The organism is Amycolatopsis sp. MEPSY49, from assembly GCF_051337345.1.
GTDB lineage: Bacteria > Actinomycetota > Actinomycetes > Mycobacteriales > Pseudonocardiaceae > Amycolatopsis.
The window spans coordinates 1329125-1384652 of the sequence record NZ_JBDLYJ010000001.1 but is presented as its reverse complement, the minus strand read 5'-3'; the positions used below and the strand labels follow the sequence as shown (position 1 = coordinate 1384652).

56 protein-coding genes and 1 riboswitch (2 of these 57 cut by a window edge) are annotated in these 55528 nt (G+C 71.2%); of the genes, 24 read left to right on the top strand and 32 right to left on the bottom strand.

Translation table 11 applies throughout. The features are described 5' to 3' along the window. From mdlC to ABFJ78_RS06875, 8 genes are all read right to left on the bottom strand, one after another. A protein-coding gene (gene mdlC, locus ABFJ78_RS06910) for a benzoylformate decarboxylase (RefSeq protein WP_436384907.1) crosses the window boundary here: on the bottom strand, positions 1 to 1101 show its 5' portion. The gene continues 486 nt to the left of window position 1, outside the view; 1101 of the gene's 1587 nt are visible here — the first part of the coding sequence; it begins with the start codon at positions 1099 to 1101; its stop codon lies beyond the left edge, outside the window. 10 nt (positions 1102 to 1111) lie between these two features. Next, positions 1112 to 1273, bottom strand: coding sequence for a DUF397 domain-containing protein (locus ABFJ78_RS06905; protein WP_436384906.1), 162 nt, complete (start codon positions 1271 to 1273; stop codon positions 1112 to 1114). Between the two features lie 2 nt (positions 1274 to 1275). After that, the gene (locus tag ABFJ78_RS06900) at positions 1276 to 2118 is read right to left on the bottom strand and encodes a helix-turn-helix domain-containing protein (protein ID WP_436384905.1); all 843 of its coding nucleotides are present in this window, start codon (positions 2116 to 2118) and stop codon (positions 1276 to 1278) included. Positions 2119 to 2200: 82 nt separating this feature from the next. Continuing rightward, positions 2201 to 3847 (bottom strand): S53 family peptidase, encoded by a 1647-nt coding sequence (locus ABFJ78_RS06895; protein WP_436384903.1) that lies wholly within the window; start codon positions 3845 to 3847, stop codon positions 2201 to 2203. Positions 3848 to 4015: 168 nt separating this feature from the next. Further along, a complete protein-coding gene (locus ABFJ78_RS06890) occupies positions 4016 to 4978 on the bottom strand; it encodes a hypothetical protein (RefSeq protein ID WP_436384901.1) in 963 nt (320 codons plus the stop codon). Positions 4979 to 5025: 47 nt separating this feature from the next. Further along, entirely contained in the window at positions 5026 to 5238 is a 213-nt protein-coding gene (locus ABFJ78_RS06885; protein ID WP_436384900.1) for a hypothetical protein, read from the bottom strand. Positions 5239 to 5701: 463 nt separating this feature from the next. Then, entirely contained in the window at positions 5702 to 6379 is a 678-nt protein-coding gene (locus ABFJ78_RS06880; protein ID WP_436384898.1) for a copper homeostasis protein CutC, read from the bottom strand. Between the two features lie 13 nt (positions 6380 to 6392). Continuing rightward, the gene (locus ABFJ78_RS06875) at positions 6393 to 9110 is read right to left on the bottom strand and encodes a sensor histidine kinase (protein ID WP_436384897.1); all 2718 of its coding nucleotides are present in this window, start codon (positions 9108 to 9110) and stop codon (positions 6393 to 6395) included. A gap of 187 nt (positions 9111 to 9297) precedes the next feature. Here ABFJ78_RS06875 and ABFJ78_RS06870 point away from each other — a divergent pair, with 187 nt between their 5' ends. Together ABFJ78_RS06870 and ABFJ78_RS06865 are read left to right on the top strand one after the other, a co-directional pair. Then, on the top strand, positions 9298 to 10263 hold the full coding sequence (locus ABFJ78_RS06870) for an ABC transporter substrate-binding protein (protein WP_436384896.1): 966 nt from the start codon (positions 9298 to 9300) through the stop codon (positions 10261 to 10263). 58 nt (positions 10264 to 10321) lie between these two features. Continuing rightward, positions 10322 to 11704: an FAD-dependent monooxygenase gene (locus ABFJ78_RS06865; protein WP_436384893.1), complete on the top strand. Its 1383-nt coding sequence runs from the start codon at positions 10322 to 10324 to the stop codon at positions 11702 to 11704. Between the two features lie 185 nt (positions 11705 to 11889). Here ABFJ78_RS06865 and ABFJ78_RS06860 read toward each other — a convergent pair whose 3' ends face one another. Beyond that, complete coding sequence (locus ABFJ78_RS06860; protein ID WP_436384892.1) at positions 11890 to 12498, bottom strand: LppU/SCO3897 family protein; 609 nt, start codon at positions 12496 to 12498, stop codon at positions 11890 to 11892. A gap of 74 nt (positions 12499 to 12572) precedes the next feature. Between ABFJ78_RS06860 and ABFJ78_RS06855 the strand changes: the two genes are divergently transcribed. After that, on the top strand, positions 12573 to 14219 hold the full coding sequence (locus ABFJ78_RS06855) for a DNA repair helicase XPB (protein ID WP_436384891.1): 1647 nt from the start codon (positions 12573 to 12575) through the stop codon (positions 14217 to 14219). A 2-nt stretch (positions 14220 to 14221) separates the two neighbouring features. Here the strand turns inward: ABFJ78_RS06855 and ABFJ78_RS06850 are convergent, their stop codons facing one another. After that, positions 14222 to 14866, bottom strand: coding sequence for a response regulator transcription factor (locus ABFJ78_RS06850; RefSeq protein WP_436384890.1), 645 nt, complete (start codon positions 14864 to 14866; stop codon positions 14222 to 14224). Beyond that, positions 14857 to 15972: a sensor histidine kinase gene (locus ABFJ78_RS06845; RefSeq protein WP_436384888.1), complete on the bottom strand. Its 1116-nt coding sequence runs from the start codon at positions 15970 to 15972 to the stop codon at positions 14857 to 14859. The genes ABFJ78_RS06850 and ABFJ78_RS06845 overlap by 10 nt, the downstream gene beginning before the upstream one ends. A 109-nt stretch (positions 15973 to 16081) precedes the next feature. Between ABFJ78_RS06845 and ABFJ78_RS06840 the strand changes: the two genes are divergently transcribed. The 3 genes from ABFJ78_RS06840 (at position 16082) to ABFJ78_RS06830 (ending at position 19074) form a co-directional block, all read left to right on the top strand. Next, entirely contained in the window at positions 16082 to 16732 is a 651-nt protein-coding gene (locus tag ABFJ78_RS06840) for a DedA family protein (protein ID WP_436384887.1), read from the top strand. Between the two features lie 340 nt (positions 16733 to 17072). Beyond that, positions 17073 to 17834, top strand: a complete 762-nt coding sequence (locus ABFJ78_RS06835) for a DUF4253 domain-containing protein (RefSeq protein ID WP_436384886.1) — start codon at positions 17073 to 17075, stop codon at positions 17832 to 17834. Positions 17835 to 18228: 394 nt separating this feature from the next. Next, entirely contained in the window at positions 18229 to 19074 is an 846-nt protein-coding gene (locus ABFJ78_RS06830; protein ID WP_436384885.1) for a DUF72 domain-containing protein, read from the top strand. Between the two features lie 149 nt (positions 19075 to 19223). On the opposite strand, the gene ABFJ78_RS06825 is transcribed toward ABFJ78_RS06830, so the two are convergent. Then, positions 19224 to 22013: an AfsR/SARP family transcriptional regulator gene (locus ABFJ78_RS06825; RefSeq protein WP_436384884.1), complete on the bottom strand. Its 2790-nt coding sequence runs from the start codon at positions 22011 to 22013 to the stop codon at positions 19224 to 19226. 72 nt (positions 22014 to 22085) lie between these two features. Here ABFJ78_RS06825 and ABFJ78_RS06820 point away from each other — a divergent pair, with 72 nt between their 5' ends. Further along, positions 22086 to 23015, top strand: coding sequence for an o-succinylbenzoate synthase (locus ABFJ78_RS06820; RefSeq protein WP_436384883.1), 930 nt, complete (start codon positions 22086 to 22088; stop codon positions 23013 to 23015). Between the two features lie 28 nt (positions 23016 to 23043). Here the strand turns inward: ABFJ78_RS06820 and ABFJ78_RS06815 are convergent, their stop codons facing one another. After that, on the bottom strand, positions 23044 to 23817 hold the full coding sequence (locus tag ABFJ78_RS06815; protein WP_436384881.1) for a nucleotidyltransferase domain-containing protein: 774 nt from the start codon (positions 23815 to 23817) through the stop codon (positions 23044 to 23046). A 335-nt stretch (positions 23818 to 24152) separates the two neighbouring features. Here ABFJ78_RS06815 and ABFJ78_RS06810 point away from each other — a divergent pair, with 335 nt between their 5' ends. Further along, a complete protein-coding gene (locus ABFJ78_RS06810; RefSeq protein ID WP_364452217.1) occupies positions 24153 to 24371 on the top strand; it encodes a PspC domain-containing protein in 219 nt (72 codons plus the stop codon). 238 nt (positions 24372 to 24609) lie between these two features. Continuing rightward, a complete protein-coding gene (locus ABFJ78_RS06805) occupies positions 24610 to 24933 on the top strand; it encodes a hypothetical protein (RefSeq protein ID WP_436384878.1) in 324 nt (107 codons plus the stop codon). 53 nt (positions 24934 to 24986) lie between these two features. Here ABFJ78_RS06805 and groL read toward each other — a convergent pair whose 3' ends face one another. From groL to ABFJ78_RS06780, 5 genes are all read right to left on the bottom strand, one after another. Beyond that, positions 24987 to 26615, bottom strand: a complete 1629-nt coding sequence (groL, locus tag ABFJ78_RS06800) for a chaperonin GroEL (protein WP_003085442.1) — start codon at positions 26613 to 26615, stop codon at positions 24987 to 24989. A gap of 421 nt (positions 26616 to 27036) precedes the next feature. After that, complete coding sequence (locus ABFJ78_RS06795) at positions 27037 to 28506, bottom strand: serine/threonine-protein kinase (protein ID WP_436384877.1); 1470 nt, start codon at positions 28504 to 28506, stop codon at positions 27037 to 27039. A gap of 131 nt (positions 28507 to 28637) precedes the next feature. Beyond that, a complete protein-coding gene (locus ABFJ78_RS06790; protein ID WP_329054617.1) occupies positions 28638 to 28844 on the bottom strand; it encodes a cold-shock protein in 207 nt (68 codons plus the stop codon). 112 nt (positions 28845 to 28956) lie between these two features. Then, positions 28957 to 29580, bottom strand: coding sequence for an AIM24 family protein (locus ABFJ78_RS06785; RefSeq protein ID WP_436384876.1), 624 nt, complete (start codon positions 29578 to 29580; stop codon positions 28957 to 28959). Further along, positions 29580 to 30257: a TIGR00266 family protein gene (locus tag ABFJ78_RS06780; protein ID WP_372670208.1), complete on the bottom strand. Its 678-nt coding sequence runs from the start codon at positions 30255 to 30257 to the stop codon at positions 29580 to 29582. The genes ABFJ78_RS06785 and ABFJ78_RS06780 overlap by 1 nt, the downstream gene beginning before the upstream one ends. Before the next feature lie 74 nt (positions 30258 to 30331). Here ABFJ78_RS06780 and moeA point away from each other — a divergent pair, with 74 nt between their 5' ends. After that, positions 30332 to 31525: a molybdopterin molybdotransferase MoeA gene (moeA, locus tag ABFJ78_RS06775; protein WP_436384874.1), complete on the top strand. Its 1194-nt coding sequence runs from the start codon at positions 30332 to 30334 to the stop codon at positions 31523 to 31525. Here the strand turns inward: moeA and ABFJ78_RS06770 are convergent. Both ABFJ78_RS06770 and ABFJ78_RS06765 read right to left on the bottom strand, forming a co-directional pair. Next, positions 31479 to 32732, bottom strand: coding sequence for an MFS transporter (locus tag ABFJ78_RS06770; protein ID WP_436384872.1), 1254 nt, complete (start codon positions 32730 to 32732; stop codon positions 31479 to 31481). The two genes, moeA and ABFJ78_RS06770, sit on opposite strands and share 47 nt — an antisense overlap. Next, on the bottom strand, positions 32729 to 33295 hold the full coding sequence (locus ABFJ78_RS06765) for a helix-turn-helix domain-containing protein (RefSeq protein ID WP_436384870.1): 567 nt from the start codon (positions 33293 to 33295) through the stop codon (positions 32729 to 32731). Before ABFJ78_RS06765 ends, ABFJ78_RS06770 begins: the two co-directional genes overlap by 4 nt. Before the next feature lie 72 nt (positions 33296 to 33367). On the opposite strand from ABFJ78_RS06765, the gene ABFJ78_RS06760 reads away from it, so the two are divergent. After that, a complete protein-coding gene (locus tag ABFJ78_RS06760) occupies positions 33368 to 33652 on the top strand; it encodes a GlsB/YeaQ/YmgE family stress response membrane protein (protein WP_436384868.1) in 285 nt (94 codons plus the stop codon). 40 nt (positions 33653 to 33692) lie between these two features. Here ABFJ78_RS06760 and ABFJ78_RS06755 read toward each other — a convergent pair whose 3' ends face one another. Beyond that, complete coding sequence (locus ABFJ78_RS06755) at positions 33693 to 33911, bottom strand: hypothetical protein (protein WP_436384867.1); 219 nt, start codon at positions 33909 to 33911, stop codon at positions 33693 to 33695. A gap of 247 nt (positions 33912 to 34158) precedes the next feature. Between ABFJ78_RS06755 and ABFJ78_RS06750 the strand changes: the two genes are divergently transcribed. Both ABFJ78_RS06750 and pssA read left to right on the top strand, forming a co-directional pair. After that, a complete protein-coding gene (locus tag ABFJ78_RS06750) occupies positions 34159 to 34884 on the top strand; it encodes a phosphatidylserine decarboxylase (protein WP_436384865.1) in 726 nt (241 codons plus the stop codon). A gap of 3 nt (positions 34885 to 34887) precedes the next feature. Next, a complete protein-coding gene (gene pssA / locus ABFJ78_RS06745; protein ID WP_436384863.1) occupies positions 34888 to 35838 on the top strand; it encodes a CDP-diacylglycerol--serine O-phosphatidyltransferase in 951 nt (316 codons plus the stop codon). Here pssA and ABFJ78_RS06740 read toward each other — a convergent pair. Next, positions 35806 to 36450 (bottom strand): TetR/AcrR family transcriptional regulator C-terminal domain-containing protein, encoded by a 645-nt coding sequence (locus ABFJ78_RS06740; RefSeq protein WP_436384862.1) that lies wholly within the window; start codon positions 36448 to 36450, stop codon positions 35806 to 35808. The two genes, pssA and ABFJ78_RS06740, sit on opposite strands and share 33 nt — an antisense overlap. Before the next feature lie 28 nt (positions 36451 to 36478). On the opposite strand from ABFJ78_RS06740, the gene ABFJ78_RS06735 reads away from it, so the two are divergent. Further along, positions 36479 to 37102, top strand: coding sequence for a nitroreductase family protein (locus ABFJ78_RS06735; protein WP_436384861.1), 624 nt, complete (start codon positions 36479 to 36481; stop codon positions 37100 to 37102). Between the two features lie 5 nt (positions 37103 to 37107). Then, entirely contained in the window at positions 37108 to 39375 is a 2268-nt protein-coding gene (locus ABFJ78_RS06730) for an AAA family ATPase (protein WP_436384860.1), read from the top strand. A 67-nt stretch (positions 39376 to 39442) separates the two neighbouring features. Here the strand turns inward: ABFJ78_RS06730 and ABFJ78_RS06725 are convergent, their stop codons facing one another. Beyond that, on the bottom strand, positions 39443 to 40063 hold the full coding sequence (locus ABFJ78_RS06725; protein ID WP_436384858.1) for a LytR C-terminal domain-containing protein: 621 nt from the start codon (positions 40061 to 40063) through the stop codon (positions 39443 to 39445). Next, on the bottom strand, positions 40060 to 40368 hold the full coding sequence (locus tag ABFJ78_RS06720) for a DUF3263 domain-containing protein (RefSeq protein WP_436384856.1): 309 nt from the start codon (positions 40366 to 40368) through the stop codon (positions 40060 to 40062). Before ABFJ78_RS06720 ends, ABFJ78_RS06725 begins: the two co-directional genes overlap by 4 nt. 155 nt (positions 40369 to 40523) lie before the next feature. Here ABFJ78_RS06720 and ABFJ78_RS06715 point away from each other — a divergent pair, with 155 nt between their 5' ends. Beyond that, positions 40524 to 41102 (top strand): peptide deformylase, encoded by a 579-nt coding sequence (locus tag ABFJ78_RS06715; RefSeq protein ID WP_436384854.1) that lies wholly within the window; start codon positions 40524 to 40526, stop codon positions 41100 to 41102. Between the two features lie 258 nt (positions 41103 to 41360). Here the strand turns inward: ABFJ78_RS06715 and ABFJ78_RS06710 are convergent, their stop codons facing one another. Further along, positions 41361 to 43526, bottom strand: a complete 2166-nt coding sequence (locus ABFJ78_RS06710; protein ID WP_436384853.1) for a glycoside hydrolase family 15 protein — start codon at positions 43524 to 43526, stop codon at positions 41361 to 41363. A 202-nt stretch (positions 43527 to 43728) separates the two neighbouring features. On the opposite strand from ABFJ78_RS06710, the gene ABFJ78_RS06705 reads away from it, so the two are divergent. The 4 genes from ABFJ78_RS06705 to ABFJ78_RS06690 all read left to right on the top strand — a co-directional run bounded on the left by ABFJ78_RS06705 (position 43729) and on the right by ABFJ78_RS06690 (position 47460). After that, positions 43729 to 44640: a S1C family serine protease gene (locus tag ABFJ78_RS06705; RefSeq protein ID WP_436384852.1), complete on the top strand. Its 912-nt coding sequence runs from the start codon at positions 43729 to 43731 to the stop codon at positions 44638 to 44640. A 37-nt stretch (positions 44641 to 44677) separates the two neighbouring features. Continuing rightward, positions 44678 to 44799: riboswitch (TPP riboswitch) on the top strand. Then, positions 44793 to 46427 (top strand): phosphomethylpyrimidine synthase ThiC, encoded by a 1635-nt coding sequence (thiC, locus tag ABFJ78_RS06700; RefSeq protein ID WP_436384851.1) that lies wholly within the window; start codon positions 44793 to 44795, stop codon positions 46425 to 46427. Its footprint overlaps the riboswitch before it by 7 nt. Continuing rightward, complete coding sequence (thiD, locus tag ABFJ78_RS06695; RefSeq protein WP_436384850.1) at positions 46424 to 47224, top strand: bifunctional hydroxymethylpyrimidine kinase/phosphomethylpyrimidine kinase; 801 nt, start codon at positions 46424 to 46426, stop codon at positions 47222 to 47224. The genes thiC and thiD (ABFJ78_RS06695) overlap by 4 nt, the downstream gene beginning before the upstream one ends. A 41-nt stretch (positions 47225 to 47265) precedes the next feature. Continuing rightward, the gene (locus tag ABFJ78_RS06690; protein ID WP_436384848.1) at positions 47266 to 47460 is read left to right on the top strand and encodes a hypothetical protein; all 195 of its coding nucleotides are present in this window, start codon (positions 47266 to 47268) and stop codon (positions 47458 to 47460) included. Between the two features lies 1 nt (position 47461). On the opposite strand, the gene ABFJ78_RS06685 is transcribed toward ABFJ78_RS06690, so the two are convergent. Continuing rightward, on the bottom strand, positions 47462 to 47857 hold the full coding sequence (locus tag ABFJ78_RS06685; RefSeq protein ID WP_436384846.1) for a winged helix-turn-helix transcriptional regulator: 396 nt from the start codon (positions 47855 to 47857) through the stop codon (positions 47462 to 47464). Positions 47858 to 47948: 91 nt separating this feature from the next. Between ABFJ78_RS06685 and ABFJ78_RS06680 the strand changes: the two genes are divergently transcribed. Next, complete coding sequence (locus ABFJ78_RS06680) at positions 47949 to 48872, top strand: NADP-dependent oxidoreductase (RefSeq protein WP_436384844.1); 924 nt, start codon at positions 47949 to 47951, stop codon at positions 48870 to 48872. Here ABFJ78_RS06680 and ABFJ78_RS06675 read toward each other — a convergent pair. After that, positions 48869 to 49879: a phosphatidylinositol-specific phospholipase C domain-containing protein gene (locus ABFJ78_RS06675; RefSeq protein ID WP_436384842.1), complete on the bottom strand. Its 1011-nt coding sequence runs from the start codon at positions 49877 to 49879 to the stop codon at positions 48869 to 48871. The two genes, ABFJ78_RS06680 and ABFJ78_RS06675, sit on opposite strands and share 4 nt — an antisense overlap. A 105-nt stretch (positions 49880 to 49984) precedes the next feature. On the opposite strand from ABFJ78_RS06675, the gene thiD (ABFJ78_RS06670) reads away from it, so the two are divergent. Beyond that, the gene (gene thiD / locus ABFJ78_RS06670) at positions 49985 to 50812 is read left to right on the top strand and encodes a bifunctional hydroxymethylpyrimidine kinase/phosphomethylpyrimidine kinase (protein WP_436384841.1); all 828 of its coding nucleotides are present in this window, start codon (positions 49985 to 49987) and stop codon (positions 50810 to 50812) included. A gap of 59 nt (positions 50813 to 50871) precedes the next feature. Further along, positions 50872 to 51675 (top strand): ion transporter, encoded by an 804-nt coding sequence (locus ABFJ78_RS06665; RefSeq protein WP_436384840.1) that lies wholly within the window; start codon positions 50872 to 50874, stop codon positions 51673 to 51675. Here the strand turns inward: ABFJ78_RS06665 and ABFJ78_RS06660 are convergent. Next, complete coding sequence (locus ABFJ78_RS06660) at positions 51672 to 52511, bottom strand: SDR family oxidoreductase (RefSeq protein ID WP_436384838.1); 840 nt, start codon at positions 52509 to 52511, stop codon at positions 51672 to 51674. The two genes, ABFJ78_RS06665 and ABFJ78_RS06660, sit on opposite strands and share 4 nt — an antisense overlap. A 91-nt stretch (positions 52512 to 52602) precedes the next feature. Here ABFJ78_RS06660 and ABFJ78_RS06655 point away from each other — a divergent pair, with 91 nt between their 5' ends. Then, positions 52603 to 52962 carry a winged helix-turn-helix transcriptional regulator gene (locus ABFJ78_RS06655; protein ID WP_436384837.1) on the top strand — a complete coding sequence of 120 codons (360 nt, stop codon included), beginning with the start codon at positions 52603 to 52605 and terminating at the stop codon, positions 52960 to 52962. A 1-nt stretch (position 52963) separates the two neighbouring features. On the opposite strand, the gene ABFJ78_RS06650 is transcribed toward ABFJ78_RS06655, so the two are convergent. The 4 genes from ABFJ78_RS06650 to thiO form a co-directional block, all read right to left on the bottom strand. Beyond that, the gene (locus tag ABFJ78_RS06650; protein ID WP_364452288.1) at positions 52964 to 53392 is read right to left on the bottom strand and encodes a MarR family winged helix-turn-helix transcriptional regulator; all 429 of its coding nucleotides are present in this window, start codon (positions 53390 to 53392) and stop codon (positions 52964 to 52966) included. 163 nt (positions 53393 to 53555) lie between these two features. Then, positions 53556 to 54314: a thiazole synthase gene (locus ABFJ78_RS06645; protein WP_436384836.1), complete on the bottom strand. Its 759-nt coding sequence runs from the start codon at positions 54312 to 54314 to the stop codon at positions 53556 to 53558. 1 nt (position 54315) lies between these two features. Beyond that, positions 54316 to 54516: a sulfur carrier protein ThiS gene (thiS, locus tag ABFJ78_RS06640; RefSeq protein WP_329054587.1), complete on the bottom strand. Its 201-nt coding sequence runs from the start codon at positions 54514 to 54516 to the stop codon at positions 54316 to 54318. Beyond that, positions 54516 to 55528 carry the 3' portion of a glycine oxidase ThiO gene (gene thiO, locus ABFJ78_RS06635; RefSeq protein WP_436384834.1) on the bottom strand. It continues 61 nt past the right edge of the window, so the window shows 1013 of its 1074 coding nt (coding positions 62–1074); its start codon lies beyond the right edge, outside the window — the gene reads right to left on this strand; its stop codon occupies positions 54516 to 54518. The genes thiS and thiO overlap by 1 nt, the downstream gene beginning before the upstream one ends.

Below are 55528 nucleotides of genomic sequence, written 5' to 3'. Positions count from 1 at the left end.
GATCGCGTTGTCCGGCAACAGGTCCGCGAGCGTCGAGTAGACGTATTCGGCGGAGAGCTTCTCGGCACCGGGCTTCGCGGGACGCTCCAGCGGGGCCGGCGCGGGCCGCGTGCTGCGGTCGACGACGTTCAGCAGCGCGCGGATGCCCAGCTTCGGCGTCGCGCGGATGCCGGTGCCTTCGAAGGCGCGGGCGAGGATCTGCTCGTCGTCGCTGAGAATGAACAGCGGTGGCAGCAGAGCTTCCCCGCGCCCGCGGTCGACGTGGTAGGTGAAGGCGGGCGCCCCGAGCACGAGCACGAGGTCGTGCCCGGCGAGCCTGTCCGAGACGGCGCCGCGTTCGGGGTCGAGAAAGCCTTGGAAGAGCGGGTGATCCTCGGGGAAGGAGCACCGGAACGACATGGGCGCGACGTACACGCCGGCGTTGAGCCGCTCGGCGAGCGCGACGGTCTCGACGACGGCGCCGTCCTGGTCGACGGCTCCCCCGACGACGATGGCCGGCCGTTCACTGGCTTCGAGCGCGGCGACGAGCTCGTCGATCGCCTCGGGATCGGGCGCGAACCCCCGGATCCGCGGGCGGCTGATGATCGGGCGCTCGGTGGTCGCGGTCCAGTCGTCGGCCGGGACGGACACGAAAACGGGACCGGAGGGCGCCTGCGTCGCGACGTGGTAGGCCCTCGCGAGTGCGGCGGGGACGTCTTCAGCGGTGGCGGGTTCGATGGACCACTTGACGTAGGGCTTGGGGAAGTCGGGCGCGTCGATGGCACCGAGGAAGGGATCGTGCGGCAGCAGGTTCCGCGTCTGCTGCCCGGCGACGATGATCAAGGGGGTCCGGTTGCGGTAGGCGTTGTAGAGGCTCCCGAGCCCGTGCCCGACACCGCCGGCGGAGTGCAGGTTGACGAGCACGGCCTGGCGCGTGACCTGCGAGTAGGCGTCGGCCATCGCCACGACGGCGGACTCCTGCAGGCCGAGGACGTAGTCGAAGTCGTCCGGCCAGTCGGTGAGGAACGGGACCTCGGTGGTGCCGGGGTTGCCGAACAACGTGGTGAGGCCGAGTTCGCGGAGGAGTTCCCGGGTGGCGTCCAGCACCGTGCGCTTGATCATGCCCCTCAGACTAATGCTTAGTCTTGCGAAGGAAAGCCCGCCAAGTGGCCGCAGTGACGGTCAGCGTGCCCCCGGAGCGGTCCTTGGTGTCGCGGATCTGCGACACGTGGCCGAGGCGCACCTCGACGCAGTTGGTTTCGTCGGTGTAGCTCGACTTGCGCCACTCGCGCATGCTCACTCCAGTCCGATGATCACCTCCTGGATGAGTTCGAGCGATTCCTGCTCACTCAGCGCCAGGTCCGACAGGGTTTCCGTGGCCGCCCGGAAGGCTGCGACGTGATCTCCATCGTAGAGGTGGGCACTGCCCCGGAGGTGCTCGATGTGAACCACCGAAGGGAGGTGGGCGAAGTCGAAGATGACGAAATGCCCGGACAGCCCCGGGTGGTAGCCCACATCCGCGGGCACCACGCGGATGCTGCTGGTGCGCGGCTGCGCCGCGCGCACCAGCAGCCGCAACTGCTCGGCCATCACGGCGGGTTCGGCGATAGGCCGGCGAAGGGCTTCTTCGCCGAGGAAAAGCTTGAGTACCAGCGGATCGCGGCGGGTGAGCACCTCTCGCCGCCGCAGGCGGATCGCCACCTCCCGCTCGACCATCGGCGGCGGGAGCCGGTGGGCCCTCAGGATCATTTCGGCATAACCAGGCGCCTGGAGGAGGCCGGGCACCACGCAGGGTTCCCAGTTGACCATTTCCGTCGCCGTGCGCTCGTACTCGACATACGTCGACAGGGCCGGCGAAACTCCCGTCACCGTGCGCTCGAGCCAGTTGGGCTCCTTCGCGCACTCCGCCAGTTCGAGCAATCGCCCGCGCTCTACCGGCTCCACCCGCAGCGCGCCCAGCAGCAACCCCACTTGCTCGAGCTTGGGTGCCCGCGTCCCGCTCTCCCAGTGGGACAGCACCTGCGGCTGCACATCGACCTGCCGGGCGAGTTCGCGCAGGCCCAAGCCACGCGCCACCCTGGCCGTGCGCAGGCCGAACCCCAGCGCCCGGCTCCTCGGTGTCGCTACTCGTGTTGACATGTGCGCAGTGTGTCACCGGCCACCGACAAAAACGGAAACCGGGGCTGTCGCACAGTCGCGACAGCCCCGGTCCGATCCACACTCAGCCGATCAGGCCCGACAACCCGCTGCCCTTGAACGACCCCCAGCCCGTCACCTGGTCATACCCGGTGCCCGCGCTGAAACCGGTCGTCCCGTGCAGGGTGTTGTTGCCCGTCGTCACGTCGTGGAACCCGGTCCCGTACGAAGACCCGTTCCCGATCGAATAGAACTTCGGGTTCAGGTTCCCGAGCCCACCGCCGTGGACCTGGTTCTGCAGCGTCGCGAACGCCGCCCACAGCGGGGCCGCGCCCGACGTGCCCCACACCGTCTCCCACGCGCCCGCCGTGTAGATGTAGTAGCCCGAGCCGCTCGCCGCGTCGGCCGAGACGTCCGGGACCTTGCGGTACGTCGTGCTCTGCGACGACTGCCACGACGGTGCTGTGAACACCGTCGAGATGCCGCCGCCCGTGGAGCCGCTCGACGCGCCGTCGTTCCACGCCTTCTCGCTGCTGTACGCGTTCGACGACGTCACCGTCAGCTGGGTGCCGCCGACACCCGTCACGTTCGGGCTGGACGCCGGGAAGTCGACCGCCTTCGCCGTCGAACCCGTCTGGCGGTAGCAGTCGGTCGTGCCGTCGTCGCCCGCGGCCGCGAAGTACGAGATGCCCTCCGCGGTGCCCGTCGCGATCGCGTTGCTGACGCTCTTCGCCGCGCTCGAACCCTCCGCGGATTCGCAAGCGCCCCAAGAGATCGAGACGACGTTGACCGTGTGGTCCGACGCGATCTTCTGGTACATCGCCAGTTCGCCGGCGCTGGTGTTCGGGGCTTCGTAGACGTAGTCACTCGCCGCGGCCGCCAGTGCGTGCACGACCTCGATGTCGAGCTCGACCTCGATCTGGCCGTCGCCGGGCGACGAGTCGTAGTTCGCGCCGCTGACCGGGACCGTCGTCACCGAACCCGCCGAAAGGCCGTACGTGCTGTCGTACTTGGCGATGTTGGACTTCTGGTAGCCGTCGAACTCGACGAAGCCGACCTTCACACCGCTGCCCGTCGCCGACAAACCGCTGGTGCCGTAGGCGGTCTTGAGCACCGGCGGGGTCACCGCCTTGACGACGTTGGGCTTCGCCACGGCCTGCGCGTGCGTCCGCAGCGCGTGGTTGTCCAGGCCGACGACGTTGCCCACCACTCCGGACACGTCCGCCGGCACGGTCGGCGCGGCGTCGTTGGCGAAGAAGTCCCGGCCGGACACCTGGTCGTGGTAGCTCCCGATCCGGGTGTGGAAGGCCGATTCCAGCTGCGCCGCCGAACCCGTGAACGTGATGGCCTGGCGGTTGCCGGAAACCTCGATCCCGGTCGCGCCCGATTTCTCGAGGAATGAGACGGCCTTGCTCACATCGGCCTGCGTCGGGCCGAACTCGGCATTGAACTGCGCCGGGCTCAGAAAGTGGTGGTATTGCGGCGACGCCGGGTTCTGGACATCGGCGAGGAATTTTTCCAGCGCCTGCTGGTTGTGCAGTTTCAACGACAGCGCGGCGGTGATCGGCTGCCCGCCCGCGACGTCGCCGACGCGGGCGCTGTCGACGAGCGGAGCGGCACTGTCGGTCAGGGTGACCAGGGGTTCCGTCGCCGCGGCGGCCGGGACGGCCACGGCGAGGCCGAGCAACGCCGGCAGCGGCACGGCGGCCGCGACGAGCTTGCGCAAGCGCATGGGGGAATTTCCTCTCGGCGGTGGGGACCGGGCCTGCGTTGCAATACTCGCCGCAGGTTGCCGAGAAGCATAAGAAGCCGTCAGCCCGGTCAGGAACCTACTTTTGGCTGCCGTTTCGCGGATCCCATTTTCATTTTCCGGGACGTTTACCCTTCCATGGTCATTCGATTAGCGTCCGGAATGCCCCAAATCGTCGACGCGGTCGACGATCTCCTGCGCGTTGGCGTTGCCGGAGAACCGCCGGGCGGCCGCCGACAGCGAGTGCAGCCGCTGGCGCGTGCGCGGCGACCGCAGAGCGCCCGTCAGCTCGATCGCCTCCTCGCCGACGGCGGTGGCGACGTCGAGGTCGCCGTCCAGCGCGTGGACGGTGGCCAGCCAGATCAAGGTCAGCGACCGGCTGCGCGTCATGCCGCCGCGGTACCCGGCGATCGCCTCGGTGAGCGCGGGGATGCCGTCGCGGCCGTGCCGGATGTCGACCACCTGGGCCAGTTCGCCGTGCACTGTACCGATCATCGCGGCCATGTCGGCGGACCCGAAGAACGCGTCCCACGGCGACGGTTCGCGTCCCTCGGCCTCCGCGAACTCCTGACGGGCGCGGCGCAGGTAGGTCAGCGCCTCGGTGACGTCGGCCTTCTTCGCGTGCGCCCACGCCTGGTTGGCCGACAGGATCGCCTGCGCGAGCTTGCAATGGGCCTGCACCGCCGCCGCCCGGCCCCGCGCGAACTCGGCCAGCGCCGCGTCGACGGCGCCGTAGTGCAGGTGCAGCCGCCCGACGCGGTAGCGGATGTTGGCCTGCAGGTCGTCGTTCCCGGCTTCGACGGCCAGCTCCAGCGCCCGGGCGAACGCCTCCAGCGCGGCGGCCGGGCGGTCCTGGTCGAAGTTCGTCCAGCCGGCCAGGTTGTAGAGGTCGGCGACGGCGGTGCAGAGCCGCGCCAGCACGACGGCCTTGGTCACGCCGTCCAGCAGCGCCACGGCGGCGGGCAGCCGCGACTCGACGGCCACCCGGCAGGCGCCACCGCCGTAGCGGTAGTCCAGGGCCCTGAGCTCCGCGACGACGTCCTCGAGCCGGCGCACGTCGGCGAGACCCACGCGCGTGCCCCGCACGTCGTCCCGCCCTTCACTGCCCGTCATGGCAGCCCTCCGTCCGTAGAGAGCTGCCGATGGCGGGCAGCTCCCGGTCATTCCCCGCCGGGCCAGGCCGGAGCCCGCTCCTTCGAGGGACTGGCACCGGGGAGCACCCCGGCGGCGGTGAGCACCACACCCGTGGCGGTTTCCGCGATCTTGACGGCAGCCAGCAGGCCGGTGAGGGCGAGCGAGCCGCCGAGCCCCAGCTTCGCGAACTCGTCTTCGGAGGTTTCGGGGCCGCGCTGCCGCGGCATCGCGCCGGTCACGACGCGACCTTCCGGCTCGGCCCGGATCCACTCGGGCGATATCCGCGGGGAATCAGTCTCCCCCGCGCGAAAGAAATCCACCGGATGCCCGACATCCTGGTTCCTCGATGACTTCCAATGGAATTGATCGCGAACCGAATACGCGCGCTCACAGCGCTGCCTCCTGTTCAATCAAAAACCGGGACGACACCGGGGGCCGGGGTGTCAGGATTCGTCGGTGCGGTCGCCGGCCACTCAGGCGACCCCGAACTTTCTCCACGATAACCAGCAGGTGGCGGCCCTTCAGCCGCCAACCAGGTCAACTATCGAAGCTCGCGCGTGCACCCGCACGCGCGAGCGTCACCGGGCCCCTGCACGGGCCGGCTGCAATTCCACCAGACCGGAACACGATTACCCGGCACCGAAAGTACTTCGACGGAACTCGGTTTCTCCCCGCAGATCCTTCGCTATTTCCGCAGTTCGATCAGGATTTGACGAGATCCACCCACGTGCGCACCGCTCCGGCGTCGACCGGCGACTGCCACCCACCGGGCCGGACCGCGCTCCCGACATGGAACCCGCGCACCCCGCCCGCGCGCAAGAGGTGCACCTGCTGCGCGCGCAGGCCGCCGCCGACGAGCAGCTCCGGGCCGCCGTCGCGCTGTGCGAGCCGCTGCAGCACGGAAAGCCCACTCGCTACCCCGTTGGGGTGGCCCGCCGCGAGCACGGTGTCACACCCGAGCGCGGCCAGCTGGTCGTAGGCGCGCAACGGATCCCGGGTGCGGTCGATGGCGCGGTGGAACGTCCACGGCAGACCGTCGACCTCCTTGATCAGCGCCTCGCACGCGTCCAGGTCGATCTCGCTGTCGATGTTCAGGAAGCCGAAGACGAACTCGCGCGCGCCCGCGTCGATCAGCCGGGCGGTGTCCGCGCGCAGCCCTTCGAGGTCGCCGACGGCGAAGGAACCGTTGTCCCGCAACATGACCCGCACCGGGAGGTCGGTCGCCGAAAGCACGTCGCGCAGCGTTTCCACGGTCGGGGTCAGGCCGTCCTGCGCCATGTCCGTCACCAGTTCGAGGCGGTCCGCCCCGCCCGCCTGCGCGCCTTCGGCGTCCGCCGCGTCCAGCGCGATCACTTCCAGCAGGGGCGTCTTCGAGCTCATGCCTCAATCCGTTTCACTGGTTCCGGGTGTCGTCCCCCCTGGCATGACGCCCTCGCCGGAAGCCGCCTTGAAGGCTCGTCATCCGCTCGCGCACCGCTTCCGGGGAAAGAGAGAGTATCGGCCGCTGCTCCGGCACCGCTCCCGGCCCGGCGGCGACGTCGTCGGTCTGCAGGAACGGCCACGTGTCCTCGGCGCCGTCCTCCTGCTCCAGCTCGGCCGGGGTCGGCCACTCGTAGGCGGGCTCGATCGCGGCCGGCGGCGCGACGGGCGCGAACTGCGGATCGGTGTCCTCGTCGTCCGGGTTCGGCTCGGAGCTTTCACGTGAAAGCTGCGGGGGTGGCGGTGGCGGGGGCGGAGCCGCGGCCAGGGCGTGTCGCGGGAGGGGTTCGGCCGGCCGGGACTCCGGCGCCACCGGGAGCGGCTCGGCGGGCGGACGCTCGGGTGCCGCCGCGGGCGCGGCCGCCGCGTCGAACCAGCGCGACAGGACGTCGCGGTAGGCGGGCATCCGCTCGGTCGGGGCGTCGAGGTCCAGGTGCGAGTCGTCGTCCGCGGTCGGCCATTCCGGGCTGTGCTCGCGGGCCACCACGGGCGCCCGGCGCGGCGGACCGGCCTCGATCGACGGCGGGGTCAGCTCCTCCGGCTCCGGTTCGGGCTCCGGCTCGGGTTCCGCCGGCGTCAGCGGGGCCAGCGGTGCCAGCAGCTCCGGCTCAGGCGCTGCGGCCTGCTCGGCGGGCGGGGGCGGGCCCGGCATCGGCGGCAGCTCGACGATCAGGGCGGTGGGCACCAGCACCGTCGCGACGAGCCCGCCGTCCGCGCCCGGGCTCAAGCTGACGTTGATGCGATGACGCGTGGCCAGCGTCGCGACCACGAACAGGCCCATCCGGCGCGAGACCTCGACGTCGACGTCCGGCGGATTCGCGAGCCGCACGTTGGTGCGGTCGATCTCGGCCTGCGGCATGCCGGCGCCGTGGTCGATGATCTCGATCTGCCAGTCGCCGTCGTGGGTCTCGGCGCTCGCGACGGTGACCGTCTCCTTGCCGGAGTAGCGCGTCGCGTTCTCCAGCAGCTCCGAGATGACGTGCACGAGGTCGTTGACGGCTTCCCCGCGGACGGCGACCTGCGGCGCCGGCCCGAGCTCGATCCGCTGGTAGTGCTCGACTTCCGAAAGCGCGGCGCCGATGATCTCGTCGGCCGAGACGGCACCGGCGTCCTCGCGCGCGGAGTCGTGCCCGGACAGGACCAGCAGGTTCTCGCTGTTGCGCCGCATCCGCGTCGCGAGGTGGTCGAGCTCGAACAGGCCGGCGAGGGTGTCCGGGTCCTGCTCGTCGGCCTCCATCCGGTCGAGCACCGACAGCTGCCGCTCGACGAGGTCCTGGCTGCGCTGCGAGAGGTTGACGAACATCGCGTTGACGTTCTCGCGCAGCATCGCCTGCTCGCCCGCCAGCCGGACGGCTTCGCCGTGCACCGCGTCGAACGCCCGCGCGACCTGGCCGAGCTCCTCGCGCGTGAACACCGGGACCGGCGCGACGGCCAGCCGTTTCCGCAGGTTCTCCGGGGCGGGCTCGGGGTCGGTGAGCAGGTTCTGCACGGCCGCGGGCAGCCGGTGCTCGGCGACCTCGAGCGCCGTCCGGCGCAGGATCCGCAGGGGACGCAGCAGCGAGCGCGCGATGACCACCGACAGCACACCCGCGACGAGCAGGACGCCGAGCACGACGCCACCGTCCCAGATCGCCGCCGTGCGCGCCTGTGCCGCGAGCGAGTCCGTGCGTTCCTGCAACTGGACGAGCAGAGCTTGCTGCACCTGGTGGGCGAGGTTGACCGTGTGCGTCGCCGAGACGTCCCACTGGTTCGGGTCGAGGCCGTTGAGGTTCTGGCCGTTCTCGGTGCGGGTGAGCGCGGACTCGACCATGTCGTTGCCGATGTCGACGACCAGGCCGATCACGGTGTCGTCGAACATCCGCTGCTGCTCGGGTGTCGCGAAGGTGCGGTAGTCGTTGCGCGCGGCGGCGAGCTCGGCTTCGGCGCCGAGCAGCGCGCGCGTGCGGTCGCGGTTGAGGCTGCCCGCGGCGAGCGCCTCGGCCAGCACCGCGCGCTTGACCGACATCTGGTCCTTGATCCGGGCCAGCGCGTTGCCGGCCAGGCGCAACCGCGCGAGTTCGGGGTCCGAGACGTCGGCGGCGGCCGAGTCGCTGATGTCGAGCAGGCCGGAGATCAGCTCGCTGTAGGAGCGCAGCACGGCGTCGGCGGGGAACGCCGAGTGCTCGGCGGAGAAGCGGAGGCCGCCGAGCACGCGCAGCCGGTCGTCGGTCTGCTGCAGGCTTTCCGCCGCCTTGGCGTCGAGCCGGGGTTTACTGTCGTCGAGGGTCCGTTCGAACGTGCCGATCGCCTGGTCGACGCGTTTGCGCTGGCCGGTCAGGTCGGCGGTGTCGCCTTGGCGGTCCTGGGCGACGAACCGGACGGTGAGGTCGCGCTCGCGCTGCAGCTCGTGGATGGCCTCGGCGACGGTGCTGTCGACGCGGCCGCGGGTGGCGAACTCCGCGAGCTGCCGGGCGTCGCGCAGATCCGAGCTGATCCGCAGGCCGACGAGCGCGATCACCGCCAGCGCGGGGATGAGGAGGACGGCGAAGAGCTTCGTGCCGAGACGCCAGTTGCGGAGCCGCCAGCGGCCGCCGGCCGGACGTGGATCCGCCGCGTCGCCGCCCTTGCGGGGACGCTTGTCGCGACGGGTCACCTGGTTTCCTTTTCCGCCGCGGGCGGGAACCCGCGGATCTGACAGCACCTCGAACCTACTGAACGGTAGCCCGCCCCATGAAGATCCGAAAGCCGCGCTGGCGCGATACGGCCCTGCCCGCGATCGTATGGGGCGCGGACCATACGATCCAGCACGAGAACCAGATTCTCGCGGTAGGTGAAGGTTCATGATCAGACGCGGAATGCTGATTCCGCTGGTAGCGGCGTTTCTGACGACCGCGGGCTGTGGCGTGTTCGAATCCGGTTCGGCCGCTCCGCCGCCGCCGCTGGAACGGACCACCCTGCGCGTCGGTGTGGGCAACGCCATCGACACGGCCCCGCTGCGGATCGCCGTCGCGGCCGGGAAGTTCGGCGCCGCGGGCCTGAACGTGCAGCTCGTCGAGCTCGGCGGGGAGGACGGGCTGGCCAAGCTGACCGCGGGTGATCTCGACGTCACGTTCGGGTCCGACATCGCACTGTTCCGCGCTGCGGCGGGCGGGACGGCCGTGCAGCTGCAGGGCGAGGCCTACACGTCCGGCCCGAACACCATGGCCCTGGTCACCCTGCCCGGCTCCGACTACACCGTGCCGACGTCGAAGAAGTCGCCCCGGATCGCGGTGAACACGCTCGACGACATCGGCGCGCTCGCCGCGCGTTCCGTGCTCGGGACGGCGGGCGTCGACGTGACGAAGATCAAGTTCAAGCAGGTCGCGTTCGACCAGATGCCGCAGGCACTGCAGGCGGGCGACGTCGACGCGGCGCTGATGATCGAGCCGTACATCACCCGCGCCGAGAAAGACCTCGGCGCCCACATCCTCGCCGACGGCGCCCGCGGCGCGACGCTCGACTTCCCGCTGTCGGCGTACGCGTCGGCCAAGCCGTTCGCCCAGGCCAACCCACGCACGCTCGCGGCGTTCCGCACCGCACTGGGCGCGGCCCAGCAGAGCGCGACCGACCCGGCGATCGTCCGCGACGCGCTGCCGAAGTTCTCCGACATCGACACGACCACGGCGGCGCTGATCTCGCTCGGCTCGTACCCGACGTCGCTCAACGGCATCCGGCTGCAGCGCGTCGCCGACCTCATGCACAACTCCGGACTGCTGGCGGACCGCCTCGACGTCCAGGGCCTGCTCCCCGACCAGTCCGGTATTTAGCTGTCACCAAACTTGCACTTGGTCTACTTTTGCACTCAGTCTACTTGAGGAGTGCGTGATGACCGACGTCCTGATCGCGGGAGCCGGCCCGACCGGGCTGATGACCGCCGCCGAACTCGCCTTGGCGGGGGTCGAGGTGACCGTCCTCGACCGCCGTGAGGGCCCAGGCTTGCCGCGGCCGGTCGGCCTGCAGCCCCGCACCGCGGAGCTGTTCGACCTGCGCGGACTGGACACGAGCCCGGAGGTCGACGGCCCGAGCGGGCACTTCGCCGGACTGCCGGTGGCCTTGGACCACGGCGTCTGGCGCACTCGGCACCCGCGGGTGCTCAACCGCACGCAGGACGACGTCGAGGCGATGTTGGCGGAACACGCGCTCAAGCACGGCGCGGTCATCGAACGCGGCCACGAGGTCACCACCGTCGACGTCGACGCGGACGGCGTCACGGTGGACGGCATCCGCGCCCGCTGGCTCGTGGCCTGCGACGGCGCGCACAGCACGGTCCGACGACTGCTCGGCGTGCCCTTCCCCGGCCGCACCGAGACGTACGTCGCCACACTGGCGCACGTCCGGCTCGCCGCCGCGTCCGAGCTCGTCCCGGCTCGTGCCGCGCACTTCAGCCAGGTGACGCGGCAGGCGAACGGCTACTGGTCGATGCTCACGCCGCTCGGCGACGGCGCCCACCGGTTCGTCTTCGGCTCCACGACGACGCAGCCAGGTCGCGACGCGCCCGTGTCGGACACCGAGGTCACCGAAGCGCTGACGGCTCTGTACGGCGCCGAAACGCGGCTGGGCGAGGTGTACGGCGCTTCGCGGTTCAACGACGCGACGCGGCAGTTGGAGCGCTACCGGCACGGCCGGGTCCTGTTCGCCGGCGACGCCGCGCACATCCACCCGCCGCTCGGCGGGCAGGGGCTCAACCTCGGCGTCCAGGACGCTGTGAACCTTGGCTGGAAACTGGCCGCGACGGTCCGCGGCACGGCGCCGGCCGGGCTGCTCGACAGCTACCACGACGAACGCCACCCGGCCGCCGCACGCGTGCTGCGGCACACGGCGGCCCAGCGCGTGTTCACGACGCCGGAGCGCACCGAGAACGTCGAGGCGCTGCGCGAGATCGTCGTCGACCTGCTGCGGACACCGGACGGCAACCGCTACTTCAGCGGGCTGCTGTCCGGACTCTCGCTGGGCTACCCCGGCGCGCACCGCGTCCCCGACCTCGACCTGACGACGGCGCACGGCCCGACGCGCCTCTCGGCGCTGCTGCACGACGGCCGCGGCCTGCTCCTCGACCTGGGCGACCACCCCGAACCGCCGGGCTTCCGCGGCCAGGTGCGCCTGATCCACGCGTCGACCGCGGACGACGAGTTCCGCGGCCGGCTGCTGCTCCTGCGCCCGGACGGGTACGCCGTCGACCCCGCCGAGCTGGGGCGCTGGTTCGGCTAGGTGCGTCGGTCCGGGCTCAGGCCACCCATCAGGAGGGCGCAGAGGCGACATCGGAGCGGAGGTCGCCTGCCGCGCGGTCAGCGTCGAGGATCGCGGTGATGGCCGCACGGCGTCCGCCGCCCTCGCCGTGGCCGGCCCGGCCCGGCCCGGCCCGGCCGACACCGTGCTGGACGGAGACTCGCCGGCTAGATGTTTTCCCCCGGCGGGGCCAGGCACACCGTGCGCGACGGCGAGCCGGCGTAGGACAGCACCTTGTCGGCGCGCTCGCACTCGTCTTCGCGCCCGTATCCGGACAGGATCTGGACGCGCTCCTGCACCGCTGGGTCGGAGCAGCTCACCTTGGCGACCGTCGTCTCGTCGTCCAGGCCGCGCAGGCAGTCGCCGGTCCGGACGTTGAGGGCCAGGCAGAGCATCTCGCCCGAGCCGAGCCGGAACCGCACATAGTCGCCGGCGGCGCACGTGCCGGTCGTGCGGCGGCTGTTCTCGACCTTGTACGTCGCGCGGTCGGAGCTGCAGCCGACGTTGTGGTAGGCGAGCCGGTCGCCGCTCTCCCGCGACAGGTACAGGCAGTCGCCGTCCGACGGGGTGCCGTAGCGGCCGATCCGGCTCATCCCCCACGCGCCCAGCGACCCCAGCGCCAGCGCCAGGACGACGCACACGATGAGCGTGGTCCGCACCTTCGGGGTGAACCAGTGCGGGATGGGTCGCTGCCCCGGGACCGGCGGCATCGGGGCCGGCGCCGCGGCGTAGCTCGGCGTCCGGAACGGGTTGTCGTCGGACGGTGGTGTGGTCAAAGTGCCCTCCCGTGATCCCCTCGGCACCTCGTCCCACCGGCGGCGCCGCGAGCGAGGCACGTATAACAGTAGTTGTGACTGATGGCCCGCTGATCGTCCAGTCCGACAAGACCGTGCTCCTGGAGGTCGACCACCCCCAGGCCGATGACGCGCGGATCGCGATCGCGCCGTTCGCCGAGCTCGAACGCGCGCCCGAGCACGTCCACACCTACCGGATCACGCCCCTGGCCTTGTGGAACGCGCGCGCCGCCGGCCACGACGCCGAGCAGGTCGTCGACGCGCTGACGACGTACTCGCGCTTCCCGGTGCCGCAGCCGCTGCTGATCGACGTCGTCGACGTGATGGGCCGGTTCGGCAGGCTGCAGATCGCCAACCACCCGGCGCACGGCCTCGTGATGTCGACCACCGACCGCGCGGTGCTGACCGAGGTCGTCCGGAACAAGAAGATCAGCCCGATGCTCGGCGCCCGGATCGACGAGGACACGGTGATCGTGCACCCGTCCGAGCGCGGGCGGCTGAAGCAGGCGCTGCTGAAGGTCGGCTGGCCGGCCGAGGACCTCGCCGGGTACGTCGACGGCGAAGCGCACCCGATCGCCTTGGACGAGACGGACTGGCAGCTTCGCGACTACCAGCGGCAGGCCGCGGAGGCGTTCTGGGCGGGCGGCTCCGGCGTGGTCGTGCTGCCGTGTGGCGCGGGCAAGACGATGGTCGGCGCGGCGGCGATGGCCAAGGCCGAGGCGACGACGCTGATCCTGGTGACGAACACGGTCGCCGGCCGGCAGTGGAAGCGCGAGCTGATCGCGCGGACATCGCTGACCGAGGAGGAGATCGGCGAGTACTCCGGCGAGAAGAAGGAGATCCGCCCGGTCACCATCGCGACCTACCAGGTGATCACCCGCAAGACCAAGGGCGAGTACCGGCACCTGGAGCTGTTCGACTCGCGCGACTGGGGCCTGGTCGTCTACGACGAGGTCCACCTGCTGCCGGCGCCGGTGTTCCGGATGACGGCGGACCTGCAGTCCCGGCGCCGCCTCGGCCTGACCGCGACGCTGGTGCGCGAGGACGGCCGCGAGGGCGACGTCTTCTCGCTGATCGGGCCGAAGCGCTACGACGTGCCGTGGCGCGACATCGAGGCGCAGGGCTGGATCGCACCGGCGAAGTGCACCGAGGTCCGCGTGACGCTGACCGACGCGGAGCGCCTGGAGTACGCGACGGCCGAGGCCGACGAGCGCTACAAGCTCGCGGCGACGGCGCTGACGAAGACGCCCGTGATCAAGTCCATTGTGGAGCGTCACGCGGGCGAGCCGACGCTGGTGATCGGCGCGTACCTCGACCAGCTGGAGATGCTCGGCGACGAGCTCGACGCGCCGGTGATCCAGGGCGCGACCCGCAACAAGGAGCGCGAGGAGCTGTTCGACAAGTTCCGCCGCGGCGAGATCCGGACGCTGGTGGTCTCGAAGGTCGCCAACTTCTCGATCGACCTGCCCGAGGCGTCGGTGGCCATCCAGATCTCCGGGACGTTCGGCTCCCGCCAGGAGGAGGCCCAGCGCCTCGGCCGGCTCCTGCGTCCCAAGGGCGACGGCCGTCAGGCGCACTTCTACTCGATCGTGTCGCGCGACACGGTCGACACGGAGTACGCGGCGCACCGGCAGCGGTTCCTGGCGGAGCAGGGGTACGCCTACCACATCGTCGACGCGGACGATCTGCTCCGGCCGCTCTGAGGTCACGACCCGAGGTAGCGCAGGACGGCCAGGACGCGACGGCTGTACCCGGCCGACTGGGGCAGGTCGAGCTTGTCGAAGATCGCGTTGGCGTGCTTCTCGACCGAGCTCTGCGAGACGTACAGCAGCTGAGCGATGCTCGCGTTCGTGTGGCCCTGCGCCATCTTGTCCAGGACGTCGCGCTCGCGCGCGGTCAGCCGCCCGAGCGCGTCCTCGTGGGACGTGCGGGCGACCAGCCGCCGCACGACCTCGGGGTCGAAGGCGGCGCCGCCCCCGGCGACCCGCTCCAGTGCGTCGAGGAACTCGCCGACCTGGGCGACGCGGTCCTTGAGCAGGTAACCGACCCGGCCACCGTCACCGCTGATCAGCTTGGCGGCGTACCGCGTCTCGACGTACTGGGAGAGGACGAGCACTCCGGTGTCCGGCCGTTCTTCCCGGATCTCCAGTGCCGCGCGCAGACCTTCGTCGGTGTGGGTCGGCGGCATCCGGACGTCGGTGACGACAACGTCCGGCTGGTGCGTTCTCACCGCTTCGAGAAGCGCTTCGGCGTCACCGACCGCGGCGACCACCTCGTGGCCCTCCTCGGCCAGCAGGCGCACCAGGCCTTCGCGCAGCAGGGTCGAATCTTCGGCCAGGATCACACGCACGGGAGGACCGCCCGCACGACCGTCGGGCCGCCCGCCGGACTGTCCACGGCGAACTCGCCGTCCGCCGCCGCCACCCGGCGCGCCAGCCCGCTGAGCCCACCGGTTCCGGCGACCCGGGCACCGCCCGAACCGTCATCGGCGATCTCCACCACGATCTTCTCGCCGTCGACGCGGACGTCGATCGTGATCCGCGTAGCGCCGGAGTGCTTGGCCGCGTTGGTGACGGACTCCGACGCCACGAAGTAGATCACCGTCGCCAGCGGGAGCGAGGGCAACCACCAGAGCGTGTACCGCACCTCGACCGGAACGTCCGCCCGTTCGGCGAGGGATTCGAGAGCGGCGTCGAGACCGCTTTCGTCGAGCGCGATCGGGTACACGCGCCAGGCGACCTCGCGCAGCTCGCGCAGGGCCTCCTGCACTTCCTCGTGCGCCTGCCGGACCAGTTCGGTGTCCCCCGTGCGCCGGGCGCGGCCGAGCAGCACGCCCAGCGCCACCAGCCGTTGCTGCACGCCGTCGTGCAGGTCGCGCTCGATGCGGCGGCGTTCGCCGTTCACCGCCTCGACGACCTCCGCGCGGCTGTTGGCGAGGTAGGACATCCGGCGCTCCAGCAGCGTCCGGGTGCTCGGGCTGAGGAATCGACTGGCCACCCGCCGGTCCAGCTCGGCGACGCCCGCCATCCCCTGCCAGCAGAGGAACACCGCCAACGTCGCGAGCATCACGATCAGGAGCCAGCCGCCGGCGGTCCCATCGCCCTGCCCACCGGGTGCGCGTCCGGCGGCCAGCTGCTTGGCGTAGAACACGGCCGCGACCGCTCCGGCGCCGACGCACGCCCACACGCCGAGTCCGAGCAAGCCGACCAAGGCACGCGGGAAGAGGTACTGCAGTGCCCGGCGGCCGTCGTAATCGTTGTCGTTGTAGTTGTCAAAGAACCGAAGCAGCCGAGCGCGTTCCACGTCGGCGAGCTCCCGGGCCCCGCGCAGCACGCCCCGGCGCGTCGCCGGCACGACGAGCAGGGGTGCACTCAGCAGGACGTACAGCATCTCGGCGATCGCGGTCAGCGCGCCGAGGCCGACGCCCGCTGTGGTGCGCGCAGCCCAAATGATCACGGCCTCAGGCTAGCGAGCGCGATGGCCGGTCCACATTGCGGTTTTCCGCAGTCTTTCCGGGTGGTGTTCGGCAATGTGCTTCCGGTCGCCGATTCGTACGTTCGAGGGCATGGACCTTTCGCTCGCCTCCACCCCCGCCGAACCGATGACCGGACTGGCCGGCTGGGCCGTCGGGCTCATCGACTCGCTCGGCGGGCCCGGCGCCGCCATCATCGTCGGCCTCGACAACCTGTTCCCGCCGATTCCCAGCGAGCTCGTACTGCCGCTCGCCGGGTTCTCCGCCAGCCGAGGCGCGTTCACCCTGCTCGGCGCACTGTTCTGGACGACGCTGGGCTCGCTGGCCGGCGCGGTGATCGTCTACGGGATCGGCGCGCTGCTCGGCCGCGACCGCACCCGCGCCCTGGTGGCCCGCGTCCCGCTGCTGCGCGTGGGCGACTTCGACCGCACCGAGGCCTGGTTCGCGCGGCACGGCGGCAAGGCGGTGTTCCTCGGGCGGATGGTGCCGATCTTCCGCAGCCTGATCTCGCTGCCCGCCGGCGTCGAACGCATGCCGCCCGGCCGGTTCCTCCTGCTCACCACGGCCGGCAGCCTGCTGTGGAACACGGCGTTCGTCGTCGCCGGCTACCTGCTCGGCGAGAGCTGGTCGCTAGTCGACCGCTACGCGTCGGTGCTCCAGTACGTCGTGCTGGCGGCGGTGGCGATCGCGATCGGGCTGTTCGTGGTGGTGCGGCTGCGGCAGCGCCGGCCGGCCGCGCGATGACCGGCCGCGGCGCACGGGCGCGGTTCACGCCCCTCGGCGTGGCCCGCACCCCGCGCGGTCAGTAGTTCGTGAGCCGGAAGCCGCCCACGCCACCGGTCCGGCGATCGGTCACCGGCTGGGCAGGACCGGTCTGTCGGGTTCGTCTCGTCGTGCGCCGCCACCCCTTCGGCGCAGTGGCGTGTCCCAGCAACACCTTTCGTCACACGAGCATCAGCAACGCGCTGACCTGCGGATTTACTGATTCACTCGAACGGATGAGCGGCCGGATCGCTGGAAATTGTCGGACCCTCGAACTACTGTTCGAGGAGCAGTAGCCGAACACAAGTTCGAGGGGACGTCCATGACGATCGCACCGCTCCGCCCCGGTACGCCCGCGCCGCCGGTCCAGACCCTGCCACCGGGGTCGTGGCACGGCCGGCTGTGGGTGTCCGACCTGCCGCTGACCCGGCCCGAGCGTTACCTGGGCTGCGTGGCCGAGTTCGACCGGTCCGGCCTGTGGCCGGTGCTGATCCCCCACGACCAGCGGTTCGCGGCGAACGGCGAGGACTGGATCGACGACCGAGGCCGCCTGGCCCCGGCGGGCCACCGGGTGGCGTCGGCCGACCCGGCGGGCGCGCTGGAGCGCTGGTGGGACGGCTCCTGCTGCGACGGAGCGTGCCTCCGCCCGTTCGGCGCACGGTTTCCCGGGCTGGCCAAGAAGAGCGCGCGCAGGTCGGACCCGTTGGCGGAAGCGGGCAACACGGGTTCGATCCTGGCGAACCGGGCCCCGCACCGGCTGGGGTTGGTCCAGACCGAGCGCCCGGCGGACATCCCGGCACTGCTGGGCTGGACGGGGATGATCAAGTGCACGGACCAGGTGGCCGAGCTGTCGGCGGTGCTGAGGAGCTGGGAGGACCGTTTCGGGGCAACGCTGGTGGTGCTGGGGTTCGATTCGATCGAGCTGTCGGTGGCGGCACCACCGAGGAACCAGGCGCGGGCGCTGACGGTGGCGGCGGAGCATCGGGCGTTCAGCTTGCCGACTTTCGCGGGGCAGCCGGGAAATCTGCGGGAGTACGCGTCGGGTTTGGTGCAGTCGCGCCTGTGGAGGTTCTCCTGGGCGTAGGCGAACGCGGGTGCCCGCAACCGGAGCCGGCGGCGCGACCAGAAGAAAGAGCTAGGCCCGCAACCCACCACCCAAAGCAAGACGACAGAGCAACCTTGCGGGCCTGGCTCAAAGTGATAGGCCTCGATCAGGCGACGGGATGACCACCCAGCGACCCCCCAACAAAGGCGAGAAGACAGCAAAACCCAAGGTCATCCCAGAGCCTGCCCGTCCGGCGAGGACAAGCAGTTCTCACGGCACCAGAAGCGAGCAGACCATGACCAAACACCACAAAGGCCCGCTCAGACGCCCGTCCCCAAAACTGGGCCACCCGTCCCAATCCGCAGCCCACCGGTCCCGGCACCACGGCGTTTGGACCCACCCCACTCCGGGAATCACCCACCGCGGAAAGGCGGTGAGAGCGATCGCCGAGATCCGGATCGGCACGTCAGGCTGGCGATACCCACCCTGGCGCGGAGTGTTCTACCCACCAGGACTGGCACAGCGCCGAGAGCTTGAATACCTCTCGCGCCGGATGAACGCGGTGGAAATCAACGGCTCCTTCTACTCCCTGCAACGCCCGGAGCGCTACCGAGCCTGGTTCGACGAGACCCCGGAGGACTTCCTCTTCGCGGTCAAAGGCGGCCGCTTCATCACCCACATGAAGCAACTCCGAGATGTCGAAACGGCACTGGCGAACTTCTACGCGTCCGGAGTCCTCGCACTGGGCGCGAAACTCGGCCCGTTCCTCTGGCAGCTGCCGCCCAGACTGACCTTCGACCCCGACCGCCTCGCGAACTTCTTCGCCCTCCTACCCCGCACGACGGCGGAAGCCGCCCAGCTCGCCACGAAGCACGACGACAAGCTCAAAGGCGACCCCTACCTCGAACCCGGACCGCGAAAGCCCCTGAAGCACGCCCTCGAAGTCCGCCACCCCACCTTCGCCGAACCCACGGCGAAGGACCTGCTGAAAGAACACGGCATCGCCCTGGTGACCGCCGACACCGCGGGCAAGTGGCCGTTCCTGGAGGACCAGACCGCCGACTTCGCCTACGTCCGCCTCCACGGCGACGAGGAGCTGTACGTCAGCGGCTATTCCGACCGGGCCTTGCGCGCCTGGGCCGACAAGATCCGGACCTGGCACGACGGCGGGAAGCGCGACGTCCACGTCTACTTCGACAACGACGTCAAGGTCGAGGCACCCCGCAACGCCGAAACCCTGGCCGACCTGCTCGGCGTGGCTCCGCCGACAAGACAGTGAGTGGACAGTGAGCGCGATCGGCTTGAGTGGGCACGCGGGCCGGACCGGCCCGCGTGCTGTCGCTGGGGGTCGGCACGCGGACGGTCCGCCCAGCCCAGCTCCCCTCAGCGCCGCCGGCCTCGGTAGCAGCCGGAGCGGCCGCCCAGGGCTCAACTCCCAGCGCCCACCAACGCCGCCAGCTTGGCGCGCACGTCGTCCGCGTCCGGGTGCCCGAGCTCCGTCAGCAACCGCACCGACCGGACCCAGCATTCCCTGGCCAGCGCCCGATCGCCGTGGCGCAGGTGGATCGTGCCCAGCTGGGCCAGCACGTCCGCCGCCTCGTACTGCTCGCCCATCTCGAAGAACATCGAGACCGACTCGCGGATAGCCGCGATCCCCTCGTCGACGCGGCCCAGCCCGACCAGCGCCAGCCCCCGCGTGTGCAGGGTGAACCGCGTGTCCACCGGCTCGCCGTCCGGCCCCAGGATCGCCAGCGCGGCATCCGCCAGCCGCAGCGCCTGGTCGTGGTCGCCCATCGACGTGCAGATGTCGCCGAGCGCCCGCAGCACGCTCGCTTCGAACGCGCCCAGCCCCAGGTCGCGGACGATCTCCAGCGCCTGCATCCCGTGTTCGTACGCCCAGGCGTAGTCGTCGAGGTTGTGCGCCGCCATCGCCAGGTTGTACTGCGCCCGCGCCTCGCCCTCCCGCGCGCCGAGCTCGCGCTGGATCGCGAGCACCTGCTCCAGGTAGCGCCGCGACTCGTCGTACTCGCGCGCGACGCCGTTGACCACGCCGAGCCCGCTCAGGATGCCCGCCTCGCCCGGCCGGTGGCCGCTCGCCCGGGCGGCTTCGAGCGCCACCACGAACACCGAACGCCAGTCGTCGAGCCGCGAGCGCGTCACGAAGTAGCTTTGCAGCAGCCAGGCGAGCTTCCAGCAGACGTCGTCCCGCCGGCTCCGCGCCAGGTGCACCGCGGCGATCAGGTTGCCCGCCTCTTCGCCGAACCAGTCCAAAGCGTCGTGGTACCCGGCGAAGGACAGGCCGCCGGCGAGGTCGTCCAGCTCCAGCAGCCGGTAGTAGCGCTCCGGCCGCATCCGGCGCGACGCGTTCAGCGCCGACGCCAGGAACCAGTCCAGCAGCCGGTCCAATGCCGCGTCGCGCTCGGACGCCGTGTCGACCTGCGAAGCGACTTCGCCCGCGTACGCGCGGATGAGGTCGTGGAACTGATAGCGCCCGGGCCGCGGCTGGGCGAGCAGGTGCGCGGCGGCCAGGGTCTCCAGCTTCGGCCGAGTCGCCACGAGGTCCAGACCGGCGACCGCGGCCGCCGCCGGCGCGGTGAAGTCGACGCCGGTGGGCAGCCCGAGCAGCCGCAGCAGCCGCGCCGTCGACGGCTCCAGCGCCTGGTAGGAGTACGAAAACACCGACCGGATGTTCGTGCCTTCGCCGTCGGCGAGGTCGAACGAGCCGAGCAGGTCGGCGTCCAGCGAGTCGACGAACTCGTCGAGCGCCAGGTCCGGGAACTGCGCCGCCCGCACGGCGAGGATCCGGATCGCCAACGGCAGCCCGCCGCAGTAGCGCACGAACCGTTCGGTCGCGGCGGGATCACGCGCGACGCGGTCTCGGCCGATCGTCGACGCGAGCAGCTCGACGGCGTCCTCTTCACCCATTTCCGCCAGCGCGATCCGCCGCGCGCCGTGCGTCGCGACCAGCCCCCGCAGCTGCCAGCGGCTCGTGATGACGACCAGGCAGCCCGGCCCCGGCAGCAGCGGGCGCACCTGCTCGGTGCGGTTGGCGTTGTCGAGCAGGACCAGCAGCCGCCGGCCCGCGCTGTGCGTCCGCCAGCTCGCCGCGCGGCCGTCGAGGTCGCCGGGGATCGCCTCGCACGGCACGCCGAGCGCGGTCAGCATCGCCTCCAGCGCCGCCGACGGCTCGATCGGCTCGCCAGGCCCGTAGCCGCGCAGGTTGAGGTAGACCTGCCCGCCGGGGAACCGGTCGGCGATCTCGTGCGCGAAGTGCACGGCCAGGGTCGTCTTGCCGATGCCGCCCATGCCCTCGACGGACGCGATGGGTGTCGACGTGTCGGCGTCGATCGCCTCCGGCAGCAGCGCGTGCAACGCCTTGAGGTCGCACTCGCGCCCGGAGAACGTCGGCAGGTCGGCGGGCAGCTGGTGCGGCACCTGCGGCTCGGCGCCCAGCCGGTAGCGCGCCGGGGTGACGTGGCCGTCGTCGGTGCCGGTCAGGATGGCCTGGCGGGTGCGCTGCAGCGCGGGCCCGGGGTCGAGCCCGAGCTCCTCGGCCAGCACGGCGCTGATCCGGCGGTAGACGTCGAGCGCCTCGGCTTGGCGGCCCGACCGGTACAGCGCGACCATCAGCTGCTCGTGCAGCCGCTCCCGCAGCGGGTTTTCCCTGGTCAGCCGGGTCAGTTCGGGGACGACGGTGCCGTACTCGCCGACGTCGATCAGGGCGTCGGCCCACTGTTCGCGCACGCGCAGCCGTTCTTCGGCGAGCTGGCCGACCTCGTCGCGGTGCAGCGCGTCCGACTCGACGTTCAGCAGCGCCGGGCCGCGCCACTGCGCGAGCGCGTCGGCGAAGTGCGCGGCCGCCTGGCGGCTTTCGCCGCGATCCACCGCGGCCTTGCCCCGGGTGGCGAGGGCGCGGAACCGGGACAGGTCGAGGAGGTCGTCGTCGATCTCGATGAGGTAGCCGCCGCTCTCGGTGCGGATCGCGACCTGGTCGCCGAGGGCGCGGCGCAGGCGCAGCACGTACGTCTGGAGTGCGCCTTTGGAGCGGCGGCGGTCGTCGTTCCAGAGCCAGCGGCCGAGCTCGTCGACCGGCACGACCCGGTTCGCGCGCAGCAAAAGCCCGGCCAGCACGATCAACGGCCGGCTGCCCCCGAGCGGCACCGGGTGGCCGTCTGCCGTGACCTCGGCCGGACCCAGCACGCGGAAGTCGAGGACCACGGGAACATTCTTGCCGGAAACGCGCTGTTCGGCAGCCGTTCGCCGCAAGTCGGGATGGCATGATCGGCGGCGATGAAGGTTTACGCGATCCCCCTGCGCAACCGCTTTCGCGGCATCACCGTCCGGGAAGGCGTGCTGCTGCCCGGCCCGGCGGGCTGGGGCGAGTTCTGCCCGTTCGCCGACTACTCGGACGCCGAGAGCGTGCCGTGGCTGCACGCGGCGCTGGAGGCGAGCGAGTCGGGCTGGCCGGCGCCGGTCCGCGACCGGGTCGAGGTGAACACGACGGTGCCGGTCGTCGGCGCGGAGAAGGCCTACGAACTGGTCCGCGCGTCCGGCTGCCGCACGGCGAAGGTGAAGGTCGCGGACCCGCGGTCGTCCCTGTCCGACGACTGCGACCGGGTGTCGGCGGTCCGCGACGCGCTCGGCCCGTCCGGCGCGGTCCGCGTCGACGCGAACATGGCGTGGGACGTCGACACGGCGGTCCGCGCGATCACGGACCTCGACAAGGCGGCGGGCGGGCTGGAGTACGCGGAGCAGCCGTGCCCGACGATCGAGGACCTGGCGGCGGTCCGCCGGCGGGTCTCGGTCCGCATCGCCGCCGACGAATCGATCCGCCGCGCGGAGGACCCGCTGAAGGTGGCGGTCGCGGGAGCGGCGGACATCGCGGTGCTGAAGGTGTCCCCCCTCGGCGGCGTGCGGCGGGCGTTGGAGGTCGCGGAGGCGTGCGGGCTGCCGTGCGTGGTGTCGTCGGCGGTGGAGACGAGCGTCGGCTTGGCGGCGGGGCTGGCATTGGCGGGCGCGTTGCCTTCGCTGGAGTTCGCGTGTGGCCTGGGGACGATTTCGTTGCTGGAGGGGGACGTCTGCGCGTCAGCATTGTCCCCTGTGGACGGATATCTGCCGGTGCTGCGTCAAGCTCCGGAACCGACGGACGCATATCCGGCGGCACCCGAGGTGCGAGCCGCGTGGGAAGCCAGGCTCGAGCGGGTGCGCGGGTTGTCGTGAGTGAGAAAACGGTTTCTCACTCACGACGTCACGCCGCCGCTTGCCAGGCCGAGCCGTAGGCCCGCACGAGCCACCGGTCGGCCCAGTCCCGGTCCGGCTCTTCGGGCAGGGGCGAGGCACCCCGGACCAGGCGGCCGAGCCGGTCTTCCAGCTCGGCGGCGGCCGCGAGGGCTTCGTCCTGCGTGTGCTTCCCCCGCCGCAGATCGCGCAGCCAGGTCAGCCAGGGTTCGGCGATCGGCAGCGTCATCCGGCCGGTTTCGAGCAGTTCGACGCCCTGCACACCGAGGCGCACCATGTGCATGGCGTACTTGGTGTCGAAGCCGTACTTCTCGACGAGCTCCGGCCGGTTGACCTTGATCGCACCGTCGAGCATTCGCTGCCGCTGGGTCCGCAGGTAGCCGGCGAACCGCAGCCCGGCCTGCCGCGAGACGATCTTCGTAGCGTTCGCACGCAGTTCGTGGCCGAGTTCGGTGATCCGAACGATCTCGTGCGCGGGCACGAACAACGGCAGCAGGATGGTCGGGTTCCCGGTGAGCGCGAGCCGCATCCACTTGCGCAGCGAGTAGACGATGAGGTCGAGATCGCCGGGCCCGGACCGGACGCCTTCGGGCTGGGTACGGAAGACGTACTGCTCGAAGCGCCGAAGCCCGCTGACGTACTCGGCGGGTTCCACGCACAGGCCCATTTCGTCGCGGTCGTCCTGACCGTCGACGGCGGTACCGTGCAGCCCGGACCCGACCTGGCAGCGCAGGATCGTGCCCCGCTCGGCGATCGCGGCGAACTCCGGGGTGTCGTGCTTCATGGTCCGAAGTTGTACCGGGCGGCCGGGGCCGGGAGCACGTGGTTTTCGGCCGGCCGGGCCGGACTTGCGGCCGATGCTGCGGCAATCCCGCCGCCACGGGACCAAACCTCCCCCGCCGCTCCCAGGGGGGCTGCCCCGAGTCCATCTTATCGGCGACCACCGACGGAAGCCGGAAAATCGGACCCGCGGCAGCGAGCTGTCCACATCACGGCCCGCCTGGGGACAACTCACGTTCGGCCCCGGGGAGCATCCGGTTTTCCCCGAGGTCAAGTTCAGGGTCGGGGTCGGGGCCGTTCCCGATGTGGCCGCACCTCGCTCCGAGCCACTATTGCTGCATGACGAACAGCGTGTACACCCCGGAAACCACCAAGAAGCTCCGCCGCAGCAAGAGCGACAAGATGCTCACCGGTGTCTGCGGGGGCTGGGCCACCTACCTCGGCATCGACGCCAGCGTCCTGCGCATCGGCATGGTCGCCGCCGTCTTTCTCTCCGTCGGGATCGCCATCCCCGTCTACGTCGCCGCCGCGATTCTGACGCCCGAAGAGGACTCCTGACGCCGGGCGGGCGCCGGCTCGCAGGGGGAGCCGGTGCCCGCCGGACACCGGGGGTGCACCGAAGACACTCGCGCGGGGGCGCGGGGGCGCGGGGAACGCCGCCGTCGGGGGACGCGGCGAGTCACGAGGAACGGCCCGGACGCCAAGGGGACGTCCGGGCCGTTCGGCGTACACCCCTACTCCGGCCAGCCCAAAAAGCTCGACGTGAACCCCGGATGAGGGGTTAGGGTTCGCGGTCGTGGATCAAGGCAGCAGAACGGCGGCGAAGGTCGTCGTCGGGATTCTGGGCGGGCTTTACCTGATCGCGGGGCTGGGGCTGACCGCCTTCTCCGCCCTCGTCGTCCTCGCCTTCGACGACACCGGCAGCACCAGCGTCACCAAGACCGTCCTCTACACCGCCGCCGGACTGGCCATCTGGATCCTGCTCACCGGCATCGGCGCCATCGTCGTCGCGCTCGAAGCCGAAGAAGCGAGCACCGCCTGGCTCGGGGGCCTCGGCGTGCTCGCGCTCGGCGTCGTCATCCTGGGCGCCTACGCCGTCTGGTTCTTCACCCGACCATAACCATAGAAAAAGCCCGGCCCGCCGAAGCGGACCGGGCTCTTTTCAGGCGTGGCTCAGAAGTCCATGCCACCCATGCCACCGGACGGGTCGGCGGGAGCGGCCGAAGCCTTCTCCGGCTTGTCCGCCACGACGGCCTCGGTGGTCAGGAACAGCGCCGCGATGGACGCGGCGTTCTGCAGCGCGGAGCGGGTGACCTTCGTCGGGTCCGGCACGCCGGCGGCGAGCAGGTCCTCGTAGACACCCGTGGCGGCGTTGAGGCCGTGACCCTGCGGCAGGCCCTTGACCTTCTCCACCACGACGCCGCCCTCGAGGCCGGCGTTGATCGCGATCTGCTTGAGCGGGGCCTCGACGGCCACCTTGACGATGTTGGCGCCAGTGGCCTCGTCGCCCTCGAGCTTCAGGCCCGCGAACGCGGCCTCGGCGGCCTGGATCAGGGCCACGCCACCACCGGCGACGATGCCCTCTTCCACGGCGGCCTTCGCGTTGCGCACCGCGTCCTCGATGCGGTGCTTGCGCTCCTTCAGCTCGACCTCGGTCGCGGCGCCGGCCTTGATGACGGCCACGCCGCCGGCCAGCTTCGCGAGCCGCTCCTGCAGCTTCTCGCGGTCGTAGTCCGAGTCCGAGTTGTCGATCTCGGCGCGGATCTGGTTGACGCGACCCTGGATCTGGTCGGCGTCGCCCGCACCCTCGACGATGGTCGTCTCGTCCTTGGTGATGACGGCCTTGCGGGCCTTGCCCAGCAGGGACAGGTCCGCGTTCTCCAGCTTGAGGCCGACGTCCTCGGAGATGACCTGGCCACCGGTCAGGATCGCGATGTCCTGCAGGATCGCCTTGCGGCGGTCACCGAAGCCCGGGGCCTTGACGGCGACGGACTTGAAGGTGCCGCGCATCTTGTTGACGATGAGGGTGGCCAGGGCCTCGCCCTCGACGTCCTCGGCGATGATCAGCAGCGGCTTGCCGGACTGGATGACCTTCTCCAGCAGCGGCAGGACGTCCTTGACGGTGGAGATCTTGGAGCCGAAGAGGAGGATGTACGGGTCCTCGAGCTCGGCTTCCTGACGCTCCGGGTCGGTCACGAAGTAACCGGAGATGTAGCCCTTGTCGAAGCGCATGCCCTCGGTGAGCTCGAGCTCGAGGCCGAAGGTGTTGCTCTCCTCGACGGTGACGACGCCTTCTTTGCCGACCTTGTCCAGCGCCTCGGCGATCAGCTCGCCGATGGTGCGGTCAGCGGCCGAGATCGAGGCGGTAGCAGCGATCTGCTCCTTGGTCTCGATCTGGACGGCGGCCTTGTGCAGCTGCTCGGTGACGGCCTCGACGGCCGCCTCGATGCCACGCTTCAGCGAGATGGGGTCGGCGCCGGCGGCGACGTTGCGCAGCCCCTCGCGGACGAGGGCCTGGGCGAGCACGGTGGCGGTGGTGGTGCCGTCACCCGCGACGTCGTCGGTCTTCTTGGCGACCTCCTTGACGAGCTCGGCCCCGATCTTCTCCCACGGGTCCTCGAGCTCGATCTCCTTGGCGATGGAGACACCGTCGTTGGTGATGGTCGGCGCGCCCCACTTCTTTTCGAGCACGACGTTCCGGCCCCGCGGGCCGAGGGTCACCTTGACGGCTTCGGCGAGGGTGTTCAAGCCGCGCTCGAGACCGCGGCGGGCGTCCTCGTCGAACGCGATCAGTTTGGCCATTGCGGTGTGGTCCTCCGGTATTGGGCGCCACCGCCGCGCTGTCTACAGCGGCGGCAGCAGGACTCTTCCTCGGCCAGGCTCGGTGCCCGCGACGGACGACTGGACCCGGGTGGGGGTCAGCCTCACCGTCCCGACCTTTGGCACTCGACGGCGTCGAGTGCCAACACCGTGTTTAGCACTCTCGGATGGAGAGTGCAAGAAGACCTGCTCAGCGCGGCACGATCAAGCGGCCGCCCGGCGCTATGAACGACTCGTTCACGGCATCCGAGGTCAGGGCTCCGGCAAAGTCGTGGCCGCGCGGTCTGCCCGGCGTCGCGGCGATGTCATGAAAGGGTCGTTCATGTCGTCTGACGAGGTGAACGACCCTTTCATGACATGTGGGCGACCGGATCGGCTGCGCTGACCTGACCTCCGGGAGGGGTCAGTTGCCCGGCTTGATGGAGATCGACGTCGGCGGCGCGTTCAGCGACGAGGTCGGGTTGCCCTGCGAGTCACCCGGGCCGACCGGGATGTTCGGGGCCGTCGTCGTGCCGCCGCCTCCGCTGCCGCTGTCGCTGAACAGGAAGATCGCGCCGACGACCAGGCCCGCCAGCACCAGCACACCGAGCGCGATGAAGATCCACTTCTTGCCGCCGCCGCTCTTCGGCTGGTGGAACGCGCCCGCGCCGCCCGCGGGCATCGGGGGGCGCAGCCGCATCGGGTCCTGACCGTAGCCCTGCGGAGGCATGCCCTGCTGCTGCGGGTAGCCGTACCCCGGGGGCGGGCCCTGCGGCGGCATGCCCTGCTGCTGCGGATAGCCGTACCCGGGCGGCGGGCCCTGCGGCGGCATGCCTTGAGGCGGCATGCCAGGCGGGCCCTGCGGACCGCCGGGACCGGGGCCCTGGCCGTAGCCGGGCTGCTGCTGTCCTCCGTACGGGTGCACGGGGGCCCCCTCTCCCTGCGGTGCGCTGTTCTGGTGCGGCCCCTGTTGTACCTGACCATGGCGCTGCGGCGCGGGGATTCCACCCGAATTGGACCCGGGCGGGCCCGGTGGGGTGTCCGACGCCGCCTGGGCTCCGAGCGCACGGCGGGCCGCCGCGATCATCTCGACGCAGCTGGGGTAGCGGTCGGCCGGGTTCTTGGCCATCCCGCGGCGGACCACCTCGTCGATCGCCGGCGGCAGCGCGACCACCCGGGAGATCGACGGCGGGTCGCCGTTGAGGTGGCCCTTGATCACCGTCGGCACGTCGCCCTTGAACGGCGGGCTGCCGGTCAGGCACGCGTAGAGGACGCACGTCAGCGCGTACTGGTCGGTGCGCCCGTCCAGCGGCTCGCCGCGCAGGTGCTCGGGCGCCGCGTACGTCGGCGAGCCGAGGAAGTCGCCGCCGCGCGTGCGGTGCCCCGTCGCGCCGCGGCGCGTCAGCCCGAAGTCGGCGACGTACACGTGCTCGCGCGACGTCTCCTTCTTCGTGACGAGCACGTTGGCCGGCTTGACGTCGAGGTGGACCAGACCACGGTTGTGCAGGGTGTCGAGGGCGTCCGCGACCTGGTCGAGCATCGTCAACGCGCGCGCGGGGGCGATCGGGCCACCGGAGATCAACCCGGCGAGATCGCCGCCGTCGACCATGCGCATGGCGATGTAGAGCATGCCGTCGAGCTCGCCGAAGTCGTACAGCGGCACGACGTTGGCGTGGTCGATCGCGGACGTGTTGCGCGCCTCGTCGACGAACCGCTCGCGGAACTCGGCGTCGGCCCCGAGGTGGTCACCGATGACCTTCAGCGCCACCTTGCGGCCGAGACGCACGTCCGTGGCCTTGTAGGTCACGCTCATGCCGCCTTTGCCGAGCACCCCGTCGATGCGGTAGTTGCCCAGCCGGCGACCGGTGAGGTCCCCCGACACATCGCCTGTCACGCCCGGCAGCCTAACGTCCCAGGTTCGCAGGCTGCCGGGGGTTCGCCAATCGGGTGATCAGCGCTGCTGCGCCGCCTGGGGGTGCAGCCCCCAGACCCCGCCCGGAGCCCGCCCCCGGACCCCGGAAGCTGCTATGACACCTTGCGGACGTCCGCCGCCTGACTACGCCCGTCGCGCCCGGACTGGACTTCGAACTCGACGCGGTCGCCTTCGTCCAAAGTGCGGAATCCTTCGGCCTGGATGGCCGAATAGTGGACGAACACGTCCGGACCGTCGGTGGATTCGATGAACCCGTAGCCCTTTTCCGAGTTGAACCATTTGACGGTGCCGACAGCCACGGCGCCCTCCCTCAGCACAAAGGATCCGCTGGCCCGAGCGGATGCCAGCGGCGGAAGTGCCAATCACGCTACCGGAATTATTGCCCTCGGCAATGGGCAATTCGTTTGAAGATCACGTCGAAGAAAGGCGTCTGTTCCGCGCTTGCACGAGCACCGTCCCGGGCCCGGCGAAGTCGACCGCGAGCCCTTCGCCCGTGCGCAGCGACTGCGGCCCGCCGGGATCGAGCGCCCGCAGCCGGCACTGGACGCTGTCGGGGTAGGCCAGCAGGTAGTCCGGCCGGACGGTGACCAGCTCGCCCTGACCGAGCTCGAACGCGTCCACCGGGCCGGGCGCGGCCAGCACGAGCGGCCCGGTTCCGCTGTAGTGCTCGAGGAACCCGGAGTCGGCGCCGAAGAGCTGCTGCAGCGGCGCCCAGCCGGCGTCGTGCCGGACCGTCGACGGCCGGACCAGCACGGCGTCGCGGTGCACCGACCAGCCCGTGCCGCCGCCGAGGTCGAGCGGGTAGACGTCGCCGGGGCGCAGCGGCGCGAAGTCGAGCCAGCCGCCGTCGGCCGGTGCGGTGTAGACGGTCGCCGCGGACTTGCCCGCGCGGACGCCGCCGCGGCCCGCCGGCGCCTCGGTGACGCCGAATCGGCTGGCGAGCAGCGTGGCCGGCGCGGCCTGCACCGACTCGCCCGGGTCGAGCAGCACGCGGGCGACGCCGAAGCCGGGCGTGTGCCGGGTCTGGACGCGCATCAGCGGGACGGGACGTGGGAGATGATCCAGCTGATCAGCGCGGACGGGTTGCGTGTCTGCGTCATGATCTGGCCGGGACCGACGAAGTCGAAGACGAGGCCTTCACCGCTCTTCATGGACTGGATGATGCCCGTCGCGACCTTCCGGATCTGGTACTGCACGGTGTCGGCGTACGCGACGACGTGCCCGGTGTCGATGGTCACCATCTCGCCCTGCTGCAGCGTGATCGTCTCGACGGCGCCGTAGCAGGAGACGAGCAGCTGGCCCTGACCGGTGGCGTGGGTCAGGAACCCGCCTTCGCCGCCCATCAGGTTCTTCATCCCGCCCCACTTGGTCTCCGTCTGCACGCCGTGCGACGACGCGAGCCAGCACCCGCGGGTGACGGCCCAGCCGGTGCGGCCGTCGAGGGTGATCACCTGGATGTCGCCGGGCAGGTTGGCCGCGACGTCGACCCAGCCGCCGTTCTGCGGCGCGGTGAAGGTGGAGATGAAGAAGGACTCGCCGGAGAGGAACGCGCGCCCGAGGCCCTTCATGATCCCGCCCTGGGCCTGCGACTGGACCTGCACGCCGTAGCTGGTGGCCATCATGGCGCCGGACTCGACCTGGCACGGCTCCCCGGGCGCCAGCATCAGCCGCGCGACGGCGAACGAGGGCTGTTGACGGACTCCGACCTGCATGCGTGCTCTCCCCTGTACGTGCTCGTAACGGGGCAGAGTCTTGCACGACCGTGAATGGCGGGGAGGATGGTCCGGTGATCTCCGTCGACGACTACCGCGACGAGGTGGCCGCGCTCCTGGGCACCTCTCCCGCGACCGCCCTGCCCCTCGCCGCCGCGGCCGGCCTCGTGCTGGCCGAGGACGTGCGGGCCGGCGTGTCCCTCCCGCCCTTCGACAACTCCGCGATGGACGGCTACGCGGTCCGCGCCGCCGACGTCGCGCGGGCCCCGGTGACCCTGCCGGTCGCCGACGACATCCCGGCGGGCCGGGTCGACGTCCGGCCGCTCGAGCCGGGCACCGCGCACCGGATCATGACCGGCGCGCCGCTGCCGCCCGGCGCGGACGCCGTCGTGATGGTCGAGGACACCGACGGCGGGACCGAGACCGTCACCATCTCCGCGGCCGCCCAGGAGGGCGCGCACATCCGGCGGACCGGCGAAGACGTCGTCGCCGGCAGCGTCGCGCTGCACGCCGGGACCGTCCTCGGGCACTCCCAGCTGGGCCTGGCGGCCGCGGTCGGGCTCGCCGAGGTGCGGGTGCACCGGCCGCTGCGGGTGCTGGTCGCCTCCACCGGCACCGAGCTGATCGACGCGCCCGCGCCGCTGCGGCACGGCCAGATCTACGAGTCGAACAGCGTGATGCTCGCCGCGGCCATCCGCGGCCTCGGTTGCGAGGTCGAGGTGGTCCGCAGCGTCGTCGACGACGTCGAGGAGTTCCGCAAGGTCATCGAGCCGAAGCTCGCCGACGCCGACCTGCTGGTCACCTCCGGCGGAGTCAGCGCGGGCGCGTACGAAGTGGTGAAGGACGCGTTGTCCGGCCAGGGCGTCGAGTTCGCGAAGATCGCGATGCAGCCGGGCGGGCCGCAGGGCCGCGGACGCTGGCAGGGCGTGCCGGTCGTGACCCTGCCCGGCAACCCCGTCAGCGTGCTCGTGTCGTTCGAGGCGTTCCTGCGCCCGGCGCTGCTGACGGCCATGGGCCACACCGACGTCTCGCGCCGGCGCGTGCGGGCCCGGCTGCTCGAGGCGATGTCCTCGCCGGCCGGCCGCCGTCAGTACCGCCGGGGCGTGTTCACGCCGTCCGACCGCGAGGTCACCGGGGTCGTCGGGCCGCGCGGCGGGCCGGGCTCGCACCTGCTGGCCGCGTTCACGCAGGCCAACTGCCTGATCGTGCTGCCGGAGGACGTCACGTCGGCCGAGGAAGGGCAAGAGGTGGACGTCCTGCTGCTCTGACCGGGAACTCCCGCAGCTTCCGGAAGGGCGCGAGGACCGGGAGCGCGGCGACCAGCACCACGGACGCCACCCAGAGCGTCTCGCGGACGCCGATCACTTCGCCGAGCACGCCGCCGAGGACGCCGGCCAGCGGGATCGTGCCGTAGGCGGCGAGCGAGGCGCTCGAGGTGATCCGGCTGAACAGCTCCGGCGGGCAGTACTGCTGCCGGAACGTCGTGGTCAGCACGTTCGAGGCGACGACACCGGCGCAGACGCCGAACACGCCGAGGACGAACAGCGACAGCCGCCAGCCCGGTCCGCTCAGCGGCCCGAGCACCATCATCGGCGCCGCGGCCACCTCGCACAGGAGGAACGCCCTCGCGGTGCCGAAGCGCGCGCCGAGCCGTCCGGCCAGCACCGCGCCGAGGACCCCGCCGGCCGCGGCGAGCGCGAGCACCAGCCCGACCAGGCCGGGCGCCGCGCCGAGTGTGCGGGACAGGAAGACGATCTGGATGGAGCTGTAGCCGGTCAGCGCGAGGTTCGACACCGCGCTGAAGACCATCAGCGACCGCAGGTACCGGTCGCCCGCGACGAACCGCAGGCCTTCGGCGATCTGACTGCGCAACGGCGTCCGCGCCACCGGGGCCACGGTCTCGCGCACCCGGATCGCCCGCACGCACAGCACGGAGACGCCGAAGCTGACCGCGTCGGCGAGGATGCCACTGACCGGGCCGAACGCCTGGGCCAGCAGCCCGGCCAGGCCGGGCCCGCCGACCTGGGTCGCGGACTCGCTGCCCTGCAGCTTCGCGTTGGCTTCCAGGAGGTCCTCCTGGCCGAGGAGAACGGGCAGGTAGGCCCGGTAGGCGAGGGTGAAGAACACCTTCGCGACGCCACCGAGCAGGGCCGCGGCCAGCAGGAAGGGCATGGTCAGCGCCCCGAAGGCGGCCGCGAGCGGGACGCTGCCGAACACCGCCATCGACACCGTGTTGCAGACCAGCATGACCGGGCGCTTCGGCAGCCGGTCGACCCACGCGCCGGCGGGCAGGCCGACGACCAGCCACGGCAGCCAGGCGACCGCCGTCAGCAGCGCGACTTCGAAGGTGCTCGCCCGCAGCGTGACCACCGCGACCAGCGGCAACGCCGTGCTCGCGACCATGCTGCCGAGCATGCTCGTGGTCTCGCCGGTCCAGAGCAGCCGGAAGTCCCTGTTCCCCCAGAGCCCCTTCACGGCTGACCCAGCGAAGCCCGCGCGGCGAAGAAGACCGGACGGCGTTCGACGCCGTCGTCCGGCGGGGTGCGGTCGCGGTACTCGGCGAGCATGGCGACGATCCGGTCGTTCAGCTCGGCCAGTTCGGCGACGGACAGCCGGCTCCAGCCGTCGATGCTGAACAGCGCCCCGCGCCACTCGGCCGGGTAGGTCTCGCGCTTGGCCAGCCACTCGCGGGCGATCGCGTGCTGGTGGTCGAGGGTCAGCACCTCGGCCGCCTCGGCGATCGGGTCGTCGGGGAAGTCCTGCGCACCCCACTTGATCGCGCTGGAGGTCCGCCGCCACCACCGTTCCCGGCGGTCCCGGGCCAGCTCGGGCGCCTCCTCGATGAGTTCGCTGGCCGCCAGCACCTTGAGGTGGTGGCTGATGTTCCCCACCGCCTGGTCCGTCTTCTCGGCCAGCAGCGACGCCGTCGCCGGACCGTCGAGGTGCAGCAGGTCCAGCAGCCGGTGGCGCAGCGGGTGCGCGATGGCGGCCAGTGCCTTGGAGTCCCGGATCTCCCGGACGTTCTCTTCCCTCACCATGACACACAAGAGTAGTTGTACAAGAGCTCTTGTGCAATGGCTCTTGTACAAGCGCTCGCGTAAGCTCCCGCCATGGGTTTCGTCGCATGGGTGATCTTCGGGGCGATCGTCGGCTGGGCCGCCAACCTGGTCGTCGGCGGCCGGGACCGGCGCCGGCAGGGTTGCCTGGTCAGCGTGCTCGTCGGCGTGGTCGGCGCGGCACTGGGCGGGCTGTTCTACCGGCTCGCGACCGGCCAGTCGAAGACGTTCGACTTCGACTTCCCCAGCTTCGGCGTGGCCATCCTCGGCGCCGTCGTGCTGCTGGCGATCCTGCGGCTCGTAACCGGTGTCGGCCGCCGTCCGAGTGACCGTTCGTAACTTTTACTCGGACATTCGGTGATCAACCGGCGATCAGCCGCTAAACTGCTTCTTCACGCGCATCTCCCGGTGGCCGGGTGCATGCGCCGTCGGGGGGCGGATGCACCCGGCCCCGGTTCCCCTTCATCGCTTCGATCACCACGTCGACGGCGCGCAGCGGATCCACCAGGGTCGGCAGCGGCACCTCGTCGATCTCCGCCCGCCACGCGCCGAACAGCTCGTCGAGGCGGGCGTCGGCTGGATCGCGGTGATCGGTCATCGTCCCCTCCCGAGGCTCTCGGCAGCGCCCCGAACGGCGTCAACTACTGAGAGTTGTCGCTGAATTCGACCATGCGTTACCGGGATGTGGCCCCTCCCACCCGCTGCGGGGACACCCTCGCGAGGGAGCCGACCAGGGGCACGCGGCGAGCCCTGCCTGGGGCAGCGGTAGCGTGGTGGCGCCCGTACGCGGCCGCCGGACCCCGGCGCCGACACCTCCTTCCGACACGAAACCAGGGGACCCGACCATGAGCGGCACCCGGCCGGAGCCCGCCGGCAACCCAGTCGCGCACGCCCTCCAGCTCGCCCGCGAGACGCTGCCGCCGATGCACCCGGCCGGCCGCCCGTTCGTGGCGGGCGGGGTCGCCGCGACGCTGCTCGCGCGCCGGTTCTCCAAGCGCCTCGGGCTCGTCGGGGCGCTCGCGACCGTGGCCACCGCCGCGTTCTTCCGCGAGCCGAAGCGGGTCCCGCCGCCGCGCGACGGCGTCGCGCTGGCTTCGGCCGACGGGCTCGTGTCGCTGATCGAGGAAGCCGTCCCGCCCGCCGAGCTGGGCCTGCCGGCCGAGCCGCGGATGCGCGTGTCGGTGTTCCTCTCGGTGTTCGACGTGCACGTCCAGCGCGTGCCGGCGAACGGCGTGATCGAGCGCGTCGCCTACCGGCCGGGCAAGTTCCTCTCCGCCGACCTGGACAAGGCCAGCGACGACAACGAACGCAACTCCGTGCTGATGCGCACCGAAGACGGCCACGAGCTCGTCGTCGTGCAGATCGCCGGGCTGGTCGCGCGCCGCATCCTCTGCGAGATCCGCGAGGGCGACAAGGTCGGCGCCGCCGCGACCTACGGCATCATCCGGTTCGGCTCGCGGGTCGACCTCTACCTTCCGCCGGGCTCGACGGTGCTGGTCTCCAAGGGCCAGCGCACGATCGGCGGCGAGACCGTGATCGCCGAACTCCCTGCCGCGCCTGCGAAAGGCTGATCGATGGTCCGCGTGACCACCCCCGGCGTCCGGCTGCTGCCGAACGCCATCACCGTGCTCGCGCTGTGCGCCGGGCTGTCGGCCGTGCAGTTCGCGCTGACGAAGAACTACGCGATGGCGATCGCCTCGATCGGCATCGCGGCGGTGCTCGACAGCCTGGACGGCCGGATCGCCCGCCTCCTCGACGCGACGTCGAAGATGGGCGCGGAGCTGGACTCGCTGTCCGACGGCATCTCGTTCGGCGTCGCGCCGGCGCTGGTCATCTACGTGTGGCAGACGGGCGCGGACCGGATCGGCTGGGTGGCGTCGCTGATCTTCGCCGTCTGCATGATCCTGCGGCTGGCCCGGTTCAACACGCTGCTGGACGACACCGAGCAGCCGCCGTACGCGAGCGAGTTCTTCGTCGGCGTCCCGGCTCCGGCCGGTGGTCTGCTGGCGATGCTGCCGCTGGTGGCGTACCTGCAGTGGGGTTCCGGGTGGTGGTCCTCGCAGTACGTCGTGTGGGCGTGGACGATCGCGATCGCGGCGTTGCTGATCAGCCGCATCCCGACGCTGTCGCTGAAGACGGTCAAGGCCCCGGCGAAGGCGATCGCCCCGCTGCTGATCGGCGTCGCCCTGCTGGCGGCGGCGATCATCCAGTTCCCGCTGGTCGCCCTGATCGCGGCGATGGTCCTGTACTTGGCGCACATCCCGTACTCGGTGTACCGGCACCGGTGGCTGGCCGCGCACCCGGAGGCGTGGACGGTCCCGCCGCGCGAGCGCCGGGCCATCCGCCGGGCCCGGTCGCCGCGCCGGCTGGGGTTGCGTCCCCCGCTGCGCCGTCGAGTGGCGGGCGCGGCGATGCGCGCGGTCCGGTTGCCGCGGGAGACGGTCCGGACTCCCCGAGGCCCCTCGGAGAACGGCCAGGGCCCGCGACGCCGCTCATGGCGCCAGATCGGCCTGCGCCGCAAGTAGCCCGCCGATCAGCAGGTCCAGCTGGTAGCCGAAGTCCTGCACGCAGTCGCCCGTCTCCAGCGCGGGCAGCACGCGGCGCAGGCTCGGCAGTTCCTCGGCCGTCGCCATCCGGCGGAAGTACGCGACCACCGGCTCCGCGCGCTCGGCCTTCGCGTCGCCGGCCGCGGCCGCGCCGGTGAGCACCGAGCCGAACAGCATCCCCAGCAGCGACCGGTAGCTGCGGGCCGCGGCTTCCTCGGTCAAGCCCGCGTCGAGCAACGCGCGCAGCAGCGCGTCGATCACCCGCAACGCCCCCGCCGAGCGTGGGTTCGCGTCCTGCGCCGCCAGGGCCCGGACCACCACCGGGTGCCGGGTGAAGCTCGCGTGCAGCCCGGCGGCCAGCGACCGCAGCCGGGCGTCCCACGGCAACGCGGGATCCGGCAGCGGCACCTCTTCGAAGACCCGCGCGGTGAGCCCGTCGAGCAGGTCTCCCTTGTTCTCGACGTGGTTGTACAGCGACATCGCCTCGACGCCGGCCGCGGCCGCGACCTTGCGCATCGACAGCGCCGCCAAGCCCTGCTCGTCGGCCAGCCGGAGGGCCACGTCCAGGACTTTCTCACGGTTCAGGACCATACTTACACTGTACGCATACACTGTAAGTATGGACGCCGAGACCGTACTGACCACCACCCGATCCGTTCGCCGCAAGCTCGACCTCGACCGCGCGGTCCCCCAGGACGTGGTGGACGACTGCCTCCGCGTTGCCCAGCAGGCCCCCGCCGCCGGCAGCATGGCCGATCGGTTTCGCTGGCTGCTCGTGCGCGACGCGGACACCAAAGCCGCGATCGCCGCCTACAACCGCGAGACCGCCGAAGCGGCCTGGGCGAAGTACGGCCACCTTGTCGAAGCGCGCGCCCTCGCCTCCGCCCAGCACCTCGTGCGCAACCTCCACCGCGTGCCCGTGCTGGCCATCCCCTGCATGATCGGCCGGCCGCCGGCGGACGCCTTCACGCAGTCCGCGTACTTCGGCTCCGCCTACCCCGCCATCTGGAGCTTCCAGCTGGCCCTGCGCGACCGCGGCCTCGGCAGCTCGATCTGCGGCTACCACCTCCAGGACCACGAAGCGGACGTCGCCGCCTTGCTCGGCATCCCCGGCGACGTCCTGCAGATCAGCCTGCTCGCCGTCGCCTACACGACCCAGCGCGACTTCCGTCCGGCGGCGCGCGCGGCGGTGGAAGACATCACCTACTTCGACGCCTGGGGCCGCTCCGCATCGCTAGGGTGAACGGCGTGAGCCACCCGCAGATCACGCTGACCGTCCGGCACACGCCGTCCGCGCTGGACACCCGCCGCGGCGTCGTCCGGTTGCACCCCGAAGTCCTCGACGCGCTCGGCCTGCGGGCCTGGGACGCCGTGCACCTCACCGGGGCCCGGGTCAGCGCCGCCCTCGCCGCGCCCACCGATGAGGCCGATGTGCCCGGTGTCGTCCTCACCGACGACGTCACCATGTCGAACCTCGGCGTCACCGAGGGCTCCGAGGTCGTCGTCGCGCCCGCGGACGTCGCCGCGGCCAAGACCGTCACCGTGGCCGGCTCGCGGCTGGCCAGCGTCTCGGTCAGCCCGCACATGCTGCGGCTCGCCCTCATCGGCAAGGTGCTCACCGTCGGCGACGCCGTCTCCCTGCTGCCGCAGGACCTCGCGCCGCAGCCGGGATCCGACCCGGCCGGCCTGCGCGGGCAGCTGTCGCGGGCGATCGGCGCCACCTGGACCAACGAGCTGCTCACCGTCACCGCGACCGAGCCCGCCGGCACCGTCGCGGTCGGACCGTCCACAGTGGTCGTCTGGCGCGACGGCGCGCGGCCCGCCCCGGAACCCGCCGCGCCGCGGACGGCGACCGCGCTCGTCCGCACTTCCGCCGTCACCGCGGCCGAGGAGTGGATCGACGCCGAGATCGTCGAGGACGAAGTCGTCGTCGAGGAGACCGTCGAACCCGTCGTCCCGCTGGCCGACCTGATCGGCGCCGAGGCCTCCGCGCGCAAGCTCGCCGAGTGGTTCGACCTGGCGTTCCACCGCCCCGAGCTGCTGGCCCGGCTGGGCGCGCCCGCCCACCTCGGCGTCCTGCTCTCCGGTCCCGAGGGCGTCGGCAAGGCGACGCTCGTGCGGTCGGTGGCGAACGAGGCCGACATCCGCGTGGTGCCGCTGGCCGCGCCGAACCTCGCCGTTCTCGACCCGAACGTCGCGGTCGCCCGCCTGCGCGAAGCCGTCCGCGCGGCCGACGGGCCCACGGTGCTGCTCCTCACCGACGTCGACGCGCTGCTGCCCGCGGCCACGCCGCCGCCGGTCGCGACCGTCGTCCTCGAAGAGCTGCGGACGGCGCTGCGGCGCGAACGCTTCGCCGTCGTCGCGACGACGGCCCGCGCGGAGTCCGCCGACCCGCGCCTGCGCGCCGCCGACCTGCTCGACCGCGAGCTGTCCCTCGCGCTGCCGGACGCGAAGACGCGCCGCGAACTGCTGAACGTCCTGCTCCGCGACGTCCCGCTCGACACCGGCATCGACTGCGGCGTCCTCGCCGAGCGGACGCCCGGCTTCGTCGCCGCGGACCTGATCGCCCTGCGGCGCGACGCCGCGCTGCGAGCCGCGTTGCGCCAGCGCGAGGCCGAGGAGCCGCGCATCTCGCAGCAGGACCTGCTGGACGCGCTGGCCACCGTCCGGCCCGTCTCGATGTCCACTTCGGACAACCTGGCCACCGGCGGCCTGACCCTGGACGACGTCGGGAACATGGTCGACGTCAAGCAGTCGCTCACCGAGGCGGTGCTGTGGCCGCTGCGGTACCCGGATTCGTTCGCGCGGCTCGGCGTCGAACCGCCGCGCGGTGTGCTGCTGTACGGCCCGCCCGGCGGCGGCAAGACGTTCCTCGTGCGGGCGCTGGCCGGCACCGGCGCGCTGAACGTCTTCGCGGTCAAGGGCGCCGAGCTGATGGACAAGTGGGTCGGCGAGTCCGAGCGCGCGGTGCGGGAGCTGTTCCGCCGGGCCGCCGAGGCCGCGCCGTCGCTGATCTTCCTGGACGAGATCGACGCGCTGGCCCCGCGCCGCGGCCAGTCGTCGGACTCGGGCGTCGCCGACCGCGTGGTCGCGGCACTGCTCACCGAGCTCGACGGCGTCGAGCCGATGCGCGAGGTCGTCGTGCTGGGCGCGACGAACCGGCCGGAGCTGGTCGACCCCGCGCTGCTGCGACCGGGCCGGTTGGAACGCCGCGTCTACGTGCCGCCGCCGGACGCCGAAGCCCGCGCCGCCATTCTCAAGGCCACCTCGAAGAACACGCCGCTCGCGTCCGATGTGGACCTCGACGCCGTGGCGTCCACTCTGGACGGTTACTCGGCGGCCGACTGCGCGGCGCTGATCCGCGAGGCGGCGCTGACGGCGATGCGCGAGTCGCTGGAGGCCCGCGAAGTCACCGCGGCGCACCTGGAGACGGCCCGCAAGACGGTCCGCCCGAGCCTCGACCCGGCCCAGCTCGCGGCCCTGGAGGCGTACGCGAAGACGCAGGCCGGCGACTGACCCCACTTTGCAACGCAAAGCCGCACTTTCTCGGGGAAAGTGCGGCTTTGCGTTGCAAAGTGCGAGGTCAGCTGCCCTTGTGGCCCGACTCGTATTCCTTCGTCACGATCACTATCACGCCGGGGCTGGCGCTCTCGATGCCCGGGAAGCGGGGCTCGGCCTTGATGCCGAACTCCTGCGCGAGCTGCTTGGCCGCGGCTTCCTCGTCGGTGCCCGGGCGGTAGAACGCCGTCGTCGTCGGGATGACGCCCTGGGAGTAGTTGGCGACCTCGTTGACGTTCCAGCCGCCGCCGCGGAAGTCCTCCGCCGCCCGGTCCGCCAATCCCTTGATCGTCGAGTTGTTGAACACCCGGACGGTCACCCACTTGTTGGACGCCTGCTGGTCACCGGGCTGGCCGGGCTGCCCCTGCGTGGGCTGGCCGGGCGCCGGGGTGGTCGGCGACGGCGGCGTGGGCGAAGCCGAAGTCGACGTCGACGGCGGGGTGGCCGTCGACGACGTCGTGGGCGGCGCCGACGTCCCGCCGGACGTGCCCGGCTGCGTCGCCGTGCCGCTCGGCCCGGCCTCGTTGGACCCGTTGTCCCCGCTCAGCGCGGTGATGCCGCCGACGACCGCGGCGATGATCGCCACGCCGACCAAGGCGACGCCCGCGGCCTTCATCGGCCGGGACATTCCCGAAAACACGCTCATTTCAGCTCGATCCCCAGTCGCCGGGCGCCTCGCTTGCGCTGGCGGGCGGCGCGGGTCTTGCGCAGCCGCTTCACCAGCATCGGGTCGGCTTCGATCGCCTCCGGCTTCTCCAGCAGCTTGTTGAGGAGCTGGTAGTAGCGCGTGGCAGACAAGTCGAAGCGGTCGCGGATGGCGTTCTCCTTCGCCCCGGCGTGCCGCCACCACTGGCGCTCGAAGGCGAGGATCTCGACCTCGCGTTCGGTCAGGCCGGGCACGGGCTTCGGCGGCGACGGCTGCGGCTCAGCCATCGACTCCGCGGCGTCCATCCGAGTCCCTCTCAATCGGGCGTCATGGCGAATCAGACCTTGCTCTTCCGCGGGCGCCATTCAACCACGGAAGCCGCCGCCGACGTGGGCATCGACGTCGGCGCGTCACGGTCTGATGCAGGTCTACCAGAAGGGTCCGACTAAACTGGCTCGCCGTGACCATCCACCCCATCGTGATCGCCGGCGAACCCGTGCTGCACCAGCCGACTCGGGAGATCACCGAGTTCGACGAGAAGCTGCGCACGCTCGTGGACGACATGTTCGAGACGATGTACGCCGCCGAGGGCGTCGGCCTCGCGGCCAACCAGATCGGCCTCGACCTGCGGGTGTTCGTCTACGACTGCCCGGACGACGAAGGCGTGCGGCACAAGGGCGTCGTGGTCAACCCGAAGCTCGAGACGTCGGAGATCCCGGAGACCATGCCGGACCCGGACGACGACTGGGAGGGCTGCCTGTCGGCGCCCGGCGAGTCGTACCCGACGGGCCGCGCGAAGTGGGCGAAGGTGACCGGCTCCGACATCGAGGGCAACTCGATCGAGGTCGAGGGCACCGGCTACTTCGCGCGCTGCCTGCAGCACGAGACCGACCACCTGGACGGGTACATCTACCTCGACCGCCTGGTCGGCCGCCACGCGCGCGCGGCGAAGAAGATGCTGAAGCACAACAAGTGGGGCGTCCCGGGCAACTCGTGGCTGCCGCCCAAGACCCCCGAGGACGACGGCGCCGTCATCTGACCCGACCAAGCGCCCCAATGTGGCCTTGGTTGCGTCACACGCACCCAAGGCGGCCTTCGGTGCGTCAGACGCACCGAAGGCCGCCTTGGGTGCGGGTGACGCAACCAAGGCCCCATTGGGGCGCGTGGGCGGGTCCGATGACGGCGCCGTCATCTGACCCGCCCCAGCGCCCCAATGTGGCCTTGGTTGCGTCACACGCACCCAAGGCGGCCTTCGGTGCGTCAGACGCACCGAAGGCCACATTGGGGCGCTTGAGACTCAGCAGCCGAGGAAGTGGCAGCGGACCACCTTCGGCGTCTCCAGCGCCGAGCCCGCCCTGACGTCCCAGGCGAGCCGGACGTACTGGGCGTGCGTCCAGGCCAGCGGCGTCGCCGACGTGTTCGGCGTGCCGGCCGGGAAGCCGGTCTGGCCCGACGGCGGGTTCTCGTCCCACACCTGCTCCGGCATGGTCTCCGCCGAGCTGCTCACCCGGCCGAGGTCACGCAGCCGCCGCGCGGCCGACGCCGGGTCGCCGAGCGTCAGCTCGTACTCCCCGCGCTCACCGGCGAGCAGCGGCCACAGCCGGCCGAACGTCGTGCGGCTTTCGGCCGGGAACGTGTAGTCCCACGGCGAACCGTCGGCCTGCTCGCCGTAGCCGTCCTTCGTGTACCGGTGCCAGAACTGCCCGGTCGGCGTGGTGAACGCGATGTCCTTGTCCGTCACGCGCACGCTGTTGCGGATCACCGGGTCGTCGGCGCGGTAGATGCCGAGCCGGACGAGGTCGAGGAAGCCCGCGTCGGTGACCGCGCGCTGGTCCATGGTCACGCTCGAGTTGCCGAGGTTGTACGTCGTCCCGTTGTTCGCGTTGGCGTCCTTGGTGAGGCGGACGAAGTACGGGTCCTTCGACAGCGGCCCGTTCGTGGTGATCGTCTGCTTCGGCAGGTCGGCCTTCATCTCGTCGGCCGCGGCGAGGTACCGGGCGGCGTCGGCGGCCGCGCCGTTGTGCGCCGCGATGTCCGCCGCGCAGACCAGCCCGGCGATCACCGACGCGATCGTCGACGGGGACCAGCCGTCCTGCTCCTCCCACCGCTCCTGCTGCGTGTACGGCGAGGGCTGCCCGTTCGGCCCCTGGTAACCGAGGATGAAGTCCGCGGCTTCGCGAACGCCGGGCCACAGGTCGTTCCGGCCGAGCTGCTGGGCCAGCACGATCGGGAAAGCGGTTTCGTCGAGCTGGATCGACGTCCAGTACGGGACGCCGTCGACGCGGCTGTTCTGCGGCATGTGCCCGTCGGGCTGCTGCTGCGTGCCGAACATGTAGGACACCGCGCGGTTCGCCGCGGCCGTGTCGCCGCCGGCGGCCAGGCCGGTCGCGATCTGGTAGAGGTCACGCGGCCAGACCAGGTGGTAGGTGCCGGACGGCGACCACTCGGGGTCGTTGTTCCCGAACCGCCACGGCATGCTCGGCGACGCGATGAAGGCGCCCGGGTGGTGCTTGTCCTCGCTCGCGGCGAGCGTCAGCATCGACGCCTTGTAGAGGTCGCGCTCGGCATCGGTCTTCAGCGACGACGGCGCCCTGTTGACGCCACGGAGGTACTGCTGCCAGCCGCGGTCGTAGGCGCGCGTGATGTCGCGGACGCCGCGTCGCTGCGACGCCTGCGCGCTGCCGAGCGCGTCGGCGGCCTTCGCGCCCATGCCGAGCGCGAGGGTGACGTGCCGGTTCCGCAGGCCGTCGGCGGTCGTCTGCCCGGTCAGCACGACGTTGCCGTTCGACGCGGTGTCGTACGTCGCCAGCTTGAAGGTCTTCGTGAGCTGGGTGTTCCCGTCGGACGCGCCCGCGTAGCCGACGCTCGTCTTCGTGAACGCGGGCTTGGCGGTGAGCGCGGCGGCGTTGGTCGCGTCCTGCGCGGTGACGGCGTCGCCCTTGCGCGCGGCGGAGTCGTCCGAGCCGTCGTTGGTGAGGTCCGGGTCGGCGACCGCGTAGAGCTGGTACGGCCGCCCGGTGAGCGACTGGAAGTCGACGTCCACCAGCACCGTCGTGGCGGCCGGGTCGGTGACGTACGTCTTGCGCAGGCGCCAGCGGTGCTGGTCGTCGGTGATGGTCTGCTCGTAGGTCAGGCTGTCGTCATCGGTGCGCCGGACCTGCTGCGACTTGGCGGTGTAGTCGGCGACGGCGAAGCCGCGGCCGTCGGTGACGACGAAGTTCATCGACCGGACGCTCGGTGTCGACAGGTCCGGGTAGTAGACCTCGGACATCTGCCCACCCTGGAGAGTGAACCAGACGTTGCTGGACCGGTCGTGGGCGGTCCCGAAGCCGGTCTTGTTCGCGGGCAGCCAGCTGGGATGGGCCCCGGGCGCGCCGGGAGCCGGCCCCTGGGCTGCCGCGGTCGCCGGGATCAGGCCGGTGACCAGCAGCCCGGCGAGGGCGCCGAAGATGAGTTTGCGCATATCAACCCCACAGAAGATCGCTTCTGCACCGTTACAGAAGCGCTTTGGGAGTCTGCCGCCGAATCTTCACCGGCGCATGGTCCGATCCGGTGAACCACTGACCGTCACTGGTCCGGTCGGCGGTTCACCGACGGCGAACCCCGGATCGTCGTTTTCGAGCGCACACTTGTATTACCTGCAGCGGTGTAATCGAGGTGCCCTCATGGAAGACGCGATGGACGCCTACTCGCGCGCCGTCAGCACGGTCGCGAAGACCGTCACCCCGCACGTCGCCGGCGTGCAGCTCGCGCGCGGCAGCGGGTCGGCCGTCGTCTTCGCCGAGGACGGCCACCTGCTCACCAACGCCCACGTCGTCGCCGACCACCGCCGCGGCGTCGCCACCTTCGCCGACGGCAGCGAAGTGCCCTTCGACGTCGTCGGTGCCGATCCGCTGTCCGATCTCGCCGTCCTGCGGGCGCGCGGTGAGACGCCGTCGGCCGCGCAGCTCGGCGATGCCGACCGGCTCGTCGTCGGGCAGCTCGTCGTGGCCGTCGGGAGCCCGCTCGGGTTCTCCGGCACCGTGACCGCCGGCGTCGTCAGCGCGCTCGGCCGGGCCCTGCCGGTGCGCCACGGCCGGGCCGGCCGGGTGATCGAAGACGTCATCCAGACCGACGCCGCCCTCAACCCGGGCAACTCCGGCGGCGCGCTCGCCGACTCCGCCGGCCGCGTCGTCGGCGTCAACACCGCCGTCGCCGGCGTCGGGCTCGGGCTCGCCGTGCCGATCAACGCGACCACCCGGCGGATCATCGACACGCTCGTCGTCGAGGGCCGGGTGCGGCGCGCGTACCTCGGCGTCGTCGGCGTGCCCGCGCCGCTGCCGGACGACGTCGCCGAGCGCACCGGGCAGCAGGCCGGCCTGCGGGTGCGCGAAGTCGTCTCCGGCGGCCCCGCGGACCGGGCCGGGCTGCGCGCCGGGGACCTCGTGCTGACCGTCGGCCGCACCCGCGTCTCCGACGCCCAGGGCATCCAGCGGCAGCTGTTCGCGGAGGTGATCGGCACCCCACTGCCGATCACCGTGCTGCGCAACGGAGCCATGGTCGACGTCTACGCCACTCCGGCCGAGTTGGTCGGGTGACTTGAGTATCGCGCTCCGGCGTGGCATGGTCGGGTTACAACACCAACGCGGGAGCTCGCGCCATGGCGGGCTGAGAGGGTGACTTGCGTTTCGCAGGCGTCACCGACCGCATGAACCTGACCGGGTAATGCCGGCGTAGGGAGTGAAAGTCGTTGACGACGCTTGAAAACAAGGACGTCTCCGTCACGACCGGCCCGATCACGGGCTCGCACAAGGTCTATCACCAGACCGAATCCGGACTGCGTGTTCCCGCGCGCCGGATCGACCTCTCCAACGGTGAACACTTCGACGTCTACGACACTTCGGGCCCGTACACCGATCCCGAGGCTTCCGTCGACGTCCACAGTGGACTGCACCGGCTGCGCGCCGGCTGGGCCGACGGCCGCGAGCACAACACCCAGCTCGGGTGGGCCAAACAGGGTGTCATCACCCGCGAAATGGAGTACATCGCGGCCCGCGAACGGGTTTCCGCGGAGTTCGTGCGCGACGAAGTGGCCCGCGGCCGCGCGGTGATCCCGGTCAACCGCAAGCACCCAGAGTCCGAGCCGATGATCATCGGCAAGAACTTCCTCGTGAAGATCAACGCCAACATGGGCAACTCGGCCGTCTGGTCGTCGGTCGAGGAAGAGGTCGACAAGATGGTCTGGGCGACCCGCTGGGGCGCCGACACGATCATGGACCTCTCCACCGGCAAGCGCATCCACGAGACGCGCGAGTGGATCATCCGCAACTCGCCGGTCCCGGTCGGCACGGTGCCGATCTACCAGGCGCTGGAAAAGGTCGACGGCGAACCGGAAAAGCTGTCGTGGGAGATCTACCGCGACACCATCATCGAGCAGTGCGAGCAGGGCGTCGACTACGTCACCGTGCACGCCGGCGTGCTGCTGCGCTACATCCCGCTGACCGCGCGGCGCGTCACCGGGATCGTCAGCCGCGGCGGGTCGATCATGGCCGCGTGGTGCCTCGCGCACCACCAGGAGTCCTTTTTGTACACGCACTTCGAGGAGCTCTGCGAGATCCTCCGGCAGTACGACGTCACGTTCTCCCTGGGCGACGGCCTGCGCCCGGGTTCGATCGCCGACGCCAACGACCGCGCCCAGTTCGCCGAGCTGGAAACCCTGGGTGAGCTGACGCACATCGCGCGTTCGCACGACGTCCAGGTGATGATCGAGGGCCCCGGCCACGTGCCGATGCACAAGATCAAGGAGAACGTCGAGCTCGAGGAGAAGCTCTGCGGCGAGGCGCCGTTCTACACCCTCGGTCCACTCGCGACGGACATCGCGCCGGCGTACGACCACATCACGTCGGCCATCGGCGCGGCGCAGATCGGCTGGTACGGCACGGCGATGCTGTGTTACGTCACGCCGAAGGAGCACCTCGGCCTGCCGAACCGCGACGACGTCAAGACGGGCGTGATCACATACAAGATCGCCGCGCACGCCGCCGACCTCGCCAAGGGCCACAAGTACGCGCAGGAGTGGGACGACGAACTGTCCAAGGCGCGCTTCGAGTTCCGCTGGAACGACCAGTTCAACCTCTCGCTCGACCCGGACACCGCGCGCTCGTTCCACGACGAGACGCTGCCCGCCGAGCCGGCCAAGACGGCGCACTTCTGCTCGATGTGCGGGCCGAAGTTCTGCTCGATGCGGATCACGCAGGACGTCCGCAAGTACGCCGAGGAGCACGGTCTGTCCACTGTGGAGGCCATCGAGGCCGGCATGGCTTCGAAGTCCGCGGAGTTCACCGAGTCCGGCGGCCAGGTCTACCTGCCCGTGGTGCAACCGTGACACCGCCCACCGCCCTCACCATCGCCGGCTCGGACTCCGGCGGTGGTGCGGGCATCCAGGCGGACCTGCGGACGTTCTTCGCCCACGGCGTCCACGGGCTGGTGGCGCTGACCGCGGTCACCGTCCAGAACTCCTTGGGCGTGCAGGGTTTCACGGAGATCCCGGCCGACGTCGTCACCGCGCAGATCAAGGCGGTGGCGTCGGACATGGGCGTCAACGCGGCCAAGACGGGCATGCTGGCGACGGCCGAGATCATCCGCGCGGTCGCGAAGACCCTGGACGAGACCGGCTTCGAGTTCCCCTTGGTCGTCGATCCGGTGGCGGCGTCGATGACCGGGCATTCCCTGCTGCGCGAGGACGCCCTGGAGGCGATCCGCACGGAGCTGTTCCCGCGCGCGACGCTGATCACGCCGAACCTCGACGAGGTCGGCCTGCTGACGGGGATTTCCGTCACGGACCCGGCGTCCCAGCGGGCGGCGGCGGAGGCGTTGCTGGAGTTCGGGTCCCGCTGGGTCCTGGTCAAGGGCGGCCACATGCAAGGGACTCCGGACTGCGTGGACCTGCTTTCGGACGGCCGCGAGTACATCGAGCTGACCGGCCCGAGGTACGTCACGGAGAACACCCACGGCGGCGGCGACACGCTGGCGTCGTCGATCACGTCGTGGCTGGCGAAGGGCGCTTCGGTCCCGGACGCGGTGGCGGCCGGGAAGAAGTTCATCGAGCGGTGTGTGGCCGAGGGCTACCCGCTCGGCGCGGGAGTCGGCCCGGTGTCGCCGTTCTGGGTGCTGAACCGCTAAATCGCTCGCGGAGCGGTCGCTCCGCCCGCCAAACTCGGCGGGTGACGGACGAAGAGCTGTGGCGGACCCTGCCCGAAGAGCTGCGGGCGGAGTTCGACGCCTTGGTGGGCAAGGGCCTCAACGTTCGCGCGGTTCACGTCTTGCGCGAGAAGTCCGGCCGCACGCCGCCGCCGAGCATCCACGAGGGCGTGTCGCTCCTCGACCACCGCGCCCGGGTCCTGCGCGGACGCGGCTGAGCTAGCGGACCGGCTGCAGCTCGCGGCCGTCGTACTCCTCGCGCGCCGAGCGGATGCGGTCGAAGTTCGCCTGTGACCACGCGCTCAGCGCGATCAGGTGCGCCCCGACCTCCGTGCCCATCTCCGTCAGCGCGTACTCCACCGTCGGCGGCGTGGTCGGGTACACCGTGCGGGTCAGGAAGCCGTCGCGCTCCAGCTGGCGCAGGTTCTGCGTCAGCATCTTCTGGCTGATCCCGTCGACCGCGCGGCGCAGCTCGCCGAAGCGGTGCGGGCCGCGGGCCAGCGCGCCCAGCACCAGGGCCGTCCACTTGTTGGCCAGCAGGTCCAGCACGTCCCGGCACGGGCAGTTGCGGAGGTAGACGTCCCAGGGTCCACCCTGGTCACAGGTAGTTTCCACGAGGTACCTACTTTACGGACAAGTGCCTTCTGGCGAAAAGTGACGAACGATCCGAGTATAGGAGGCGACCCGAACCAGAAGGAGTGAAGAGATGCGCATCGTGACCCAGCAGGCACTCGGCGGGCCGGAGGTGCTCCGCGTCACCGAAGCACCGCGGCCGGAACCCGGGCCGACGGAGGTCCTGGTGCGGGTGCACGCCGCCGGCGTCAACCCCGTCGACTGGAAGGTGCGCGCGGGCGGCGGGTTCCTCGGCGAGCCGCCGTTCACCGTCGGGTGGGACGTCGCCGGCGTCGTGGCGGAAATCGGCTTCGGCGCGACCGGCGTCCGCGAAGGCGACGAAGTCCTCGGCATGCCGTGGTTCCCGCGTCCGGCCAACGCCTACGCGGAGTACGTCACCGCACCCTCGCGGCACTTCGTGCGCAAGCCGGCCGGGCTGTCGTTCGCCGAGGCCGCCGCGCTTCCCCTCGCCGGGCTCACGGCGTGGCAGGGACTTGTGGACGTCGGAAACGTCCACGAAGGACAGCGGGTGTTCGTCGACGCCGCCGCGGGCGGGGTCGGCCACCTGGCCGTGCAGATCGCCAAGGCGCGCGGCGCGCACGTCATCGGCACCGCCAGCGCCAAGAAGCACGACCTGCTGCGCGAACTCGGCGTCGACGAACCGATCGACTACCACGACGAGAACACGACAACGTCCGATGTGGACGTCTACTTCGGACTCGTCGGCGAGGACAGCGACCTGCGCTGGTTGCCGAGCATCAAGGAGGGCGGCCTGCTGATCGGCGTGCCCAGCGGCGTCGGTGACCGGGTCGAAAAGGCTGCCGCCGAGCGGAAAGTCCGGACGAGCCGCATCCTCGTCGAGCCGGACCGCGGCGGGCTGACCGGCCTCGTGGACCTCATCGAGGCCGGTCAGCTGAAGGTCCGCGTCGAGCAGACCTTCCCGTTGGAAGACGCCGCCAAGGCACACGAGCTGGGTGAATCCGGCCGGGTGTCCGGCAAGCTCGTGCTGACCGTCTAACCGCGCGCGAGCACCTGGGGCAGCACCGTCGTCAACCCGGTCCAGTCCGAGGTGACCACCGACGCGTGCTGCTTCGCCAGGTCGGCGACGCGCTGGTTGGCCTGGTCGACCGTCGGGTTGTGGGCGTCGATGGCCGGCGCGACGTTCTGCCCGTCGGTCATCACCAGGTAGTAGTGGTTGGCGTCGTACCACCACGGTCCGGTCTGCGTCACCCACGCGTTCGCGTCGCCGTCGAACACGACGAACCACGGCTTGAGGTCGGCGGTGTACTTGTCCCGCGGGTCACCGCCGGCCGCGCCGTGCACGGTCGGGAAGATGTTCGCGTCGCCGAGCTTGCCCGCGTTCTTGAGCCCGACCAGGTACCGCGCGTATTCGACATCCGTGTGAAGCGTGTCGGTCGGGTTCCCCTCCTCCACCGTGCCCGGGATGATCTCGGTGATCACCCGGCCCCGCAACGCGTCCACCGACGGCCAGTTGTCCGCTTTGGACGCGTCGTCGAGCGTGGCGTAGCTCCCGAGCAGCTCGGCCGGGCGGAACGCGACGCTGCCGAGGTGTGCGCGGAACGTGGCGTCCAGCTCGTCCGGGCCCATGCCGGTGTTGTCCGAGAAGCCCGTCTTCATCTCCAGCTTGAGCGTGATCGGCGTGTGCCCCGGGTGGGCGGCCAGCCAGATCCGGATGTCGTCGAGGCAGTACTCGAGGTTCTTGTTCTTGCCGCCGGTGTACAGCTGCGCCGCCGACGTGGCCGCGACGCAGTTGTTGCTGTTCCCCAACGGGTTCGAGTGGCTGACCTTCCACTCGTGGGTGAAGAAGTCCGGCCAGACGTCCAGCTCGATCAGCGACGAGCCGGCGTCGAGCGCCCGGGCCAGGTAGTCGTAGGCCGCCGGGTCGTACGTGTTGTGCACGCCGACCGTCGTGACGTGGGAGAGCTTCGGGCTGTCCGCGTGCGCGGCCGTCGCCCCGGAGAGCACGAGCGCCGCCGTGAGGATGGCCACCGAGAAGAGCTTCATCCAGGCTCCTTCGAACGTGAGTAACGTTCACAATGTCTCACCGTGGTTGACTGTTGATGAAGCAAAAGAGGCTGATTGGCCTAGACCAGAAGTCGGGAAACCACCATGACGACGAGCCTTCCGACCGCGTTGACCATCGCCGGCTCGGACTCCGGCGGCGCCGCCGGGCTGCAGGCGGACCTGCGCACCTTCCTGACGTGCGGCGTGCACGGCCTGGTCGCGGTCACCGCCGTCACCGTCCAGAACACCCTCGGCGTGCACGACCGCGCCGACCTGCCGCCGCACATCGTCGCCGGGCAGATCGAGGCGGTCGCGGCGGACATGGGCGTCGGCGCGGCCAAGACGGGCATGCTGGCGTCGGCCGAGATCATCCACGCCGTCGCGGCGGCGTGCGACAAGGCGGAGATCGGGCGCGACGAGAAGATCCCGTTCGTCGTCGACCCGGTCGCCGCCTCGATGCACGGCCACCCGCTGTTCGACGAGGCCGGTCTGCACGCCCTGCGCGACGAGCTGCTGCCGCGCGCGACGGTGCTCACCCCGAACCTGGACGAGGTTCGCCTCCTCACCGGCATGACGGTGACCGACCGCGAGGGCATGCACGCGGCGGCGGTGGTCCTGCACCGGATGGGCCCGCGGTACGTCCTGGTCAAGAGCGGCCACCTGCAGGCCGACCCGGAGTGCGTGGACCTGCTGTTCGACGGCTCGACGTTCGTGGAGCTGCCGGGCAAGCGCTACGCGACACCGCACACGCACGGCGCGGGCGACACGATGGCGTCGGCGCTCACGGCCGGGCTCGCCAAGGGGATGTCCGTCGTCGAGGCCGCGCGGTACGGCAAGTGGTTCGTCTCGCGGGCGGTCGAGCACGCCTACCCGATGGGCGCGAAGGTCGGCCCGGTGTCCGCCTTCTGGCGGCTGGCACCCGAGGAGCGCTGAGTACCCACCCGGTTACCATCCCTGCGTTTACTGATCCTTGAACCAAGCAGGGGGCGGCCTTGACTGGACGCGAGCGGGTGGCGAAGGTCCTCGAAGACCGCCGCTTCCAGAACTTCATCATCGCCGTGATCGTCTTCAACGCGGTCACCCTCGGCATGGAGACGTCGACGTCCCTGATGGCCGGCTACGGCGACCTCCTGCACGCCCTCGACCACGTCGCGCTCGGCATCTTCGTCACCGAGCTGCTGGCGAAGTTCTACGCCTACCGCGGCGCCTTCTTCCGGGACAACTGGAACGTCTTCGACCTGCTCGTCGTCGGCATCGCGGTGATCCCGGCGACCGGCCCGTTCGCGGTGCTGCGGTCGCTGCGCGTGCTCCGGGTGCTGCGGCTGATCTCGGTGGTGCCGTCGATGCGGAAGGTCGTCTCCGGGCTGCTCGCCGCGATCCCCGGGATGGCGTCGATCGCCGCGCTGCTCGCGCTGATCATCTTCGTCGCCGGCGTGATGGCGACCAAGCTGTTCGGCGGCATCTCGCCGGAGAACTTCGGCGACCTCGGCACGTCGCTGTTCACGCTGTTCCAGGTGATGACCGGCGAGGCGTGGCCGGACATCGCGAAGGAGATCATGGTCCAGGCGCCGATGGCCTGGATCTTCTTCGTGGTCTACATCCTCGTGTCGAGCTTCGCGGTGCTGAACCTCTTCATCGCCGTCGTGGTCAGCGGCATGGAGGACGAGCTGCGCCAGGACATCCGCGAGGAAGAGGAGAAGCAGGCCGAAGCCCAGGCTGCCGCGAACCAGGAGATCCTCGACGAGCTCCGCGCGGTGCGCGCGGAGCTGGCCGAGCTGCGCCGGACCGCCGTTTAGCGGAACGCGGCGACGTTGCGGGTGACCCACTCGGCGAAGGAGCGCGGCGGCCGGCCGAGGACCCGCTCGACGCCGGGGCGGACGCGCACCTCGGCCGGGCTCGGCGAGCCGAGGATGTCCAGGGTGTCGTCGGCGAGCTCGGCCGGCATGCTCTGTGCCATGCCCGCCTTGGCTTCGGCGCGGGTGAGCTCGTGGAACCGCACCGGTGAGCCCAGCGCGGCGGCGATCGCCTCCGCCTGCCCGCGCGGCGTGATCACCTCGGGCCCGGTCAGCTCGTAGACGCCGCCGGTGTGCCGGTCGTCCACCAGGCAGGCCGCGGCGACCTCGGCGATGTCCACCGGGTCGATGACCGGCACGCCGATGTCGCCGAAAGGTGCGGCGACGACGCGCTGCGTGCGGACGCTTTCGGCCCACCACAAGGCGTTGGACGCGAAGCCGCCGGGCCGCAGGACGGCCCAGTCGACGCCGGAATCCCGCACCACGTCCTCCAGCTCGCGCATCGCGACCCGCGTCGTGCCGAAGGGCCTGGTCACCACGCCCAGCGTGGACAGCAGGACGATCCGGCCGACCCCGGCGCCCACCGCGCGGGCCACGACGTCGGCCGGGTCCGCGCCGACGGCGTGCAGGTCGCCGGAAAGCAACAGGAACAACGCCTTCGCGCCGGCCAGCACGGGCTCGAGACCGGCGGGCTCCGCCAAGTCCGCCACCACGTGCCGGACGCCGTCCGGCACGTCCGCCGCGTGCCGCGACACCGCCGTCACCTGCTGCCCCGCCTCGGCCAGCGCCCGCGTCAGCGGCCGTCCCACGTTCCCGGTCGCTCCGGTCACCACGATCATGAACAGCTCCTTCGTCCGATTTCCTGGTGATCGGGACGGTAGGAGCGGAGCTAACTTCTGGTAAGTACATACCTCTGGGTAAGCTCATGACATGACCGGAGGCTCGCAGCTCACCCCGCCCGGCACCGAGGGCCGGTATGAGGTGTTTCACACCGACTGCGTCGCGCGGGACGTCGTCGACCACGTCACCAGCCGGTGGGGCATCTGGGTGCTGATCTCCCTGCAGCGCAACGACCTCAGGTTCTTCGAGCTGCGGGAGAGCATCCAGGGCATCAGCGAGAAGATGCTCGCGCAATCCCTGCGCGCGCTGGTGGCCGACGGCCTGATCTGGCGCCGGGTCGAGCCGACGACACCGCCGCAGGTCACCTACGGGCTGACCGAGTTCGGCCGGGACGTCGGCGAACCGCTGACGGAGCTGTTCGACCGGATCACCCGGCGGCTCGCGGACTAGCTCAGTCGTCGGCGATCAGAGCCTCGAGCGCCGGGAGCGCCGCCGTGAGCGCTTCGCGATGCTCGGGCGTCAAGCGGTCGAGACGGCGGTTCAGCTCCTGCACCCGCGTCGACCGGACGCCGGACACCAGCCGCTCGCCTTCTTCGGTCGCCTTCGCCAGCCACGCCCGGCGGTCGACCGGGTCGGACTCGCGGCTGACGTACCCCGCCTCCACCAGGGACGCGATGATCCGCGACATCGTCGCCGCGGCGACGCCCTCCTTCGCGGCGAGGTCGCCCAGGCGCAGCTGTCCGGAGATCACCAGCGTCGCGAGGGCCGAGATGGCGCCGTGGCCGGGGCCGGGCACGCCGGCCTGCCGCAGCGACCGGGACAGCCTGCCGACGGCCAGGTACAACCTGCCCGAGACGTCCTGGACCGATGTGCTCGTCACGGCTGGCTCCTTCTGCCTTGCCCCGCCGCCGGTGCGCCGGAAAGTGCCGTCCACCTTACGGGCTCGCCCTGCGCGTTCGGCGTGAAGCCACCTGTGTTCATACCGGGGCTTCGCCCCGGAGCCGGGGGCTCCGCCACCCGGAGCCCCCGAAAAGAGCAGCAGTTCACCGGGGTGGACTCGAAGCCTGCGCCCAGAAGCGCTGCGGCACCCGGCCGGCCCCGCGGGCCAGGTGACCAGCGAGGACGGCCGAGCGCATGGCGGCGGCCATCCGCTCCGGATCGGCCGCCCGGGTGACGGCCGTGGACAGCAGGACGGCGTCGCAGCCGAGCTCCATCGCCAGCGTCGCGTCCGACGCCGTGCCGATTCCGGCGTCCAGGATCACCGGCACGCCCGCCCGCGAAACGATCAGCTCGATGTTGTGCGGATTCCGGATGCCGAGGCCGGTGCCGATCGGCGCGCCCAGCGGCATCACCGCGGCGCAGCCGGCCTCCTCCAGCCGCAGCGCGAGCACCGGGTCGTCGTTCGTGTAGACGAACACGGTGAACCCGTCGGCGGCCAGCCGTTCGGCGGCGTCGAGGGTCTCGACCGGGTCCGGCAGCAGCGTCCGGTCGTCGGCGTGCACCTCGAGCTTGATCAGGTCGGTTTCCAGCGCTTCCCGGGCGAGTTGCGCGGTGAGCACGGCTTCGGCGGCCGTGCGGCAGCCCGCCGTGTTCGGCAGCAGCTCGATACCGAGCCTTCGCAGCAGCTCGAGGACGCCGGAGCCGCCTTCGGCGTCGGCGCGGCGCATCGCGACGGTGGTCAGCTCGGTGCCGGACGCGACCAGCGCGCGTTCGAGCACGGCCAGGTTGGCCGCGCCGCCGGTGCCGATGATCAGCCGGGACGACAGCTTGGCGGTGCCGATGACCAGCGGTTCTTCGTCCATTTCAGCCTCCCTGGACCGCGGTGAGCACGTCGACGCCCGCGCCCTTGGGCACGGCGGTGGTCGGCCAGTCGCTCCGGCGGACGACGACGCCGTCGACCGCGACGGCGATGCCGGGCCGCTGCCCGCCCGACGCGTCGAGGACGTCGGCGACGGTGGCGCCGTCCGGGAACTCCGTCCACGTCCCGTTGAGCTTGATCTCCATCACACGTGCTCCTTCTGGTGCAGGCGGGCGGGCGAAGCCGCTTCGACGCCTTCGGGCGGCTTCTCCCCCTCGAGCCAGGCGAGGACGGCGTCCGCGGTCACGGGGGCCATCAGCAGGCCGTTGCGGTGGTGCCCGGTGGCGGCGAAGACGCCGTCGTCCAGGACGCCGAGGTACGGCAGCACGTCCCGGCTGCCGGCCCGTAGGCCCGCGGCGGTCTCGGCCAGCTCGTACTCGGTGATCGCGGGGAAGACGCGTTCGGCGCCCTCGATCAGCTCGCGCACGCCGCGCGCGGTGACGGACTGGTCGAAGCCCGCTTCGTACTGCGTCGCGCCGAGGACGAGCTCCTGGTCGCCGCGCGGGACGAGGTAGATCGGCTTCCCTTCGACGACGGCCCGGACGGTGCGCGCCGGCGGCGGCAGGCAGCCCCGGCGGGGCTTGAGCCGCAGGATCTCGCCCTTGAGCGGGCGGACGGCGCCGGCGAGCTGCGGGTGCAGCCGCCCGGTCCAGGCGCCGGCGGCGAGCACGAGGGCTTCGGCGTCCGGGATCCGTTCCACGCGTTCGCGGACGAACCGGACGTCCCGCTTCTGGCAGGCGGCGTACAGGGCTTGGAGCAGTTTCCGGTTGTCCACGGCCAGGTCGCCGGGCACGTGGAGTCCACTTCGGACAGAGCCGACGCCGGGTTCGAGCCGCTTGGTCTCCCGGCCGGTGAGCCGCTCGGCCGCGCGGCCGAGCTCGTGCAGGTGGCCCGCGAGGATGTCCAGGTAGCCGGCGTCGGCGCTGTCGAAGGCGACGACCAGCGTGCCGTGTTCGGCGAGGCCGGGGTCGAGGCCTTCCCGCGCCAGGTCGCTCGCGAAGCCGGGCCACCTCCGCAGCGATTCTTCGCCGAGGCGCAGGACGTCTTCCTCGCCGGGCCAGGCCTCGGTGACCGGGGCGAGCATGCCGCCGGCCAGCCAGGACGCGCCGCCGCGGACGGGTGCGGGGTCGTAGAGGGTGACGTCGTGGCCGGCCGCGG

Coding starts and splice junctions, on each gene's coding strand:
- ABFJ78_RS06905 (WP_436384906.1), bottom strand. CDS start 1,273: ATGCGCGAGTGGCGCAAGTCGAGCTACACCGACGAAACCAACTGCGTC.
- ABFJ78_RS06900 (WP_436384905.1), bottom strand. CDS start 2,118: ATGTCAACACGAGTAGCGACACCGAGGAGCCGGGCGCTGGGGTTCGGC.
- ABFJ78_RS06895 (WP_436384903.1), bottom strand. CDS start 3,847: ATGCGCTTGCGCAAGCTCGTCGCGGCCGCCGTGCCGCTGCCGGCGTTG.
- ABFJ78_RS06890 (WP_436384901.1), bottom strand. CDS start 4,978: ATGACGGGCAGTGAAGGGCGGGACGACGTGCGGGGCACGCGCGTGGGT.
- ABFJ78_RS06880 (WP_436384898.1), bottom strand. CDS start 6,379: ATGAGCTCGAAGACGCCCCTGCTGGAAGTGATCGCGCTGGACGCGGCG.
- ABFJ78_RS06870 (WP_436384896.1), top strand. CDS start 9,298: ATGATCAGACGCGGAATGCTGATTCCGCTGGTAGCGGCGTTTCTGACG.
- ABFJ78_RS06865 (WP_436384893.1), top strand. CDS start 10,322: ATGACCGACGTCCTGATCGCGGGAGCCGGCCCGACCGGGCTGATGACC.
- ABFJ78_RS06840 (WP_436384887.1), top strand. CDS start 16,082: ATGGACCTTTCGCTCGCCTCCACCCCCGCCGAACCGATGACCGGACTG.
- ABFJ78_RS06835 (WP_436384886.1), top strand. CDS start 17,073: ATGACGATCGCACCGCTCCGCCCCGGTACGCCCGCGCCGCCGGTCCAG.
- ABFJ78_RS06820 (WP_436384883.1), top strand. CDS start 22,086: ATGAAGGTTTACGCGATCCCCCTGCGCAACCGCTTTCGCGGCATCACC.
- ABFJ78_RS06815 (WP_436384881.1), bottom strand. CDS start 23,817: ATGAAGCACGACACCCCGGAGTTCGCCGCGATCGCCGAGCGGGGCACG.
- ABFJ78_RS06810 (WP_364452217.1), top strand. CDS start 24,153: ATGACGAACAGCGTGTACACCCCGGAAACCACCAAGAAGCTCCGCCGC.
- groL (WP_003085442.1), bottom strand. CDS start 26,615: ATGGCCAAACTGATCGCGTTCGACGAGGACGCCCGCCGCGGTCTCGAG.
- ABFJ78_RS06785 (WP_436384876.1), bottom strand. CDS start 29,580: ATGCGCGTCCAGACCCGGCACACGCCCGGCTTCGGCGTCGCCCGCGTG.
- ABFJ78_RS06780 (WP_372670208.1), bottom strand. CDS start 30,257: ATGCAGGTCGGAGTCCGTCAACAGCCCTCGTTCGCCGTCGCGCGGCTG.
- ABFJ78_RS06765 (WP_436384870.1), bottom strand. CDS start 33,295: ATGGTGAGGGAAGAGAACGTCCGGGAGATCCGGGACTCCAAGGCACTG.
- ABFJ78_RS06760 (WP_436384868.1), top strand. CDS start 33,368: ATGGGTTTCGTCGCATGGGTGATCTTCGGGGCGATCGTCGGCTGGGCC.
- ABFJ78_RS06755 (WP_436384867.1), bottom strand. CDS start 33,911: ATGACCGATCACCGCGATCCAGCCGACGCCCGCCTCGACGAGCTGTTC.
- ABFJ78_RS06750 (WP_436384865.1), top strand. CDS start 34,159: ATGAGCGGCACCCGGCCGGAGCCCGCCGGCAACCCAGTCGCGCACGCC.
- pssA (WP_436384863.1), top strand. CDS start 34,888: ATGGTCCGCGTGACCACCCCCGGCGTCCGGCTGCTGCCGAACGCCATC.
- ABFJ78_RS06740 (WP_436384862.1), bottom strand. CDS start 36,450: ATGGTCCTGAACCGTGAGAAAGTCCTGGACGTGGCCCTCCGGCTGGCC.
- ABFJ78_RS06735 (WP_436384861.1), top strand. CDS start 36,479: ATGGACGCCGAGACCGTACTGACCACCACCCGATCCGTTCGCCGCAAG.
- ABFJ78_RS06725 (WP_436384858.1), bottom strand. CDS start 40,063: ATGAGCGTGTTTTCGGGAATGTCCCGGCCGATGAAGGCCGCGGGCGTC.
- ABFJ78_RS06720 (WP_436384856.1), bottom strand. CDS start 40,368: ATGGACGCCGCGGAGTCGATGGCTGAGCCGCAGCCGTCGCCGCCGAAG.
- ABFJ78_RS06710 (WP_436384853.1), bottom strand. CDS start 43,526: ATGCGCAAACTCATCTTCGGCGCCCTCGCCGGGCTGCTGGTCACCGGC.
- ABFJ78_RS06705 (WP_436384852.1), top strand. CDS start 43,729: ATGGAAGACGCGATGGACGCCTACTCGCGCGCCGTCAGCACGGTCGCG.
- ABFJ78_RS06680 (WP_436384844.1), top strand. CDS start 47,949: ATGCGCATCGTGACCCAGCAGGCACTCGGCGGGCCGGAGGTGCTCCGC.
- ABFJ78_RS06675 (WP_436384842.1), bottom strand. CDS start 49,879: ATGAAGCTCTTCTCGGTGGCCATCCTCACGGCGGCGCTCGTGCTCTCC.
- thiD (WP_436384841.1), top strand. CDS start 49,985: ATGACGACGAGCCTTCCGACCGCGTTGACCATCGCCGGCTCGGACTCC.
- ABFJ78_RS06660 (WP_436384838.1), bottom strand. CDS start 52,511: ATGATCGTGGTGACCGGAGCGACCGGGAACGTGGGACGGCCGCTGACG.
- ABFJ78_RS06655 (WP_436384837.1), top strand. CDS start 52,603: ATGACCGGAGGCTCGCAGCTCACCCCGCCCGGCACCGAGGGCCGGTAT.
- ABFJ78_RS06645 (WP_436384836.1), bottom strand. CDS start 54,314: ATGGACGAAGAACCGCTGGTCATCGGCACCGCCAAGCTGTCGTCCCGG.
- thiS (WP_329054587.1), bottom strand. CDS start 54,516: ATGGAGATCAAGCTCAACGGGACGTGGACGGAGTTCCCGGACGGCGCC.